This window comes from Acinetobacter terrestris, from assembly GCF_004331155.1.
Taxonomy (GTDB): domain Bacteria; phylum Pseudomonadota; class Gammaproteobacteria; order Pseudomonadales; family Moraxellaceae; genus Acinetobacter; species Acinetobacter terrestris.
The window spans coordinates 1-57,030 of the sequence record NZ_SJNZ01000007.1 but is presented as its reverse complement, the minus strand read 5'-3'; the positions used below and the strand labels follow the sequence as shown (position 1 = coordinate 57,030).

Here is a 57,030-nt window from a genome sequence, read left to right as displayed (position 1 = left end):
GAATGACCTTTTTAAAGGTTTTATTAAATGCGCGGCGATTATATAAGCCGGTTAATTCATCTATTTCAATGAATTTTTGCAGGTTTTTTTCAGCAATTTTTTGTTGGCTAATATCTCGGGACACACACAGAATACTTTGTAGCGAACCATCTTCATTTTGCACCGGGGTGAGAATATTGTCCCAATACTGCGGTGTTTGACCTGGAATAATACTCATGCCATCGAAACGTGCATTTTTGCCTTTGACCACATGCGTTAAAGCCTGTTGTCCTGACTTGTGAACATTGTCAGGCAATAAGTTTAACCACCGCATACCAAACTTTTTTTCATTTACCGGTACGCCTAAAGCCAGACAACCTGAACGGTTCATATGGCTAACACGGCCATCTGGCGTCAAAAGCTTAATACAATCGACACTGGCATCCAGCATTTTGCTTTGTGCATGAACTTGTTGGGTCAGTTGAGATTGCTTTAAATAATGATCATGAATATCGGTTGCTGTCATCATCCATTCAGCATTGCCCAGATTTTCTGGATATTGCACAGCAATCAGGCAAACCCGGTATCCCTGCTCATGATGTTTAATCCGGCATTCTTTTTCAAAAGGTTGCTGCGTTGCTAGGGCGTGTTGCCAAAGAAGATGGAAATGTTCGAAATCTTCAGGATGAATGAATTTTTTACATTCCTCAGTATCGGCTAGATTGAGATTAATACCCAGATAGTCACAAAGCGCTTGATTATAATAATACGTATTGTGTTTATTTTTGACCCAAATGAGCTGGGGTAATTGATCTAACAGCTTTTGAAGAATTAAATTTTCTGTATTCAATTGAAAATGATTGGCTGGAGTGGTGTGATCTGGCTTAATGATAAAATCTTGCCTAATCGGTACTGGCTTGTTTTTGAAAATATATTTCATGCAGCTCACCCATAAAAACGGCCAAAACATTAAAAAGTGTGATGTATTTCACACAATTATTATACACTTCAAGAATAAGAAGTAGAATTATTAAGCATATATTTCTTAATATTGATAATTAAAGTAAATCTACTAAGTTCTATTTAAAAGTAAATTCAGATAAAGGACACAATAATAATCAACAATATTGCCCGGCACTTGAAAAAAACAGTAGGATTTTTTTGTAAAACATTTCAATTGAAATACGCGATATTAAAATTACATAGTAGACTTGTTTTAAGCACACTAAAGAAATAACAAGATGTCAGATAGTCATATTCCACTTCCTGAACGGCTTCGCCCGCGTGATTTATCCGAAATTATTGGCCAAGATCATTTATTGGGTAATCAGGCACCGTTACGCCAGATGATTGATCAAGGGCATTTACCCTCGATTATTTTTTGGGGTCCACCGGGAGTCGGGAAAACCACCATTGCTTTGCTATTGGCACAGGCGGTTGATCGACCTTTTGTCAGTTTATCGGCTTTGAATACGGGCGTAAAAGAACTGCGTGAAATCATTGCCGAAAGTGGCGATTTGCTCAAACCCGTGGTGTTTATTGATGAAATCCACCGTTTTAACAAGTCACAGCAAGATGCCTTATTGAATGCCGTGGAAAAGGGCAAAATTACCCTGATTGGTGCCACCACCGAGAATCCTTCCTTTGAAGTGAATAGCGCGTTGTTATCCCGTTGTCAGGTGTATAGCCTGAACGCTTTAAATGCTGATGCGATTCAGACTTTATTAAATCAAGCCTTGCAAAATGATGCCTTCTTAAAAGAACGATCTATTCAAATTGAAGAATATGAAGCACTGATTCAATTTGCTGCGGGAGATGCGCGTAAGGCACTGAACCTGCTCGATCTCATCGCCAGTACTTTTGAACCTGAACAAGAAAATGTCATTACCAATGCCATTGTGGTGAAAGTCGCGCAGCAGAACATTGCCCGTTATGACAAGTCGGGTGAGCAGCATTATGATCTGGTCTCGGCTTTTATTAAGTCTATTCGCGGCAGTGATCCGGATGCGACATTATATTGGATGGCACGCATGCTCAAAGGCGGTGAAGATCCGGTGTTTATCGCACGTCGTATGCTGATTGCAGCGTCTGAAGATATTGGTAACTCCAACCCGAACGCCTTGCTTCTGGCAGGAGAATGTTTCCGTTCGGTACAAGCGGTAGGGATGCCGGAATGCCGGATTATTTTGGGACAGTGTGCGGTCTATTTGGCCACCAGTGCCAAAAGTAACAGTACCTATTTAGCCATTAATAAAGCTTTAGATTTAGCTGAAAAAACGGCAAATTTACCGGTGCCTTTGCATTTAAGAAATGCACCGACCAAATTGATGAAAGAGCAGGGCTATGGCGTGGACTATCTCTATCCGCACAATTACCCAGAGCATTTTGTCTTGCAGGACTATTTGCCGCCTGAATTAAAGGGCACAAAGTTATATGAGTCAGCTCGAAATAAACGTGAAGTAGAAGGTGAAAAACTTCAGCAACGTCGTTGGCAGCAGGAGCAGCAGCAATAAAAAAAGCCCAACTCAAGGCGAGTTGGGCGCAAAATAGGATGTCTTGGGGAGATACATCCTAGAGGGTAAACCGTAATCTTGGTCGGCATACAAAATGTTATAAAATCACCTCAACATTTTGTTGCCTGGTATGTGAGTTATATTAAGTCAAAATCATCATGTTGTAAAAATGATCATTTTTATGAGTAACATTTGTTTTTCCGATTTATGGATGTATAAAAAACCGAGCCATCAGGCTCGGTTTTTTGAATCAGGGAGCTGATTAGATATCAGAAAGATCGATACCTAAACGTGTAGCAACTTCTTCATAAGCTTCAACAACGCCGCCTAAACCTTGACGGAAACGGTCTTTGTCGAGTTTTTTCTTGGTGTCTTTGTCCCATAGACGGCAACCGTCTGGAGAGAACTCATCACCCAAAACGATACGGTCGTGGAACACACCAAATTCAAGTTTGAAGTCAACAAGAAGCATATTGCCTTTGTCGAACAAATCTTTAAGTACTTCGTTAACTTTATAAGTCAGTACTTTCATTTGTTCAAGCTGTTCAGCAGTCGCCCAACCTAAAGCAATGGCTTGAGATTCGTTAACCATTGGATCGCCAAGCGCGTCGTCTTTGAAGAACAATTCAAAAGTAGAAGGGGTTAATTCTTTACCTTCTTCAACACCTAAACGACGGCACAAGCTACCTGCTGCGTAGTTACGGATAACACATTCAACAGGAACCATTTTTAATTTTTTCACTAAAACTTCAGTTGGAGAAAGAAGTTTTTCAAAGTGAGTTTCAATGCCAGCAGCAGCCAATTTTTCCATGATGAAGGCGTTAAAACGGTTGTTCACCTTGCCTTTACGATCCAGCTGTTCGATTTTTTCGCCGTTAAATGCAGATGCATCGTCACGGAAGACTAGGATAAGGTGATCTGCACTGTCTGTTTCATAAACAGATTTCGCTTTACCAGTATAGAGCAAGGTTTGTTTCAACATGGGGGAACCTTTTTCAAAAAAAAATGCCTAGTACGACTAGGCTGGCCAATTTTGGTAAATCTGGGTTAACAGTTCTGCAGCTTTTTCTTTATCTGCAAAGCTATTATCGGCATTGAACACAGCGATGTTATTGCTTGTTCCTACAGAGGTCAGTCTTAATACATAAGTCTGTTGATCGACCTTAATCGTGACTTCGTAACGATTTTTACTTTGACCAACAATGGTATGGTTCAGGCTGCTGAGGGTAGCAAGTGTGTACTGCCAAATTGTAGCAGAATTTCCATCAATTTTGAGCAAAGGATTTTGATTTCCATCCTGTACTAATTGGGGACGACCGACATTTGTACTGTCATTCTGGCTATCTGTTGGCGTATTTGCCTGAGCTTTGTCAGGGCGAGGTAAAGCAAAACGGTTGCCACGTTTATTTTCAAGCTTAGGTGCATGCTCAATTGCAAGTGGGTCAACCGTTGGAGACGGATACAATGGCGTTGCAGGTCGAACCATTGAACCTTCAGGATATTTCAGGGGTTCAAGGGTTGCAGTATTTTTATAATCCAGTGAACCATTGCTGATTCCCATTGAACTACAACCCACTAAACTGAATGCTGAAAGTGCAAGGGTTAAACCAAAACGTAATTGCATAGTGTTGTGCTCTTTATTTAATGACACCCGAAGCGTTCAGTGCTTCACGCAACGGTGTACGATATTGTTCTGCAAGAGGAGTTAATGGTAAGCGAATACCGGTACCAATTAATCCCATTTCATGAAGTGCCCATTTCACAGGAATTGGGTTGGATTCACAAAACAGAATATTGTGTAAATTTGCAACTTCATTATTTAAAGCTTCAGCGCGGTCTGCATCACCTGCCAGTGCGGCAGCACACACTTGACTCATTTCTTTAGGTGCCACATTGGCAGTCACAGAAATGTTGCCTTGTGCACCAAAGCCCATCAATTGGTAGGCAGTCGCGTCATCACCCGAGTAAACGGTCATGGCTTTACCGCCTAATCCTTGAATAAGTTCCTGACCACGCGGTACGTCACCAGTGGCATCTTTAATCCCAATAATTTGCGGGATGTCGGCAAGGCGAATCACCGTTTCATTGAGCATGTCGACGCCAGTACGGCCCGGAACGTTATAAAGAATTTGTGGCAAATCAACGGCTTCAGCAATTGCTTTATAATGCTGATATAAGCCTTCTTGTGTCGGTTTGTTGTAATAAGGGGTGACCAGGAGCGCTGCATCTGCACCCAGTTCTTTGGCTTCTTTGGTCAGTTCGATCGCTTCATGGGTCGAGTTCGCACCCGTACCTGCAATCACAGGAATACGTTTGTTGGCTACACGAATAATTTCAGCGATGACTTTGGTGTGTTCTGCCATGCTTAAGGTCGAAGCTTCACCAGTTGTGCCTACAGCAACAATACTATTGGTACCTTGTGCTATATGCCACTCAACGAGCTTTTCTAGACCCTTCCAATCTACGCTGCCATCTTCAAACATCGGAGTGACGATTGCGACAATTGAACCTTGGATGATCTGTGCTTGCTGAGTCATTTTGAAAAAATATCCTATTTGTCCATCCGGCTGAGGTAGAAAAACATAAATTTGGATGGGTGCGTATTTTGATTTATAGCAAGTTCACTACGATTAAGCGTAATTGAATAATGCTTATGCAAATTATGAACGAACAAACGATGAAGAACAATATGCTTTAGTCAAACCGTATAAAAACTTTATGAAAAGCAATGGAAAAATTTACTGAACAATACAAAACTCAGGTTTTTAAATTGGGGTTGATTAAAATTTTGATCGGCAGCGTTATAAGTGCCCACTTGTTATAACGCAAAAGCACTGCTAAAGCTGTCATAAAAGTGCTTTAAAGCCAGTCACATCGGCAATTCCGGGTAAAAACATCAGAATTTAAGATTTAATAAAGATGAGCATAGACTTTAAAGCTATATAAACCAAGAATTTAAACGATAAAAATCATCGTTAAAAACTGCGGGAATAATCAGTTAAAACTATTAATCCATTACTGCACTTTTGGAGTAGGCAGATGCCCTTGAATTGAAATCATTATTGTAATGTTCATTTTTTTGTTCTGGTCAAAACTTGATTAAGTGTTTTTGCGACTATGCGCTATTTCTCGGAAAAACGTTAAATATCCATAATTTTTGTTTATAAATTATGGATTATTCAACTTATTGGTAGTTATGTGTATTTCCAGACTCATGGATGATGGCGTTCTATTTTGGACACTGATTGCACAAGGGTTTTCCAATGGAAAGATCAGATAACAAACATTCCGTCATTACCGTCGCGATTTGTTTTTTAATTGCAGTGATTGAGGGGCTGGATATTCAGGCTGCAGGTATTGCTGCTGCCGGTATTCGTGAAGCTTTTGGCTTAGATAGTTCGCAGTTGGGGGTGTTTTTTAGCGCAGGGATTCTGGGGCTATTGCCTGGAGCGCTGATTGGTGGACGATATTCAGACCGTATTGGTCGCAAAAAGGTACTGATTTGGTCGGTGGCAATATTTGCCTTATTTACCTTATGTACCGTATGGGTCAACAGTTTTAACAGTCTTCTACTGGTTCGTTTTTTAGCAGGTGCAGGTTTGGGTGCAGCAATGCCGAACTTGATTACCCTGGCTTCTGAAGCCGTAAAACCTGAAAACCGCGGTCGTGCTGTGGGTTTGATGTATTGCGGTATGCCTGTAGGTGCAGCAATTTTGTCCTACATTGCGAGCTTAGATTTTGGTTCAGATTGGAAAAACATTTTCTATCTAGGCGGTTTACTGCCGATTATTGTGCTTCCAATCATGATTAAATTCTTGCCAGAATCACGTGAATTCTTAAAAGCGCAAAATACAACTCAAACAACTACGGCAACGACTCAAGGTTCTTTTAAAGATTTATTCAATAGCCAGAACCTGATGCGTACCTGTTTAATTTCAGTGAGCTACTTTTTTACCTTGATGGTGGTTTACATCATGTTGAGCTGGTTGCCTTCATTGTTTATGGAACTGGGCTTTAGCCGTAAAGAGGGCAGTACTGCACAGTTCTTCTTCATGATGAGTGCAACAGTCGGTACGATTGTTCTGGGTATGCTGACTGACCGCTGGAAAAAAGCCTATGTGATTATCTTAATGTACGGCGGTATTTTGGCAGGTTTGTTCTGTTTGAATGCAGCAAGTTCATTGACGCAAATGTATCTGGCTTCGGCATTGGTGGGTGCATTCGTGATTGGTTGCCAAGGTGTACTTTATGCTTTCGGCAGTATCGTATACCCAACTGAAGTGCGTGCAACAGGCGTTGGTATGGCATCAGCCGTAGGACGTGTTGGCGCAATGCTTGGGCCGACAATTGCAGGTCAGTTACTTGCCGCAGGTTTTGGTGCAGCCGGGGTAATCTCAGCAGCCATTCCTTGTATCGTAATTTCAGCCGTGTTTATGTTGATTCTGGTGCGTCGCTTACAGACTTCAGCTTAATATTTTTGATGTCTAGAATAGCTCGCAGATTGCGGGCTATTTTTTTAACTGAAATTTTATTTCTATTCTTCAGCCATAAACAAATTGAAAATCTCCCCTAAGTTTTGAATCATGTCTAGTATCAAAAATGTCTAGTATCGAATCTGCATAGAAGCGAATTTGCTAAAGTTTCTTTATGATTTAAATTCCCAGCCATTTTATTTTTAACCCTAAGCTTCAATACTGCAATTTATTTTGTTATATGCTTAACAAAAATGACAACATGCAAATAACGGACTGCGAATTATGCAAAACAATACCGCTTTGATTGTAGTAGATGTACAAAATGGTTTTACCCCAGGGGGTAATTTAGCTGTGGCCCATGCCGATCAGATCATTCCCAACATTAACCAATTGGCGCAGTGTTTTGACAATATTGTGATTACCCAAGATTGGCATCCAGAAAATCATGTTTCATTTGTTCAAAATCATGCGGGTAAACAGCCATTTGAAACCATCAAATTAGATTATGGAACTCAAGTGTTGTGGCCAGCGCATTGTGTTCAAGGCACGCCAGATGCCGAACTGCATCCAGATCTAAATTTACCCAGCGCACAATTGATTATTCGCAAAGGCTTCCATGCGCAGATCGACAGCTATTCTGCCTTTATGGAAGCGGATCAAAAGACCACCACCGGCTTGGCCGGCTATTTAAAAGAACGCGGCATTGATACGGTTTTTATCGTCGGTATTGCGACAGATTTTTGTGTGGCGTGGACGGCAATCGACGCCTGCAAACTCGGCTTTAAGGCGTATGTGATTTCAGATGCAACCAAAGGCATTGACCTGGATGGTTCATTGCAACATGCCTGGCAAGACATGCTGGCAGCCGGGGTAAAGCGCCTGTATGTCAAAGACGTGATTCAACAATTCCCAGTCAGTTAAACTTTTAAAATTCCAAAAAAACTTATTTGATGACTGTTTAGATCGATGATTTATGCCTATGGCGAATTGTGAATGCCGGGGCATTTATGGCAGGGTATGCCTACAAACATATTCAATATGGATATCAACATGTCAGCGTTATTGCGCTTTACGCAATTTATTCAAAAAACTTTTGCCTTATGGGTGATTTTATTTGCAGGTATTGCGCTACTTGCACCTGATCTTTTTATTTGGCTAAAAGCGTATATTCCATGGTTGCTCGGCATCATCATGCTGGGTATGGGCATGACCATGACAGTGGATGACTTTAAAGGCGTGTTGCAAAGTCCCAAAGCCGTGTTTATTGGTGTGGTTGCGCAGTTTGCGGTGATGCCGGGACTGGCGTACCTGTTATGCAAGATGATGAACCTGCCTTCGGAAATCGCGATCGGGGTGATTCTGGTCGGCTGCTGTCCAGGCGGCACTGCATCGAATGTGATTACCTATATGGCCAAAGGCAATACCGCTTTGTCGGTTGCCTGTACGTCGGTGTCTACTTTACTTGCACCGTTGCTCACGCCCGCCATTTTCTATTTATTGGCCAGTCAATGGATTGAAATTAATGCCAGCTCGATGTTTATCTCGATTTTACAAGTCGTATTGTTCCCCATCATCCTGGGCTTGATTATTCGGGCTGTGCTGAAGTCAAAAGTGGAATCTTATATTCAAGTCATGCCACTGATTTCTGTCATTGCGATTGTTGCCATTGTGGCTGCCATTATTGGAGGCAGTAAGGCACAAATTTTGGAATCAGGTTTACTGATTTTAGGTGTTGTCGCCTTACACAATGGCTTGGGTTATTTAGTGGGTTTTTGGGCCAGTCGTTTGTTTAAATTGCCCTATGCAGACTGTAAAGCAGTGGCAGTCGAAGTGGGGATGCAAAATTCAGGTTTAGGAGTGGCTTTGGCTGCGGTGCATTTTTCTGCATCACCCCTTACTGCGGTGCCGAGCGCGATTTTTAGTTTATGGCATAACATTTCAGGGCCTGCATTGGCGACCTATTGGGCCAGTAAAGCCAATAAAATGAAATAATGGTTAAATGATCTCTATTTTGAATAGATGAAAAAAAGCCGAGCATATCAGCTCGGCTTTTTTTATAAATCTATTTTAAGAAGCTTTGGACTGTTTGGCTTTTAAAATTTCAGTTCTAAAGGTTTGTGCCAATTCTGCTACTTCACTGTCCATTCCGTTCATCATAAAGGCATGACGGGTCAGCACATTGGTTGGATTTGGCATGCTGACCAATTGATAACGGTCAGAAATATCTTTAAGTAATTCATTTGGTAAATGAATGGCGCTTTCTTTTGCCGCCAACTGTTGAACCAGACGTTCTGCAGCTTGCACAGGCGTCAGGTGCATAGCATCGACATGACTTGAAATTGCACTACGGGTTTGTAAAACAAAGCGCTTTTCTTCGCGATAGCGTTTGTACAATACATCCGACAATAACTGGAATACGGTACTGATCATCATCAAACATTGCACTGCATTTGGCGTTTCCACCGACATGCTGATGGTTGCGCCATGTTCATCAAATTTATGTACGGTAGAAATATCTGAACTGTTTAATTTGTAGTGCTGAACACAGAGTTCCGCGGTTTTGTTCAAGAAAATCTGACATAAATTGAAATAAGGAACAGAGACTGTTTTATTGACCGAATCCAGAAGCTGTTTTGGATCATAAAACTGGATATTCAATGCAACACAGTTGTCATCCAGCACCACAGGTTTAGATTCTTTGGTTTTGTTTTTTGCTTGGGCATTCTGCTGTGCTTGCGCCACTGCGACAGCAGCATTGTGCTGTTCTTGTTCTAAGGCCTGGGTCAAGGTTTGAATTTCATGTTTTAGGCGTGATTCATTATTGATACGTGCTAAATATTCAGTTCGGCTTGGACGGGCAATCGCACGATAAGCCAGCCATAATAGACCGTGAATCATCAAGGATAATAAAATGGCCAGCCATTGGGTACGTAAAATTTCACCAATGCTGGATTGAATTAACGTGATTTCAATGGTGCCGACTTTCTTTTCATTTTGCAGTGCTTCACGAACAAAGACTTCACCTTGACGTGTCTTGGTTAAACCACCTGTAGCAAGTACCTGATTACTCGCATCTAAAATACGAATAGAGGCAACACTCGGGTTGGTGGCATAACGGTCGGCCAGTAATGCTAAGGACACCGTATTGGCGGGTTCAAGCTCGGATAGGCTGTCTGTGACCAGTTGCGTGGTCATCAGTTGTCCCTGACTGGCGCGATTTGCATTCAGTTGGTGCGTCGTCGCAAGTACCAGTAAAAAAGTGTGTAAAGCAAAACTTACAATCAGTAGGCTAGCAAATAGCCCTTGTCTAGGCGCATTCAACGTAAACTTCCAAGGCATTTATGTTCAAATTCGATTATGATTCTTACAATAGTTGTAGCTCAGATCCGAGTCAATTCATGCGAGAAATCATTCTTATATCATTTTTGGGACCAGACCAGCCTAATCAATTTACACGATTAATGCAGGTATTGTCCGTACACTCTTTACAAATTTTAGATGTTGGACAAGCCGTCATCCACAACCAACTGACTTTAGGTATTGTTGTTTCGTCAGATGACCAAACTGCTACAGCATTAGCCATGAAGGAGATCTTGATTCTAGCACATGATATTGGTTTAACTGTGCGCTTTAAACCAATCTCTACATCAGAATATGATCAATGGGTCAGTGAAGGCGGGCAGACCCGTTATATCGTGACTGCGCTGGCCCCAGAATTAACCGCATCACACTTGCAGGCGGTCACCAACATTGTGTCTAACCAAGGTTTCAATATTGAAACTGTAACTCGCTTGTCGGAGCGTCCAAAGCTCGCGGGTCAAAGCGATGGACCGAAACGTTCTTGCGTACAGTTTGGCTTGAAAGGACAAATGCTGGATGCCACGGCAATGCGTGCGTCTTGCTTGCTTTTATCGACTGAACTTAACGTCGATGTTGCAGTTCAAGAAGACAATGCTTATCGCCGTAATCGCCGTTTAGTCTGCTTCGACATGGACTCGACCTTAATTGAACAGGAAGTCATTGATGAGCTGGCGATTGAAGCCGGTGTAGGCAAGCAAGTCGCTGAAATCACTGAACGTGCCATGCAAGGAGAACTTGATTTCCAGCAAAGCTTCCGGGCGCGTGTCGCTCTATTAAAAGGTATGGATGCTTCTGTTTTACCTCAAATTGCCGAGCGTTTAACGGTGACTGAAGGCGCAGAACGTCTGATTTCAACCTTGAAAGCATTGGGTTATCGAACAGCTATTCTGTCAGGTGGCTTCCAGTATTTTGCCGAATACTTGCAAGAGAAATTGGGTATTGATGAAGTGCATGCCAATTGCCTGGACGTTGTCGATGGTATCGTGACAGGTGAAGTCAAAGGTCATATTGTTGATGGGGCACGTAAAGCCTTCCTGCTGCGTGAACTTGCCGAACGAATGGGCATTTCACTGGAACAGGCCATTGCTGTAGGGGATGGCGCGAATGATTTACCAATGCTGTCGATTGCCGGTTTAGGTGTGGCATTCCGTGCCAAACCTCTGGTTCGTCAAAATGCAAATCAGGCCATTTCAAGCGTAGGTTTAGATGGTGTGTTATATCTGCTTGGTGTGCATGATAAAGATTTGAGTCGTGCCTAACTCTCATAGCTAACTATTGAAGTTTATTGACAAAACGCGACGTTACTGTCGCGTTTTTTTGTTGTAAAAACAGTCAAAACACGATGAGCGGTCAACTTGGATTGCCGATAAAAACAACAATCAATCCGTTCGGGAAAAATATTTTTTTAATGCTTTTTAGGCGTTGTTTTTTTGTAATGACACGGCAAGTCTGTGCCCATCTCGTTTCCAGAAAAAGTTAAAAATAAAAAAGTGTAATGACAAAATAATGTTGCGACAAGGTGTGTCGCTTTCTGAAAATACAAGACTTTTTTTCTTTAAAAAACTACGCATAATGCTTGCATAGAGATTGATATAGACATATTCATCATTTATTTAACGGTATCGGGAATCAGGTTTAGACAAACATTCAATGTCCAAATCTTATCTTAGACGGAGGTTTTTATGGTTACAGCGAATTTAGCAACCATCGTAGGCTTAAGCTTGATCGCGGCTGCTTTGATAGCTGTTTTCTTCTCACCTTATCGTCGGTTGTTAAGCTTTATGTTTGCAGGCATGCTGTTTTGGGGTTTGATAGAGGTTGTCCGCTTCGGTACACAAATGGTCTTTGAATTGCCCATGACCTATAGCTATCTTACTGCGTCAATGTCAGCAATGGGCGTGGTGGCCATGCTTTTGTTACGCGAAGATCGTCGTGCAGAACGTGCTTTGACTGAACGTCGTTGTATTGAACATACACCTGTATATGAAGAAGACCAGCAGCACTGCTCAAGCCGTTAAATCGACGTATTCAAGAATTTTAAAAAAGATGTGCCAGGCGCACATCTTTTTTTGTCCGTTCAATATTGTTATACAAAGCCTTACTTCAAAAAACATAACTTATGTTAGGATAAGTCGTCAATTTTCCAACAATTACAATAGGCTTAAATGTCATGAAACTATCTTCGATTCCTGTCGTAAAATTACCACTGGTCGATGTAAGCACGGATCCGCTTGATTTATTAGTTGCGGGCTTGGCTTTGCGTATGAAGCAACTGGCTCGCACCAGCCCAAAATTTATTGAGTTAGTTCATGAACGTCAATTTCGTATCCAGATTGGCACAGATTTAGGCGTTGCTCGCCAAATTATCGTAAACAATGGACAGATTGATACTGTGTCTGGTGATGCTGAAAAAGCTGACTTTATTTTACAGTTTGCAGATAGTGAGCAAGGTGTAAAAACCTTAATGAAAGGTGATCCAACTGCTTTCATGACCGGCATGCAAAATGGCAGCATTAAAATGGAAGGTGATTTTGGCCTTTTGGTCTGGTTTAACAAAGTAGCCAAACTAATTCCACCAAAATTACCAAAACCGGTACAAGAAAAAGTGAAAATGGTTCGTTCATTTATTCGTGAAAAAACTGGTAAGTAGCCTAAAGACTTATTGAGTAATTGTTTTTCTGCTGTAAAGTACCCCCTTATTTTTAGGGGGTATTTTATGAAAAAATTAATTACAGCAAGTTTAATTGCCACATCATTAACCATGACGGGTTGTGCGAGTATTATTTCAGGCTCAACACAAACACTGACATTTAAGTCAGTTCCTGAACAAGCATCAATTTCTATTGCAAATAAAGCTGGCGAAAAAGTACATACTGGAGTTACGCCTGCAACAGTGACACTTAAGCGTGGTAATGGATTCTTTAAACCAGCAGCTTATGATGTAACTTTTAAGAAAGAAGGATTTCAGACTAAAACAATTCAAGTCACTGGTACCGTAAATGGCTGGTATATCGCAAATATTATTTTTGGTGGCTTAATTGGATTATTGATTGTTGATCCTGCGACAGGGGCAATGTATACCTTAAATCCGAATGATATAAATGCGGTTCTTGAAGAGAATCAGAGTGCATCACAAAAAGGACAACAATCTCTTACTGTTATGTTAGTTCAAGATATTCCAGCGGATATTATGATCCGAGCAAAATATATTACAACTCTCTAAGAGCATAAATAAAAAAAGCCCTCAGTCGAGGGCTTTTTTATGGCTGATCTATTGCGGCGTTTATTCAACTTCCAGGTTAAAAGTCACTGGTCCGTCATTGACCAAATGGACTTTCATATCGGCTGCAAAAATGCCGGTTTGCACATTTTTAAATTGGGATTTGGCATAGTCCACCAATTCTTCATAAAGCGCTTTGGCTTCACTTGGCGGCATCGCTGGTCCAAAGTCAGGACGTAAGCCTTTTTGTGTTTGCGCCATGAGGGTAAATTGTGAAACCAAGAGTAAGCCACCATCCGCTTGACTGACATTCCAGCCCATCTTGCCTTGCTCATCATCAAAAAAACGATATTTCAAGATTTTGTCGATCAGCTTTTTGCCCTTTTCAAGATTGTCTTCTTTGCCTAGACCCAGAAAGACCAAAATGCCTTTTTCAATTTCGCCAGTAGTTTCACCATCGACCACAACTTTTGCTTCAAGAACTCGTTGCAATAACGCGCGCATAATTTAACCAAATTAGTTATTTCAAATTTGCTGTGAATTGTAGCAAATACACGCTTAAAGGCTTTAAAAAGTGGTGATGGGGATGGATTTAAAAAATCTAAATGAACGGATCACGGTCTAAGCATCTTTTACCGGTTGTGCTTTATAGACAGTATTTGAAAAATGGTTAAGCCTATTTTAAAGACGAATTGGAGCGATTTGAAAAAGAGGTGATGTTATTTTGGCCGTGGATCAATGCGGCATCATTTATTCAATAGTTTTCAGCATTTACGAAAACATTGGTTTGCTAGCTAAAAAAATATGCTTTAATGCTGGCAGTTGATAAAAACTGAAAGTTATATGTCCGCAATCATCCAATCGTTATTAGATACTGACCTGTATAAATTCACCATGTTACAGGTGGTTCTGCATAAATTTCCTCAAACTCATAGCGTCTACCATTTTCGCTGTCGCAATTTAGAAGATACCGTTTATCCACTCACGGATATTTTGGATGATTTGAATGAGCAGCTGGATTATTTATGTCAGCTCAATTTTAAAGAAGATGAGTTGCAATATTTACGTAGCTTGCGTTTTATTAAAAGTGACTTTGTCGATTACTTGGAATTATTCCAGCTGAAACGACGCTTTATTAAAGCCAGCATTGATGATCAGGGCCGTTTGGATATTTGGGTTGAAGGCCCGATGGTTCAGGCAATGATGTTTGAAATCTTTGTGCTGGCGCTGGTGAACGAATTGTATTTCCGCCGTATCCGCAGTGATGAGGTTTTGGCGGAAGGCGAACGCCGTTTACAAGCCAAAATGGCGTTGCTTAAAAAGTACGAACAAGAACAAAATCCGAATGATCCGCCGTTTTTAGTGTCCGACTTTGGTACACGCCGCCGTTATAGTTATGCCTGGCAGAAGCATGTCATTACCGAGTTTAATCAGGCCGCTCCATATATTTTCCGTGGTACCAGCAATGTTTTGATTGCCAAAGAACTGGGCATTACTCCCATTGGTACCATGGCACATGAATTCCTGCAAGCCTTTCAGGCTTTAGATGTGCGCTTACGTAATTTTCAAAAACTGGCGCTGGAAACCTGGGTGCAGGAATACCGGGGTGACTTGGGAATTGCCTTGACCGATGTGGTCGGGATGGACGCTTTCCTACGTGACTTCGATTTATATTTTGCCAAATTGTTTGATGGTTTGCGTCATGACAGTGGCGATCCCTACGAATGGGGCGATAAAGCCTATGCCCATTACAAAAAACTAAAAGTGGATAGCAAAAGCAAGATGCTGACCTTTAGTGACGGGCTGAATCTGGAAAAAGCCTGGGATTTGCATCAGTACTTTAAAGACCGTTTCCAGGTGAGCTTTGGTATTGGCACCAATTTAACCAATGACTTGGGCCAAACCCCACTCAATATTGTGTTGAAACTGGTGGAATGTAATGGTCAATCGGTGGCTAAAATTTCCGACAGTCCAGGTAAAACCATGACTGATAACGATACTTTCCTGGCTTATTTACGTCAGGTTTTCCAAATCACCGAAACTGAATAACAGTAACTTTTCTATAGCTGATTTTTTGCTAAAAGAATGCAAAAAATCAGCATAATAGTAAAAATGAGTTGTGCTAAGATCAGCAATGTTGATCTAAATAAAACTCGAAAAAGTATGACTATTTCTACATTTAATTTTGGTCTGCTCATTGAAGCAGAAGACCTCTTGCCACATCTGGGTAATGAGAAATTACGTATTGTCGATTTAAGCCGTAGTTCTGTTTATGATCAATTGCATATTCCGCATGCGATTCATGTCAAGCCGAAGCAGCTGGTTCGCCAAGAAGAACAGGCCTCGGGTCTACTTCCCGATGTTGATGGCTTAAAAGCCCTAATTGAATATCTGAATATTTCTCCAGAGCATCACGTCGTCGCTTATGACGATGAAGGCGGTGCATGGGCAGGGCGCTTGATCTGGAATTTGCATTGCCTCGGTTTTGAAAATACCAGTTTACTCAATGGCGGTATTCATGCCTGGCTGGCTGCAGGTTTTCCAACCTCTTCAGACATCGAAAAATTAGCACCTGTCACACATCTGGTTGAAATTAACCAGATTCAAATTGACCAGTACCGGATTGAATACCCACAACTTCTTGATCAAGTTCAGAACCATAAAACTCAAGTGTGGGATTGCCGTACTGAAGATGAATATACCGGACTTCGACTTGCAGCGCGACGCGGCGGTCACATTCCAAATGCCCGACATTTTGAATGGAGTACTGCCCTTAATCGTGAAAATCATTTAAAATTACATCCCTTAGAACGCACTCAACAACGCTTGGAACAATTGGGATTCAATTTAAATGAACCTGTGGTGGTCTATTGTCAGTCCCATCACCGTTCGGGTTTAGCCTATATTTTGGGTCGATTACTCGGTTGGAATATTCAGGCTTATGATGGTGCGTGGAGTGAGTGGGGCAACCGCCTCGACAGTCCGATTATTACCGGAGAGTTACCGTCTTGAGTTTCGCATCACGTTTAAAAAAACAAATTTTTATTCAAGCACAACGTGTTGTGCCACAACACCAGTTATCACGTGTAGTGGGGAAACTCGCAGCCAGTGAAAACCCGATTGTCAAAAATACCGTCATTCAGGCTTTTAAAGCCCAATACGGTATTGATATGTCGATTGCTGAACAAGGCGATGCATTGAAATATAAGTCATTCAATGAATTCTTTACTCGTTCATTGAAAGAGGGTGTACGTGCGATTGATACCAATCCTAACAGTGTGGTTTCACCTGCAGATGGTGCGATTTCACAATTGGGCAAAATTGAAGATGGCGATATTTTTCAGGCCAAAGGTCAAAGCTTTTCAGTTGAAAAATTAATTGCCGACCCACAACTGGCTGAACCGTTTAAAAATGGTCAGTTCGCAACCGTGTATTTATCACCTAAAGATTATCACCGTGTGCACATGCCTTTTGCGGGAACTTTGACTGAAACTTTATATGTGCCAGGCGAATTGTTTTCGGTGAATCAGACCACTGCGGAAAATATTCCAGGTCTGTTTGCCCGTAATGAACGTATGGTGTGCTTGTTTGATACTGAACTCGGCCGTATGGCTGTAGTTCTAGTGGGTGCCATGATTGTTGCCGGTATTGAAACAGTGGCGACAGGTAAGGTGAAACCTACAGGCCGTCTGGAACTTAACCAGCACAACCTGTTCCTTGAAAAAGGTGCAGAACTTGGCCGTTTCTATTTGGGTTCAACAGCTGTGATTTTATTTGAACAAGATAAAATGCAGTGGGATGCGATGTTTAAAGCCAACTCGGTTGTGGTGATGGGTGAAGCTTTGGGGCATACGGTTTAATCATATTCCTCCTCCCTATGGGACGAGGTGAGGTGAAGGGGCTTTTAAGAACGACTTCTCCCTTGCGGACTCGAAATATATTTCGAGAATCCTCATCTCCTAGCAGGAGAGGGAATTTAAGCTATAAAAAAGCGCCTCATTTGAGGCGCTTTTTTACATTCTAGAAGACGTTAATCTTCTGAATTAGCGTTTCACCACAATGGAATCAATCCCACTGCGTTGTAAAGTTTGCTGTGCAATCAATGCCGCATCAGCAGAATCATAAGGACCGGAAATCACCCGATACCAGGTTTGACCATTTTCAACCGATTTAACCACATCGGCAGATAAACCATTCAAAATAATTTCAGCGCGACGAGCATCGGCACTATCCGGATCAGCATAGCTACGAACTTGAAGAATATAACTTGGCTGATAGGCAGTCGGAGCTTCAGCGCTTTCAAGGCCGGGCTCAGTGGCTTCCGTGTTAATGGTCGGTTTTTCTTCAGGTGCTTCAACAATCACCACTGCTTCTGAATTTTTCGTTTCAGGCACTGCCTGATCAGGAATAGGCGTGACTTGCTGTTGAGGCAATAAATCGTAGAAACGATAATCCTTGTTGGTATCTTCCTGGTAATGTTCAGAATTAATCTGATTCTTCGGCTGAACTGGTGCCCACGGTTTCCATAGCATCAACGCTACAGCAAAACTCAGCACGATTAAAATAACGACAAGTGTTCCAAGCCATGCCGGAATCAATGGCTTTTTAGGCTTATTCGGTCGCTCAGATACACCGCGTTGCGTTTTTCCAAACACGTGGACTTCCTTTTATTCTAATTACATGGATGTAGGGGCAGATACGCCTAATAATTCTAAACCATTACGTAAGACTTGCTGTACATTTACTGAAAGGAGTAAACGCGCTTGCGTAAGTTCAGCATCATCATTGAGTACTTTATGCTCATTATACCAACCATGGAATAATGCTGCCAATTCTTTCAGATAGTTCCCCACCTGATGCGGTTCAAAACTGTTTGCTGCACGAATCACGATTTCAGGATACGCGGCAAGTTTCGCTAAAATTTCAGTTTCAGCATCAAGATCAAGTCTTACTGCAAATTGACGCGCATTTACGGCATCAAAATTCACGTTGGTAGACGCTGCTTTCTCTAACATACGGCAAATACGTGCATGTGCATATTGGATGTAATACACCGCATTGTCTTTGCTTTGTGACACTGCAAGGTCAAGGTCAAAGTCAATATGCTGTTCAGATTTACGCATCACATAATAGAAACGCGCTGCATCGTTACCGACTTCTTTACGAAGGTCACGTAAAGTCACGAATTGACCTGAACGAGATGACATTTGCACCATCTCACCGCTACGCCATAGGCTGACGAACTGAACCAAAAGCACAGTCAATTTTTTAGAGTCATAACCCAACGCATCAATCGCCGCTTTGACACGTGCAATATAACCGTGGTGATCTGAACCCCAGATATCCACGATATCGGTATAACCACGTTGTAGTTTATTCAAGTGGTACGCAATGTCAGAGGCGAAATAGGTGGTTTGACCATTACGGCGTTTCACCACACGGTCTTTTTCATCGCCAAATTCAGTCGATTTAAACCAGATGTTACCGTCTTTCTCATACAAGAAACCACGTTGATCTAAAGTTTCTAAGGCTTCGTCAATTTTTTCAGTTAAAGATTCTTCACTGAACCATTGGTTGAAGGTTACACCGAATTCGCCAAGGTCATCTTTGATGTCATCAAGAATGGCTTTTAAGGCTGCTTGCAAGAATACGCGGTAGCCTTGACCAATGAGTTGTTGTGAATTGAAGATCAAGCCATCGATATGTTTTTCTTTATCGCCTGAAAGCACAACCTTGTTGCCGTCTGCGTCAAGTTCAGCCGCAAATTGCACATCTTCAGGGACATCTTTATAAACATCAGCAACAGGACGTACATACGCGTCGCCATCTTTGTCGATAATGCTTTGCGCGATGTCTTTAACATAGTCGCCTTGATAGGCATTTTTAGGAAATACCAGTTCTTGACCGGTGAGTTCCAAATAACGTAAGTAGGTTGATGTTGCCAAGATATCCATTTGACGGCCGGCATCATTGACATAATATTCACGGTCAACTTTAGCACCTGTTGCTTCAAGCAAGTTTGCAACAGTCATGCCGTAAGCCGCGCCACGACCATGACCTACGTGCAGGCTAGAAGTTGGATTGGCAGAAACGAATTCGACTTGAATGCGTTTTTCAGCATTGGCCTGAGTGCGACCGAATTGATCTTTTTGTGCCTGAACCTGATCCAGTACCGTAAAGCGTTGATCGGCATTTAAAAAGAAATTAATAAAACCAGGACCGGCAATTTCTGCTTTGCTGATATCGGCAACTTCAGGAAGACTGGCAAGGATTTTTTCCGCGAGATCACGAGGCTTCATGCCCGCAGCTTTAGAACCCATCATCGCGATGTTTGAGGCGAAGTCACCGTGGCTTCGGTCTTTGGTTCGCGTTAAGTTGCCACTGTTATTAAAGTCGGATGGGAGTACACCTTCAGCTTGAAGAGATTGCACTGCATGTTCGAGAGCTGCTTGGATTGCCGTATTCATAATCAGTCGAAAAATAAACGTCGCGGAAAAACAGCAAATATAGCAAATTTCGCCGTCTTTAGGTGAACCCATTTGTATTGAATGAATCTTGTCCGACAGTCTACCGATAAAGGAAGCAGATAAAACCCGGAAAAGATCCCAAAAAGCATGATTTGTGGCATATTGGAGGGCTTAAAAGAATGAACAGAGCAGCAGCATATGCCAGCGGAACGCCCCATGATTATCGGTAATATTCCCAAACTTCCAGCAAAATGGGCCACGATCGTGATGCCGTTTATTTTGTCTGGCCTGATGAGTGGCATTATTTCCTTTATTAATATGCTGCGTAATCTGGGCTGGATCGATGGCTTTATGAATTTATGGTTCCACAACTGGATGATTTCCTGGGCTTTTGCTTTTCCAATTGTATTGATCCTTTTACCTCTTGTACGTAAATTGACAGGAAAACTGGTCGATCTGTCTGCTGTGAATCCACCGAAGTAAAGCAGACATTAAAGTAAACTTTTTTTATGAGTCTTTGTTTGATCAATACAAATCGTTCGTAAAGCTAAAAATAAAAAAACAAATTTTAGAAAACATTGGATTCAAGAGTGTGGCATGGATGCCAAACGTTCCCCATCACGACAAGGATGTCGTGTATGGCGGAACAAAAGGTTTTTGTCTACTTTTGACCTTTCAAAAGTAGAGGTAATGCCTACGCAAAGTCATAAAAACTGAATCAATAAACTGAGGCAGTGCGGGTTTTAAAGAATCGAATATTGAACATTTTTTGATTTATGCAAGTTATCTAATATATGGTGTGTGTGCAGAAGACATTTTTCTTTATCTTGCACACATTTTTACAGAATTAAATCAACCAAAGCGCGAATAATCCCGAGCACCAAACCAATAAATGCACCGACCACCACACCATTGACGCGAATCATGTGCAGGTCGCCGCCGACTTCATTTTCAATTTTGTCGATCATTTCTCGTGAATCCCATTCGTGAATCCGTTCGCTGATAAAACGAATGACTTTTTCACTGTATTGGTCACTTAAATTGACCGCAATCCCGCTCAGACGCTCATTCAATAACTGACGTACCGCAGGGTTAGAAATAATATTTTCACCAACTTGCTGAATGGCAACGCGCAGGTTGTGTGCAATACCTGAATCTGCTTTGAGTAAATCGGCTTTAATTGCATCACAGAGAATCACCACCGCACCACTAATAAAATTCAGTACTTGTGGACTATCCAGCAAGGCATCCTTGGTGCTATTTAAGCGCTGACTGGCACTGCTTTCATCATCTGCCAGTTGCAGCATTAACTGCTGTCCCATGGCTTCAATTTTTTGCCGCCAAGGATGCTGCGGATCGGCAAGCATCGATTCAACGCGTTCTACCAGTGAATCAATGGTGCGCTGCTGTACATCAATGCCAATCCAGCTTGCGCCTTTCGCCAGTTTCCATACCCCTAATTCTTTGAACAAGGTACGGGTCAGCTGACGGGTTTCTTCGGGATGGGACATTACCCATTCGTGGGCTACATCGAGTCCGCGTTGTAATACATCCTGATGAAAGTCATTTTCCAGAACCGCGCGCAGCATTTCACTGGCCAAGGTATTGATTTGGGTATTGCGTACCCATTGCACGCTATTATTTTGAATAAAGCGGCCAATTTGTTCCTGTCCCACAAATTCAAAAATTTTCGGCACGGTTTGCTGAATGACTTGGGTCACTTGAGCATTATTTTCAGGTTTGGCCAGCCATTGCCCGATAGCCAGGCTAAGATCGGTGCTCTGCAGGCTTTTCTCGACCACTTGCGGTGATAAAAAATTTTCCTGAACAAAGCGTCCCATCGACTCGGCAATACGGGCTTTATTGCGCGGAATAATTTCGGTGTGATCACGCATGAATTTAGGAATCGGCATTTTCCCAAACGGGTTACGGAACAGCACAGTAATGGCATACCAGTCCGCCAAGCCACCGACCACGCCCGCTTCAGCACCGAGCATCAAAATATGAATCAGCCAGACATATTCAGGAATCAGCTTGGCAACCACCATCAACACTAGCCATGTTACAACGGCCATGATTAAGGCAATGGTGGCAAAGCGTTTACTGCGTTGCAAACTCGGGATGGTGGACGCTTCCGCTGTGGTCATGCAATATTCCTGTCTATGGGTGGCGCATGGTTATTTTGTTTGGGCTGGCACCGGTGCTGGTAGAGCCTGCCCAGTTGGACCGAGTCCATATTTCTGGCCTAAAGATTTTAAAATCAAATAGGCATCAAAGGCATCATCAGGTTCTTTTTTCTGATCTTTATAACATTCAATGGTATAGGAAACTTGAACCGGGTCAATATTGACCACGCGTGGCATATCATAAAACGGGTCATGCCAGAAACCAGGATAACGACGATAATAGCCGTATGGGTAGTACATCGGAGTTGAGTAGACCACAGCTTGGCGTGGTGGCTGGTTAAGATTACTTGGATCATTCAGCACTTTAAAATAGCGAAATCCATTTTGTACGGTGGTTTGAGCGGCCTTAACCAGAGTAATTTCTTCGGCTGTACCAAAACTCATATTGGGACGTGCCAGGAAGCTGATGCGATAGGTCTGTGAGTTCAAAGGGGTATTGCTGAATTGACCCAATTGGTCAAAAGTCAGCGGTTTTGAAGGCGTCATTGCACAGCCAGAGAGGGCAATTGCCGCCACTATGCTTAGACCCATAATGCGGTTCTTCATGTTAAACCTCCATACCATTTACTGTGTGAGGGAGGAGACACAATAAATGTTTAGAAACTGCTGTTGGGTTGGGTTAAAAATTCGAGTTCTTCTGCAGTCGAGGGACGCGCTAAAATTTGATTACGGTGCGGATAGCGCCCGAAACGCTCAATAATGGCTTTATGCATTTTTTCGTAATCCAGATTCATAGGATTACCCAGTCGCTGAAATAATTTTAACGCGAATTCGTGGATCAGTTTCGATTCGCTGTGCATAAAGGGCATGTATAAAAACGCACGTTGTTCCGGGCTTAACTGCTTGTCTAAATCCAGGCTAATCGCTTCTTGGGCAAGAGCTAGGGCTAAAGCATCCTGGGCAAAGGCCTGCGCTTGATCCCGGAACAAATTACGCGAAAACTGGTCCAGTACAATAATTTCAGCCAAGCGCCCCTCCGCAATTTTGCGCCAGGACCAAAGCTCGGCTTGTGCTGCTTGCTGATGAATATCACGAAACTTTTGATTAATTAATCCATCAAAATCATTACTTTTTGCAAACCATAAGGGCTGTGTTTGCGGGCTAAACCAAAAGTCCAAAATATCCTGATAATTCATAATATTTACAATTCCTTAGCACTTATTATTCAATACAATCACAAATTGTAGGTGTCTTATAGAGTAACTTTGTGATAAAAATTTGCCAGAAATAAAATCGCCCTTTTGCTTGAAAACTATACAGGGTGTAATGTAGCAGCCAAAAATCACGTTATACTGCTATAAACTGATGATTTTATTTTAGTAGTTCTATTTAGTAGTTATCTTCCGATAAGCGAGATTGTAATGAGTCAACCCGAATCGACCTCTCAAGTGGTATTACCAGCTTGGGTGGATTCTTCGCTGTTTAAAGGCATGTTGCGCGGTATTGAGCGTGAAAGCCTGCGTATGCAAAGCAATGGTTTTTTGTCGCAAGCATCGCATCCAAAAGCATTCGGGTCGGCTTTAACACATCCGCATATCACCACAGACTATTCAGAAGCCTTGATGGAGTTTATTACCCCTCCACAAGACAGCATTAAAAAAGCCCTAGATTATTTAGAGGATATTCATGCGGTTGCCCATCGCCATTTGGAAAATGGTGAAAAATTGTGGCCCTTGTCGATGCCCTGCATGCTCGATGATAACGAAAGCAATATTCGTTTAGCGCAATATGGCACGTCCAATGTCGGGCGTTTTAAGACGTTATATCGTCATGGTTTGGGCGTGCGTTATGGTCGCCGCATGCAGACCATTTCCGGGGTGCATTATAATTTATCTTTCCCTGATCAAGTCTTTGAAGCCCTGCAACAACAAGAAAGCGATGAAGCTTTAAAAAGTTTAAATTTACAGGATTATCGCAGTCATCGTTATTTTGGCTTAATTCGTAACTTTATTCGTTTAACCCCATTGGTGATGTTTCTGGTCGGTGCCAGTCCTTCAGTATGTCAGTGCTTTATGACTGGACGTGAGCATCATTTATTGCCTTTATTAAAGGGAACTTTATTCCTTCCCTATGCGACAGCACTGCGGATGGGCAATTTTGGCTATCAGAATTCTGCACAGAAACAATTGGGCATTCACTACAATAGTCTGTCTGGCTATTTAGACGGTTTGAAGAAAGCAGTAAAAACCCCTTATGCACCGTTTAGCCGTTTAGGTTTAACCGATGAACAGGGCGAGCCGACTCAGATCAATGACCATGTGCTGCAAATTGAAAATGAATACTACAGTTTAGTCCGTCCGAAACAGGTGCCTCAAGCTGGAGAAACCCCATCTCAAGCGCTTGAAAATCGCGGGGTTAGTTATGTTGAATTGCGTGCGGTAGATGTCAATCCATATAGCCCGATCGGGATTGATGAACATACAGCGGCATTCCTGGAAGTCTTGGCACTGCACTGTTTATTACAAGAGAGTCCGGAATTACTGGATCAAGAACAAGAACAGATTGAGCGTAATCAGGCAGAAGTGGTCAATCGTGGCCGTGCGCCAAATGCATTGATTATTGATGCGGCGGGTGAACATGCCATTGAAGACTGGTCACGTGCGCATGTCACACACATGCAAGCTTTGGCTGATTTACTGGATGCGACCTATAGTAGCAATATATATTCAGCCGCATTGACTGTCATGCTGAAACGCATTGATGAGGTAGATGAAACCCTGTCTGCACAAGTGATTGCCGATACCTTAGAAAATGGCGGCACATGGAGCTTTGGTAGTTTCATGGCACAACAGCATGCAGCGACCTATGAGCAGCATCAATTAAGCTCGGAAACATTGTCTTATTTTGATGATTTAGCGGTGCAGTCACTGCAACAACAACAGCAACTCGAACAGGATAGCAGCCTCAGTTTTGAGCAATATCTTGCCGATTATCGATAAAAATTAAGAGGATTCACCATGCAATGGAGTTATCGCTTCGTGAGTGGTTTTTTGTTTTTGGCCAGCGTCATTGGAATGGCGTTTGCGTTGTATCTGGAACACGTACAAGGGCTTGAACCTTGTCCGCTGTGTGTGTTTCAACGCATTGGCCTGATTGGCTTGGGGATTGTTTCTCTGGTCGCTTTTTTGCATAACCCGAATTCAAATGCGGTTAAACGTATTTATGCCTTGTTGGGTTCAATCAGTATTCTCTGGTCAGCAGGTGTGGCAGCGCGTCATGTCTGGCTGCAAAATTTGCCACCCGATCAAGTGCCAAGTTGTGGCCCGGGCCTGGATTACTGGGTCAATACCTTGCCTTTAAAGTCGGTGTTTGAACAGGTGCTGACCGGTTCGGGCGAATGCGCCAAAGTGGACTGGACTTTCCTGGGGCAATCCCTTCCAGTGTGGTCACTGGCTTTCTTTGCGCTGCTGGCCTTGATCAGCTTGTGGCAACTGTTGCGTAAATATCCGTTTGTAACGCATAAGTCTGCCAAGAAGAAATAAAAAAATCATAAAAAAAGCCAACCTCATGTTGGCTTTTTTATTATCAATTTAAGTCAGGGCAATGCCGGACAAGTCTTCCAGTTGCAGTCTGTATTCATGCACCTGTTCGTTCACCTGTTCATCTTCAGGCGGATAAAACCATTTGACAATTTGCTCAGCCACACTGGGATGAGAGTGAAGTTCAAAATGATTTAAGCCATAAAAAATAGCTTTATGCGATTCAGGCACTTTCAATTGAAAGCGTGGATTTGGATGCTCGCCTAAAGCACTTTTAATATTCACCAGATAATCGCCCAGTACATTTAAAGGCCGATTTTTTCTATTTTCATAGGCAATCGAACCGGCAACAAAAAAGGTATTGATGTGAGAAGGCAGGGGAGCGGGTTTGCGGTTGTCATCCATACCGCCAATTCGTGCAAGATTATGTTCCCAGTCATCATCACGTACGCTGCCGTAACGTAAATCCAGAATGCCGTTACTGCGAATATTGACAATATGCCGGACGATTTTCACAAAGGGAAAATGTCCCAGTTTATCCTGCATGATAAAACCAAAACGTTCCAAAACAGCCCCATGGTGCGGTGAACCCAAACAGACCAGATTTTCTGTTAGATGGATCCAAGGGTACATGTTCTGTTTGCCGTAAAATAGGGCGCTGCGTAACACCAAGCCCCCCATACTATGCCCGATTAAATCGATGCTGGTAATCTGCGGGTTACGCCGAGCCAGGTCTTCCAGGGTATTGGCCAGACTGCGTCCATTGGCCGAAATGCGCCGCCCGGTGTTGTAGTTGAGGTAGAGCATGGTGTTATTGTCACGTTGTGCCAAGAGCTTCTCACCAATGCCACCGTATCGGCGGTTGGACCACTCTAAATGCGACAGGCACAAACCATGCACAAAGATCACCACCCGACCGGATAAATCGCCTTTTTGCAGTTCCCCATAGTGGTCGTATAACACCATCGGTAGGGCCATCGGATTTTGATATTTGAGTAAATAGTCCCCGAGTACCCCATTCAGCATACCGACTAAAAAGTGCAGTGATGGAGTAAGCGGTTTATCATGTAATTTTGGGTATTTTTCAATAATCTGGCGTAAGCCCGGCGCAAGTAAATAGAGACCGGAATTGAGTAAAGTATCGTAGGAGAACTGGTACAGTTTTTCGACGTAAGGAATCCGCTGTAATTTTTTCGAGCGCTGTTCACTCATGCCAAACAAGCTGATCATGATTTCGCGTTGAATGACCTGTATGAGGTCTTGTACTACATCCCCTAAACGGGTCGTGACCAATTGTGCCAAGCCTTCCAATACATCGGCTTGGCTAGGTGGAGTACGATCCCATTTACAATAGGTTTCATGCAATGGTGTTAAACTTGGCATTTTATCCTATCCTTTTGCTGACCATGTCCTGCAGGCACTTTATTTTTTCTTGAGATCACGGTATAAATTCTTAGCTTTTAATCTTATAGGGTTCATCTCGAACAGCTTTTACAATAACGAGGATTGCGTTTTGGGATTAATTTTTTTGTCTGACAATTCCTGTTAAATGCAAATTAAAATAAGCTTGTCATGTGGTTCCCGTTTTAGAATAAATCAGATTCATTTAAATTAATATGAAATAAAAATCGATGAACATTATTTATTTACATGGATTCCAAAGCAGTGCCTTATCGATAAAGGGGCAACAGATTAAAGCATTTTGTCAGCAGTACACCGATTTTCAGGTTTATTTGCCTGATTTAAATATGCCGCCGCAACAGGTTTTGACCCATGTTTCGGATATGATTGCAGGTTTAGATCAAGTGGTGCTGATTGGTAGCAGTCTGGGGGGCTTTTATGCGACACAACTGGTCGCAAAACATGGCGTGCCGGCTGTTTTAATTAATCCTGCCATGCGACCATGGCAATTGTTTCATGATTTATTTGGCAGCGAGCACATTCCCTACGTGGTGAATGCCGAATGGACTCTGGATCATACCCATCTTGATCAACTGCAGCAGATGGCGCTGCCATTTGTACACGATGCAGACAAAATTTTAGTGTTATTACAACAAGGTGATGAAGTTTTGGATTATCGTGAAGCACAGCGTTATTATAGCAATGCTTCACATCAGTCCATGATCATTACTGAAGTAGATGGCAAGCATGCGATGGACAATTTCGCAGACAAAATACCGATGGCATTACAGTTTTTATCGGATTGTATAAAATAAGGAAACAGTACAACGTGTCTCAATATACGGCTCAATCACTTGAAGTTTTATCTGGTTTAGATCCGGTCCGTCGTCGTCCGGGGATGTATACCGATACCACTCGTCCAAACCATTTGGCACAAGAAGTCATTGATAACGCTGTGGATGAGGCACTTGCAGGACATGCCAATAAAATCACCGTGACAGTCTATAAAGATGGCTCTTTGTCGGTAGAAGACAACGGCCGGGGTATGCCTGTCGATATTCACCCTGAATATGGTCAGAGCGGAATTGAAATTATCATGACCAAATTGCATGCCGGCGGTAAATTTAGCACCGACAACTACCAGTTTTCAGGGGGGTTGCATGGTGTGGGGATTTCTGTTGTTAATGCGCTGTCTAACCGGGTTGAAGTTGAAGTTCAGCGCCAAGGCAATGTCTATAAAATGGCATTTGAACATGGTGAACCGGTTTCACAACTTGAAGTGTTGCAAGGGAAAGCACCCAAGCGTGCCTCAGGCACCACGGTTCATTTCTGGCCAGATACAAAGTATTTTGATTCACCCAAATTTGCCTTAAAAGCCTTAAAGCATAATTTAAAAGCCAAAGCCGTTTTAGCGGCCGGCTTACAAATTGTTTATGTTGACCAAATCAATAACGAAAAAATTGAATGGCAATTTGAAAACGGTCTGGTCGACTATTTGATGGATGAATTACAAGACCGTGACATTATTCCATGTCCTGCTTTTGTGGCGACAGCTGAAGCAGAACGTGCCAGTGCTGAATTTGCGATTTGCTGGAATGCTGAAGGCGGTGAACAGGTTCAGGAAAGTTATGTCAACCTGATTCCCACTGCGCAAGGCGGTACGCATGTGAACGGTCTGCGTTCAGGTGTCACGGATGCGATGCGCGAGTTCTGTGAACTGCGTAATTTATTGCCGCGTAATTTAAAGCTGTCTGCGGAAGATGTCTGGGATGGGGTGAACTACATTCTGTCTTTAAAATTTCAGGAACCGCAATTTTCAGGTCAAACCAAGGAACGACTTTCAAGTCGTGAAGCCTCTGCCATTGTGCTGAATATTGCCAAAGATGCATTCGCGCTGTGGTTGAATCAAAATTCTGATACAGCCATGCAGATTGCTGAAATCATGATTGCCAAAGCCGGTCGTCGTTTAAAAGCTGCTAAAAAAGTTGAACGTAAAAAGATTGTTGCCGGGCCAACTTTGCCGGGGAAATTATCCGATTGTGTGGGTCATAGTTTGGATGAATCTGAACTGTTTATTGTGGAAGGGGATTCTGCCGGTGGTTCTGCCAAACAGGCACGCGATAAAAATTTTCAGGCAATCATGCCGATTCGCGGGAAAATTTTAAATACCTGGGAAGTGGCCTCCGATGAGGTTTTGGCTTCTCAGGAAGTACATAATATTGCCATTGCGATTGGTGTGGATCCAGGCAGTGACGATCTTTCAGAATTACGTTATGGCAAAGTATGTATCCTTGCCGATGCCGATTCGGATGGTTTACATATCGCGACATTATTGTGCGCCTTGTTTGTGAAACATTTCCCGACCTTGGTAGAAGCAGGACATTTGTATGTTGCCATGCCGCCATTGTTCAGAATTGACGATGGTAAAGACGTCCATTACGCACTGGATGAAGACGAATTAGAATCAATTTTGAAGAAAACCAAAACCAAAACCCCGCAAATTACCCGATTTAAAGGATTAGGTGAAATGAATGCCAGTCAACTTCGTGAAACGACTTTAGATCCGGATACTCGCCGTCTGGTGCAGCTCGATTTGGACGACATGCAATTTACCGCAGGTTTGCTCGATAAGTTGCTTGCCAAGAAACGCGCCGGTGACCGTAAAGATTGGTTAGAGCAAAAAGGTAATCTGGCTGATTTGGTGGTCTAAATATTTATAAAAAAGCCCGCTGAATGCGGGCTTTTTTATTAGATCTCTAGGCTTTCAGACCACAGAAAGTAACCACCGTATTGGCTGGTCCTAAATTCTCCACCTATAGCTTTGCCTTGTTCTGTGAGTAAATGTTTGCCATTGTCATTCAGGGTTAGAAAACCTTTTTCGACAAACTTATCCAATAAATCAGCAGTTTTTAATTTATGTTTTGCTGCTAATTTTGATGAAGTTAATTTACTTAGATTGTCAGCGTCCTCATCATTTTTCTCTTCAACTTGAACTTGCGCTGTTTTTACTTCATCTAATGAGATTCGAAGTTCATCACTAATGCGAATAATGCGTTGGGATTCTTCATAAGCATCTTTGAACACTTCATCATCTTCATATTTGCGAATTAAAATACCCATTTCATTGTTATTCACTTGACTAAATTCGTAGAGATTTAAACTCGATATAATGCATTCAGATTCATTCATATAGCATTTTGCATGTAAGTTTTTACAAAAGCTCAAGCGTACATAATCGAGTTTTTGCATCCATTTGATTTCATCAGGATGCAAATCACTTTTTCCATAAACAATACGAATATCAATTTTTAAACGGTTTTTGTCTTCTAATAATTCTTTAATACGGTCGTTCAAACGCAGATAAGGACTGATTAAGATGAGCCGTTCTTTTGCATTTTTGATGAGTTCTTCCAAGAAAAAATTGGTCGCACTGGTATTTAAAAACTTAGCCATAATTCCCCAGACTCGGTTTGTTCAAATTATTTTTTATTATTAAAGCACATACGCCTCATTTATTTAGCAGCAAATAAACAAATTTGAAGCATTATTTTAGAAAGGTAACCAACCTCATACTTACTCTAGTATTCGCTGCATTAGTACCAAATCACGCCACTGGCCAAATTTCTGTCCTACTTCTGGCATATAACCGGTTTGCTTAAAACCTAATTTTTCATGCAGCACAATCGACGCTTTATTTCCATGATCAATCGCTGCGACCATGACATGAATATGATGCTGTTTGGCATGGTCTATCAGTTTCAGCATTAAAGCCTTGCCTAAGCCTTGTCGCGCAAAGTCAGGATGAATAAATACAGAATGTTCAACAGTATGTTTAAAGCCGGTAATTTGACGAAATGAAGAATAATCAGCATAACCTGCAATGTGTTTAGACTCTAAATCTTCAGCGACGATCAAAGGAAACTGCTGAGCGGTGAGATTGTGAAACCAATGATGAAAATCATCTAAAGATTTTTCCTGGTTATTCCAGGTTGCTGTTCCATTTAAAATTTCAGCATTATAAATATTCAGCATTTGTTCTAGATCTTGTATTTGAGCGGGACGTATTTGAAAGTCCATTAGCTATGCCGAATGAATAAATAGAGGCATATTTTAGGAATATTTCCATTTTAGGGCAATAAAAAAGCAAGACCGAAGTCCTGCTTTTTAAACACTCATCTAAGATCTAAAAAACGTTGTGCTTAGAAGTGGTATTTAACCAATGCACTTACGTCATTTTGATCTATACCTGCTTTGTTGCCGTATTTATTGTTCCAAACAGAGTGCTCGATACCTACGTATAAACGTGTGTCTGGAGAAATGTGTTTACCTACATTCCATTTGTATTGAGTTGTCCAGTTCAGTTCACTTGCGTGATCATCTTCAGCAGTAGACCAATCTAAGAAGCCATCAACGAGAAAGTCTTCAGCACCGACTTTAAATGGAACACCATAGACAAAAGTCATTTGGTAATCATCTTGAGTTATTTTTTTGTCGTTGTCTGCTTTATAGAAATTTAACTGAGCATATTGGAAATATGGAATATCTAGATCGAAGCCAACGCCGTATAAGAAGTTATCAAAGTTACTGAAATCGTCGCTGTTTGCTTCCCAAGTCGTAGAAACCAACACGTCTTTTACTGGACCAAATGCTAGTTTTTGACCGGTTACTTCACCCAGGCTTAAACGAGGTGATAATTCAAAGTAAGTTGATTTGTTATCATCGCCACCGCGCATGCGGTCAGCAAAGAAGAATACATCTGCATATTTTACTTTAGCTGCATACTCAACAGTTAAAGTTGTTTGCTGATCATCTACAACTTCATAGTTTTCACCATAAAGACCAGTCACGCTGAAGTCTTGCCAGATTGGCGCAGCTTGAGTAAGTGCAGCAGTTGAAGCCAAGGCACATGCAGTAAAAATTTGTGTAAGTTTCATTGAAAATATCTCCCCCGAGAAGCAAACAAAGCATACAGATTCTTAAGTAAAAATAAAGCCATAATTGATCAATGGCTCAAAAATAATATCATTTGCTAAAATATTGCTGGGGTTAAAATTAAACTACAGCTTTGATACTTAAAAACACATGCGGGCCAAGAATATAAAATACTTTTTAATCATCACATTTAAGGCAGAAAAAATAATATGAGATTTATCAACTAACTTGGCAAATAAAATTGAATGATTTAATTATAATATTGATATTAAAAAAAATATCAAAATACTACTTGCATATGTTTCACTTAGAACCGTATATTCGAAGTATAAGGACACGATTCTGCAGACTCAAAAGTGTTCATCGTTCAATGTGGAGGAACTTGTTCCAAACTAATTTGAAGATGTTTCGCGCTGTTTTTACAGCAAGTTTAAACGTGCCAAGATAAGAAGTTTTGCACAAAAGATGTGAATAAAAGAGGATGAAATTATATGAACATTGAAATCCGTACAGATAAAAACATTCAAAATAGTGAACGTTTAATTACTTATGTTCGTGCAGAACTGAATGCAGAATTCCAACGTCATAGCGAACGTATTACTCACTTTTCAGTTCATTTTAGCGACCAAAATGCAGCCAAAGGCGGTGCAGATGATATTCACTGCATGATTGAAGCGCGTCCAGCAGGATTGAAACCTGTGGTGGTCAATCATCGTGGTCACAATATTGACACCGCGATACATGGTGCCATCGACCGCTTAAAACGCAGTCTAGAGCATCTCTTCGAGAAGAAAGAAAACCCTCGTGCTGCGGTACCGGCATTTGCTGAAGACAGTGATACTGACGCTACACCGGATTTAGAAGATTAGGCAGAAACTTGCTTGATTGGATAGAAAAAAGCTCTTCGGAGCTTTTTTAATGTGTAAATCTTATAAAAAGAAAAATGAATAATAAATATACTTGTTATACATTTAGCTAAAACAAATCAGCTTTTATTGGGCATAATAGTTTAAAACTGATTGAAGAGAGCTTTCTCCATGTTAACAGCGCAACAACAAGTCTTTGTACAGGCAATAGAAGAACTTAATCTTGCTCAAGTACAGCGCCTTTTGGCAGAAGGCCTCGACCCTAATTTTATTGACCCGGAAAAAGGTCCTGTCATTTCTGTCTGGTCAGATGGTCTGTTTAAATGGTGGGAACAGATTTGTGAAGCCTATGAAGCCGGTTCACCCTTATCTGAACAAGAAAAACAACAAAATTTGACGGTACATATTGAAATTTTAGAAGCGCTTATTCAGGCCAAAACCAATGTACATTTATGGGATGCAGAAGAACTGTATGGTCCATTATGGGATGCTGCCAGCGCTGCCTGTGCGCCTGCCGTGCAACGCTTGCTCGATGAAAAAGTAGATCCAAATAGCAAGGATGAAGAAGGCTTCACTATTTTATCGTCTATTAGCGATTTATTCTTTGATTGTGATTTTGATGAAATTAACTGGTCAGAAGCTTTGCAAGAAGAAAAACAGACCTTGGAATTGCTCCGTAGTCACGGTGCTAAAATGACCAAAGAATTAACATAATAGCGAGATAGAAATGTCAGCAGTAAAAATAGTAGCTTTGATTGTTGCGGCAGGTTTTAGCATGAATGCTATGGCTGCTGAATTTTCCTTTGACCGCCCCGGGACAGGTATCGGCACCGGCATTACTCCAGTCGGTCAACTGGCTTGGGAACAAGGTTTACCCAGCCTAAGCTATTCAGAAAGCAAAGATGAAAATGGTATAAAAGTGAGGAACACCCGCTTAAATGCCGACATGTTGTTGCGTACGGGTTTGGCCAAAGACCTGGAGCTGCAATTGGGCTGGCAAGGTCCATCCTGGTCAAAAACCAAAACAGCAGGTCAGTCTGTTGAAGACGACGGTTTAGGCGATGTCAGCATTGGTGTGAAAAAAGCCATTGATCTGGATGATGAAAAGCTGTCTATGGCCATTTTAGCCGAAGCTATTCTTGCAACAGGCAATGATGGTTTTAGCAATCACGATGACATTTACAGCCTCAGCTCTGCCGTAGCTTATGCAGCGACTGATTTGATTAATACTTCCATCACCATGCGTTACGAAGTCCAGAACAGTAATTGGGCTGTGACTGCAGTACCGACCATCGAATATAAAATTGCGGGTAAATGGTCTGGTTTTTCAGAACTGGTTTACCGTAAAGCAGAAAGTGAAGCTGATGAATACTCTCTGGGTTCAGGTGTGATCTATGCATTGAATGACCGCCTGCAAATGGATGCCAATGTGGGTGTTGACTTGAATGGCAAAGATAAAAGCTATCAGTCAGGTTTGGGTGTTTCCTTCCTCTTTTAATTAAAAAAAATAAATGTATATGAAAAAGCATTTTCAAAATGGTCGGTTTTTGTTTCATTCTGCAGTAAGCGGATTTATTTGTAGCGTCATTTTATTGTTTTCAATGGCTTTACAGGCACAGGAACAATTGCGCTCTGCAGAAGATGCTTTTTCTTTTACAGTGGAATCCACTGGTGAGCATGAAGCACAGCTCAACTGGAATATTCCCCAAGGGTATTATTTATACCAGCACAAATTTGAAGTCCGGCAGGGGACAAAACAACTTGCTTTAAAGCTACCTAAAGCCACCGACCTCTATGATGAAAACTATGGGCATACCCAGGTTTATTTTCACAATGTTCGATTCAATATTGCGACCGAAGCAGCAAAAACTTATCAGGTGACTTGGCAGGGGTGTGCCCAAGACCGTATTTGCTATCCGCCACAAACGGTTGAGTTTCAGACCGATGTCGATGGCTTGGTGCTTCTGCAAAATCAGGCTAAATCCAGCAAGCGCTTGCTCGATCTTGCACAGTCATCAAATAGCACAACAAATCCTAATACGCCTTTTACGACTGAACAAAATGATTCAGAAAGCGCTGCACCTCCAGTGGCGCTAGATACTGCCCAAGATCAGATGTGGTCGGAAAAACTGACAGAAAATTCTTTATTTTATAGCCTGCTGCTATTTTTTGGCTTAGGGATTTTACTGGCCTTCACGCCGTGCTCATTGCCGATGCTACCGATTTTAACCTCGTTAATCGTGCGCGACAGCAAGGGCTTAAAAGCCTGGATGATTGCCTTGGTCTTTGTCTGTAGCATGGCCATGGTCTATGCCATTTTAGGTTTAATCGCTTCATCGGCCGGTTTGAACTTCCAGCGCTGGTTACAACAACCTTCGACCCTGATTGCTTTTAGCGCACTTTTTGTGGTGTTCGCGCTGAATTTATTTGGGCTGTTTGAAATTAAATTGCCGTATGCTTTAGTGAACCGTTTAGACCGGGTGCATTCACTGCAAAAAGGCGGCAGTTTGGTGGGTGCAGGGGTGATGGGCATGATTTCGGCCTTATTGATTGGACCCTGCATGACCGCGCCTTTGGCCGGGGCATTGTTATTTATTTCCCAAACCCAAAGTCAGTGGCAAGGGGCACTCTTACTGTTCACGCTGGGTTTCGGAATGGGAACACCGCTGCTTTTGGCCAGTGTATTAGGTGCAAGAATTCTGCCCAAAGCCGGACAGTGGATGCATCAAATTAAAGTGATTTTTGCCTTTATCATGCTGGCTTTGGCGCTGTATTTTATTCGTCCTTTAATTTCTGAAGCGTGGATGCAATGGCTAGGTCTGGGCTTGGGCTTAAGCTTTATTGGCTATGTAATTGCGCGCTTAATCGGGCAAAAAACACAGTTTAAATGGCTGTATATTTTGGCCTTAATCACCGTGATTCCTTATCTGGCCTATACGCAATATCAGCACAGTCAACGCTTCTTTGTCGAACCTAGCAGTACTCAGGCAACATGGCATGTGGCTAAAACAGCCGATGAATTTCAGCAGTTGCTCGCCAGTGCACCCGCTGAGCAAGGTATTATTATTGATGTTTATGCCGATTGGTGCGTGGCATGTCAGCCGATTGAACAGCGTGTTTTAAAATCAGCACAAGTGCAGCAGGACCTGGCACCGTATTTTCTCATCAAGCTTGATTTGAGTCATTATGATGCAACCCATCAGGCTTTACTCAATCAATGGGATATTTTAGGTCCGCCGACCTATTTATTTTTAAATCCAAAACAACAAGAAATCCGCGGTTTACGATTAACCGGCGCTTTTAGCGAAGCAGAATTACGACAACAGCTCGATCTGTTTCAAAAGCATAGAGGACAATAATTTATGTATCAGTTATATATTGCCAATAAAAATTATTCCAGTTGGTCCATGCGCGCGTGGTTGGTGCTAAAGGCGTTTAATATCCCGTTTGAAGAAATCATGCTTCCATTTCCTGCAGAGCGTGATGCAGGGACTTTTAAGCGGGATGTTTTGTCGGTTAACCCCAATGGCAAAGTCCCGGTGCTGCTTGATGATGGGTTGATGCTCTGGGATTCCTTGGCCATTTGTGAATACTTGGCAGAACAACATCCGGATCAGGCTTTGTGGCCGAAAGAGCTGAAGCAACGTGCACGTGCGCGCTGTATTGCTGCGGAAATGCACAGTGGATTTTCGGGTTTGCGCAATGCCTGCGGCATGAATATCCGGGCGAATTTAGCCGATGTCGGCAAAAGTTTATGGCAGGAAAATGCAGAACTTCGTCAGGATGTGGCACGGATCGAGCAGATCTGGTCGGAACGTCCACAACAGAATGGTTTTTTATGTGGTGAATTCTCGATTGCCGATGCATTTTATGCACCGGTGGTGACGCGCTTAATGACTTATGCTTTACCGGTCAGCGAGTCTACACAGCAGTATATACAAACCATACTAGAACATCCGGCAATGAAAGCCTGGATGGGTGCAGCCATGCAAGAAGATGCCTGGGTGAATTATTTAGAAACCTATCAACAGCAAAAGCTTTAACACAGCTTGGCTTCGTGAAAGAAGTCTTGATAGCATTTGACCTGATTACGGCCACATGCTTTTGCTTCATAGAGCGCTTTATCTGCCTGGCTTAACAATTGCTGCGGTCTGAGTTGGGTATTCGATAATGCAATCCCAAAACTGGCGGTGACCTGAATTTTCTCGCCCGCATCACTGATTAACTGCAACTGTTGAATCGCTTGACGGCAACGCTCAGCAATAATTTGCGCTTTTTCTAAAGAAGAGTTATTTAAAATAAGAATAAATTCTTCACCGCCAAAGCGTCCTACCACATCGCTATCACGAATGATTTGGGACAAAATTTCACTGACTTTAATCAGGGTTTCGTCACCTTTATCGTGGCCATACTGGTCATTAATTCGTTTAAAGTGATCCAGGTCGATTAACACCAGTGCATAAGATGTTATCGGTTTACGCTCCAGTTTTTCCAGACAAGCGCTAATACTGCGGCGGTTAAGCGCATTGGTTAGCGGGTCTATCTGACTTAAATGCTGAATGAGTTTTTCCCGATGGCGCCATTGGCTGAGTAAAATTTCAAATAAAATTAAACAGGTAATCAAAATAGGCACAATGAAATACATCATCGTGACAACCCAAAACATATTTTGATAGGGCAGGCTGTCTAGATAAAAAATCGGTGCGTAGGGAAGGTGACCCTGTAAGCTTAAATAGCCACATAAGACCAAGTAGAGTGTGGCCGGTATCAGTGCGTAATAGACAATTTTACGTTTAAATAGAACCAAGCCAACAGTTACCAGGCTGATGTAAGAAATCATGGTGGCAGGACTGAGAACCCCGATGACATAGCCATCCCGACATAATGAAATAACAAAAATGGCCACACATAAATAAGGCAGCCATTGTTGTGCCCTCACATTTTTTCGCCAGACTGAACACAAATAAATCAGTCCAATAAAAACAATCAGAGAGAAGATATTCAGTCCAAGTTGAAACCTGAGCAAAGGCAAATTGATCCAGTGCCCTAGCTCGGGTGAAAGAAGAACAAAAACTTTCCAGACAATCCAGATCACATGCACCAAACTTGCTAAAACAAGCATCAGAATGCATTTATTAAGGACGCTCCAGTTCATTACGACTTCATCTTCTATCAGATATTTCGCAATTTTTTCTTGTAATGAGGAGCTAAGATTGGGTGAAAAGGTTGGCTTCATTCGATAGATATGACCTTTAGATCTTTAAATTAGGTATTAGTGATGCGTTGATCTGATTTATTTTTAATAATTCACAACATAGCACGTTTTTTTGCGAATAGTAATGCCTATATTTTGTACTTTCAGGTATAAAACAGCATTTTATTCGCCTGTTTATTGTTCCAAATATAAAACAGTGTGTTGTATATAAGGGTATTATTCTATTTTTGTTGATCGATTAAACTGAGCACATTGAATAAATAAAGATTAAGGTTTTGAGCATGAAAGTTTTACATATCGATTCAAGTATTTTAGGCGCAGCTTCAGTTTCACGCCAATTAAGCCAGGCCATTGTTGACCAATTACAGACCAAACATGCAGATTTAGCCGTGGATTATCTGGATCTGGCTGCACAGCCTATTCCGCATTTAACTGGCGCCATTTTAATGGGGCAGGATACAGAACAAGCGGCTTTGGGCGAAAAAATTATTCAGCAATATCTGGATGCAGATATCGTGGTGGTCGGTGCGGCCATGTATAACTTCGGTTTGACTTCAACCTTGAAAGCCTGGATTGACCGTATTAGCGTAGCCGGTAAAACATTTAAATATACTGAAAATGGCCCAGTCGGTTTGGCCGGTGAGAAAAAAGTTTATATCGCCAGTAGCCGTGGCGGAGTTTATGGCGAAAATAGCCCAGTCGATTTTCAGGAAGGCTTTTTGAAAACGGTATTTAACTTCACCGGTGTAAATGATGTTGAAATTATTCGTGCTGAAGGCGTGAATATGGGGCCAGAGTTGAAAGACCAAGCCATTTCTAGCGCTTTAACTCAAGTACAAGCCCTTTAATTTTTCAAAAGACAATATATTGCTCTTGGGTCAGCTTCGGCTGACCTTTTTTATGAGCATGACTTTTTAATACCAAGCTTTAATCTTGATCGAGCTTATGCGCAAATTCGGCCAGATCTGCCAAGGCTTGTTTACCTTCATCAAACCAGGGATGAAACATCTGAAAGTTATGCCACATCCCGGTATAAAGTTTATAAGTCAGATCTACACCTGCCTGTTCCGCTTTTTCTTTAAAGCGCTGCGCATCATCCAGTAAAATTTCTTTAGAGCCCACTTGAACCAGGATCGGGGGTAATCCGCTTAAGTCTGCAAATAAAGGTGAAATGGCAGGATCTGCGGTGTTCATAGATTTAGGTAAGTAATAGTTAATGCCTGCTTCTAAGGTTTCAATCGAGAGTAGCGCATCGTGTTTACGGTTATAACGCAAAGATTCGCTGCTTAAAGTCAAATCTAAAAAAGGCGATAACAGGATTAGTCCACTGACTTGAGCAAGGCCTTCGTCACGGATTTTAAGTGCCAAGCCCAAAGCCAGATTAGCACCACAAGAGTCACCAGATAAAATAATGTCTTTGGCTTGAATCCCTTGACCTAGCAAAGTGGTATAGATATCAAAAATCGCATCGCTGGCTTCAGGATAAACCGATTCGGGAGACAGAGGGTAATTGGCGTGAAGCACCTGCATTTGGGTACGTGCAGCGACATGGGTCAAAAAGGCACGATGGGTATTGAGTGAGCCCAAATAGAATGCACCACCATGAATATGCAAAATAAGTTGCGTCGATTCACTTTGAGGTTTTATTTCTTCAGCATGTAAGCCTGCCAAACGTAGCGGTCTGATTTCAACGTCTTTGTTACTTGGAAAGGCACGGCACATTTGCTCCAAGGCAAAACGCATCGAGTTGGGAGGCAGGTTAAATTGGCTGGGTTTGCGAATGGCGGTTTTTAAAATACTTTCTGTAATTAATTGTTTCCAGACTGGGCTGATCTTCATATTTTTTTCCATCTTGTTCTATCTTTTAAGGGATGACTGGATATTTACCAAATCAAGTTACAAGATTACACTAAATGGTCACACTGAGAAATTGCAAAAATGTTGTGACTTTTTAATACTAAGCCGTCTATACCAGACTAGGGAAACAAAAAAAATGAAAAAAATTGCACTTGCACTAGGATTGCTCGGATTAACAGCTTTGGCTAATGCTGCTGATCCACTAAATGGTTCTGTTTGGAAAACGATTGATGACAAGACGAAACAACCGAAAGCGATAGTAAAATTTACTGAGCAAAAAAATGGCACATTATCTGCGAGTATTCAACAGGTGTTAACACCTGGAGAAGAAAAAGCATGTTCAAAATGTGAAGGTCCATATCACAACAAATCTTTAAGAGGCCTAAAGATTGTTCATGGTCTTAAAAATGCGGGTGGTACAAGCTATGCAGATGGAACTATTCTTGATCCTTCTTCAGGTAAAACTTACCGATTAAAAGGCCAAATGGTTGATGGCGGCAAAAAATTAGAATTACGTGGTTTTATTGGTGTAGCGGCTTTAGGTCGTAACCAGACTTGGATTCGCGCAAACTAAGTGTGCAAAGCCACATGGATTAAACAAAAAAGCCTGACATAGTCAGGCTTTTTTAATTGTCAGGCTTTTCTAATCTTGGTGATGCAGACTACATTATTTTAATGCCCGATATGCATTTTCATCAAAACCGACGATATAACTTGAAGCTGTTTCAAGTACCGGACGTTTAATCAGGCTGCTATGCGTTGTTAAAGCGCTAATTAAATTGGTTTGACTGGCAAGCGCAGTTTGCTGTTCTTGTTCGCTCAGCTTGCGCCAAGTAGTACCCTTTTTATTCAGGATGAGATCTTGTCCCACTTCATCTAGCCATTTTTTTACAGTTTCAGCATCAATGCCTTGCTTCTTGTAATCATGAAATTCGTAGGCCAGACCGAGCTCAGTCAATAAGTCGAATGCTTTCTTCATTGAACTGCAATTTTTGATGCCATAAATTTTAAGCATAACAGGATCATTCCATTTTCGATTGCCAGATAGCCTAGCGAAAATTATCCAGAAGCTCTAGAGGGAATTAAAAGTATTAAAAATTAAATCAGGATGTCATGAAATTGACATGTGGATTTGCCAATATAGCGTTATAGATAAGAATAACTTTAATATTAAAAATATGGATTTAGTGGCTCTAGAAAAGAGAAAACCCGCATTTAATCATCCTGATCATGCGGGTCTCAATTCAACGTCCATTGTCAACATCCTTGCAAAATAAGCGACCGAAGTGGTTTATTTTGTTTCATCCTACGGCGTCCTGTCCTTTTGCGTCATCCTGACGTATCCCTTTGCCGTGAAGCCATAATGCACTTAAAACAGGTGTATAAAAATACTCAAACGCGTCAAGTGTTGTAGGTTTTTGGATGGTATTGAGTGAACGTATGTTCACTCAAATAGGTCTTATTGATTAGATTTTATAATCAATAATCACTGGAGCATGGTCGCTGAACCAGGTTTCTTTATAGACCCAGGCATTGATTGTGCGGTCTTTCCAGTCGGGTGAACAGGCCTGGTAATCAATCCGCCAACCGACATTTTTGGCGCGGGCCTGTCCGCGGTTTGACCACCATGAGTAAAGTTCAGCTTCTTTACGCACTTCACGGAAAGTATCGACATAACCCAGATCATCATAGATATGATCGAGCCAGGCACGTTCATGCGGCAAACAGCCCGAAGACTTTTGATTGCCCGTCCAGTTTTTAATATCAATGCGTTTATGGACGATGTTGTAGTCGCCGCAGACGATGATCGATTTATCTTCATCTCGCCACTGTTTTAAAATTTCTTGGTATTGATTTAAAAAGTGGTCTTTACGGGCTTGCGCTTCTTCACCTGATGAACCTGAGGGTAAATAAAGCGAGCAGATATGAACAGGTTTTTCCAGACCTAAGTCAAATTCAGCAGATATAAAGCGTCCTTGAGAATCGGCCAATTCAAAACCCAAACCATCTTTTACCGAAACAAAAGGTAGGCGGCTATAAATGGCTGTACCGGCATAGCCTGCACGTTCAGCAGGGAACAGGTGTGTGTACCAACCTTCTGGTCTAAATTTTTCAGTCCACTGCGCATGCGTGATCCGGCTTTCCTGCATACAAATCACATCGGCTTCTGACTGTTCCATCCATTCAAGCAAGCCTTTGGTCACTGACGAACGTAAGCCATTTACGTTAATGGAAACGACTCTTAGAATTTTTTGATCACTTGGATAGCTACTCTTTGGTATCATGCGCAAGTCTTACCTCTATTTATGAATTTTGGAGCACCTCATGACCTCGCCAGCTCAATTTAACCCTCAAGCTTTTATCGAACTTGCATTATCACGTGGTGTGCTTAAATTTGGTGAGTTTACTTTAAAATCGGGTCGTGTGAGTCCTTATTTTTTTAATGCCGGTTTGCTCAATGATGGTGAAGCGTTAACACTATTGGCTTCAGGCTATGCCGATAAATTAACAACTTGTGACAATGTTGAAGTGATTTTTGGACCTGCGTATAAAGGCATTCCGTTTGTAGCGGCAACTGCGGTGGCATTGTCACAAAATCATGGCGTGAGCGTACCTTGGGGCTTTAACCGTAAAGAAGCCAAAGATCACGGTGAAGGCGGTGTATTGGTTGGTGCTTCGGTTGAAGGTAAAAAAGTCTGGATTATTGATGATGTGATCACTGCGGGTACAGCCATTCGTGAAGTGGTGACTGTGCTTAAAAATGCAGGTGCGCAAATTGCCGGTGTATTGGTTGCTTTAGACCGTCAAGAAAAAGGTCAAGGTAACTTGTCTGCAATTCAAGAAGTGCAAAAAGAACTCGAAATTCCAGTTCATGCTTTAATTACCATGAAAGATTTAATGGACTTCTTGGATGCTAAAGGCGAGAAAGAAGCTTTGGCGAAAATGGAAGCGTACCGTGTAAAATATGGTATCTAAGATACTATTTTTTATATAGAATTGGGCGAATATTCGCCCTTTTTTATTTTAATATGTCTGAATTAGAAAAATACGCATATATACGTTGCCGTGAATGTGGTCGTGATAATCGACTGATGATTGATACTCAAAAAACAGGGCATTATCAATGTGGGAGTTGTAATTCCCATCTCATGTTTTATGGTACGGAAAAACAGTCAAAGTATAAAAATTGGATTTGGGCGGCGATTATAGGAATACCTTTTGCTTTTATAGGTTACCAAAACTATCCAGATGAAAATAATTGGACGAATAAAAAAATACAAACTTATGAAAAAGTATGTAAATCAAAATATGCGCAAGATACTATATGGCCTTCGAAAAGGATAGAAAGCCATTGTGAATGTATTGTTAAGCGGATTACGCGGTATAAATATGAATACTATGTGAATCTTCCAAAAGAAATTAAATCTAGACTAAATAGTTATTGTTTATGGAATTAAATCAAAAAGAAGTAATTGATAAATTTAACCAACTTCTTACAGCGTACTACAAGGGAAAGCTTAGTAATTTTTGTGAAGAGTTTGATACAAAAAACCGAGAAGGCTTTTATAAGAAAATTCAAAAAAGCAGAAATCGAATGCTTAAACAAAAGGTGAGTGAAGCAACTTTAGACGAATTTAGAAAGTACATTTTTTTCATAGAAGGCAAAATATTGGAAGAAACATGTACTTTCGAAGAAAAAAAAGCTCTTCAGATGTTTAAGAGCTTTTTATGATTTATAACTAAATGATTCTTTTATATCTATTTATAAATTTTTTTGATTCAAAGTTGATTTGCTGCAAGGCCATTTCAGCTGATGTTTCCCATAAAGGTGCACTATAATTATAACCGTCTGCTAGACCATTTTGAAAAAATCGTCCTAGTGGATCAATCATTAAATATGATTCCGTCATATCATCATTATTTTCCGCACTTATAATTGATTCAAAATTTGAATGTCTTTGTAAGAATTGGGAAAACTCCTGATCAAGAATTACTAATTTATTTGAGTAAACTGGTAAAAGTTTAAAGATTTTCCATTTCTTAGGTTTAATTTGAGCAATGAAATTACTTAGGTCTTCTGAAACATTGAATTTATTCACAACGGTATTTATTTTGATTTCTATATTTGGACTATATTTTTTGACGTGATTAATAGCTGTTAAGACTTCAGAGGGATTAAATACACCTTTTTTAGATGCACGTCCGATCGCTAAATTAGTTTGCTCATTTAGTGAATCAACACTAATACCTATAGATGAAAAATTTTTGGCAATTAGTTCGATATTTTCTACGTTAAAGAGGCTGCCATTTGTAATAGCAGAAAGTTTAAAACCATATTTTTTTGATAGATTAACGATATCCTCTAATTGCCTTCCATATAAGAAAGTTTCACCACCGACTAAATTTAGGCGCAATTTGTCAAAATAAATCATCTGGGATTTTTTATTTAATAAGTGTCTGATATTTTCAATCTGCTCAAACAATGCCTCTACTTTAAATTGAGAGTGCAAGATTTCTTTGCTATTACCATCCCATTTAGCAAAACAGTAATCACATTTGTAGTTACAAGCCTCAGTAATATGCCAATTAACAACAAGTTCTTTAGGTGTATTCGACATTTCAATTTTTCCTTTAAGTTGTTTCGGATAAAACAAAATTAAGCTAGAAAAATTGATAAGTTGGAGACACTTAGGAGACAATAGCTTGATCTAGATTTTGTTCCTCACACTTTTTACATTCTAGCCTCACACCTAATTTTTCTTTCCGTCCTTCTTCAGTCATCACCCAAGGACGGTTTTGCCACGGTGGATTATGCCGAACATGTTGTGCATGACCACAGGCTAAATCTGCAACCCAGTCATTTTCCTCATCCAAATGAAAACCAATAATTGCCTGTTGCATCAACTGCTCCTGAAACTGCTTTGTACAATCATATAAAAGCTTTACCAAAATTGAGAAAAAAGAAAGATTAAACTCCGTTATACTTTTATCAATTTAAAAATATATGAGCAGATCGATATGCGCGTACTTGTTGTGATGGATCCCATCGAAAATGTAAACCTGAAAAAAGATTCCTCTATGGCGATGCTGTGGGCAGCCAGCCGTCGTGGACATGAGTTGGGTTATGCATTACAGCAAGATTTATATATCGAATATGGCAAAGCTTTTGGTTTAATTTCACCCTTAAAAGTATTTGAAGACTATAACCATTACTTTGAATTGGGTGAAAAGAAAAAAGAATCAATTGCAGATTATGACGTGGTGTTGATGCGTAAAGACCCACCGTTCGATATGAACTTTGTCTATACCACTTATATTCTGGAACAGGCAGAACGTGAAGGTGCGTGGATTATTAACAAACCGCAAAGCCTGCGCGACTGTAATGAAAAATTATTTGCCACCCAGTTTCCAGAGCTTCAGGTACCCACTTTAGTGACCTCAAATGAAGCGCTGATTCGTGAATTTCTGAAAGAACACGTCGATGTCATTGTAAAACCACTCGATGGTATGGGCGGTACAGGCATTTTCCGTTTATATCAAGATGGTATCAATATTGGGTCTACCATTGAAATGCTGACCAATAATGCGACCCAACCGATTATGGCGCAGCGTTATATCCCGGAAATTGTTGAGGGTGATAAACGTATCTTGATGATTAATGGTGAACCTGTACCTTACTGTTTGGCGCGTATTCCGCAAAATGGCGAAGTTCGTGGCAACCTGGCCGCAGGTGGATTGGGTCAAGCGCGTCCACTTTCTGAAAATGACAAAGCGATTGCTGCAAAAGTCGGTCCTTATCTCAGAGAAAAAGGACTGGTCTTTGTCGGTCTAGATGTGATTGGCAATTACGTGACAGAAATCAATGTCACCAGTCCAACCTGTATCCGTGAAATTGATGACCAGTTTGGTACATCTATCGCGGATGATTTATTTGATGTTTTAGAAGCCGGTCAAAAATAAGTCAGGTTTGATCCATGAAAATAACGCTAAAAAAGATCAAAAGTTTTTTTCAAGATGAGTGCACCCAAGTTGCGCTCAATGAAATTAAAACTTTGGTCAGAGAAAAACCAATTAAGCTGATGGGGGATGCTTTTACACTTTTTGGCGAAGCGAAATCTTTTGAATCACACTCAATTATTGGAAATCCTGTATTTAATCAGCTGGGATTACACCGGTTTCGGGTGCAAAAAGCAGCGCAATTGGCAGAACGGCGTAGGCAACATCTTGCTCATTTTATTGCTTTAGAAGATGTTGAACAATTTCAGCAGAACGGTTTTATTTTAAAAGAAAATTTTTTGTCCGATGCTGAATTTAAGCAGTTAAAGCAGGAATTGCTGGAGACAAAATTCGAGACCCGGGAAACCTTGCAAGGCGATACCGTGACACGTCGAATGTCTCTGGATCATCAAGTGCTGAATCAACTTCCTGCAACAAATACATTGCTGCAAAGCCATCAGTGGAAAAGTCTGGTTAATTATGTGGGAAGCTTCAAAGTTCAGCCCATGTATTATGTGCAAGTGATTTTATCGCATGTGCGTAAAGCTCGTCCCGATCCACAAACCAATTTACATAGTGATACCTTTCATCCAACGGTAAAAGCCTGGCTGTTTTTGACCGATGTCGCTGAAGATGAGGGGCCTTTTGTCTATGTGCCGGGTTCACATCAGCTCACAGAATCGCGTTTAAACTGGGAACACCAAAAAGCTTTATCGATTACTGAAAAGACCGATACCATGACCCGCCGTGGTTCTTTCCGGGTCAAACCTGAAGAACTGCTGTCTATGGGATATGCGCAGCCCAAGGCCTTTGCAGTTAAGGCCAACACCCTGGTTGTAGCCGATACCTATGGATTTCATGCGCGCGGTCAATCCACTCATGCATCGACGCGGATTGAGCTGTGGGCCTATGCCCGCCGAAATCCTTTTTTGCCGTGGGTGGGTTTAAATCCGTTGGCTTTACCTGTGCTGAATAAAAGACTTGTTCCGTTGTACTGGAAAGGCCTGGATTTTCTAGAGGCAAAATATCAACGCAATAATCCATGGAAAAAAGTGGGTAAACGATATGCAACCGAGCCTGCGGTCGTAAAAACCAAATAACAGTAAAAGTGACAGGATACTTTTCATTAAGTTGATTGAATCATTACGAGATAAAAAAGAGTCCAATTTGGGCTCTTTTTTAATGAAGCTTTTGGGACGAAAGCGTATTAAATTGATCGGCTGATCAAAAACAAGATCACAAAACCGGATAAAAAATGCATTAAATTGTATATTTTTCCTCGATTAATAATAAAACTAGTTTAAACTTTTAAATACGTAGAAAAAAACAATGAAGCGCCTGTTGAAAAAAAGTAAATAACCTTTCACGGTTATGCGTTTGTGATTACAATTGATCGCTTAAAATCGAATTTCGTTATCCATATTTTAGAATTGAAGAATTAGACTGTGACTGAAGCAACGCAAACAAAGCCCAAACATGTCATGATGATGGCCGCAGGTACTGGCGGGCATGTTTTTCCAGCACTCGCTGTTGCTAAAGAATTACAGCAACAAGGGGTACAGGTGTCTTGGCTTGCAACGCCAGCAGGCATGGAAAATCGTCTATTAAAAAATCACAATATTCCAATTTATCAAATTGATATTCAGGGTGTACGTGGCAACGGTGTGGTACGTAAATTATTGGCACCTTTAAAAATTTTAAAAGCAACTTTAAGCGCCATGCGTTACATGAAACAGCTCAAGATTGATGCTGTTGTGGGTTTTGGCGGTTATGTGGCAGGACCGGGTGGTCTGGCTGCACGCGCCTTGGGGATCCCGGTCATTATCCATGAGCAAAATGCGATTGCAGGTTTTACCAATACCCAGTTGTCCCGTATTGCCAAAACCGTGTGTCAGGCTTTTCCGGGTACTTTTGCTGAAAATGCAAAAATTGTGACTACGGGCAATCCTGTACGCAAAGAAATTACAGAAATTTTAAATCCGTCTTGGCGTTATCAAGAACGTGAAAAAGCGGCCAAGCCTTTACAGATTTTAATTGTCGGTGGTTCCTTGGGTGCGCAAGCATTAAATGAGCGTGTGCCGGAAGCATTGAAACAACTTGATGTGCCGATGCAGGTATTTCATCAATGTGGTCAAAACCATCAGGATGCAACGCAAGCACGTTATAGCGATGCACCTACTACATTGCAGGTTGAAGTACGACCGTTTATTGAAGATATGGCCAAAGCTTATTCGGATGCCGATTTAATTATTTGCCGTGCGGGCGCATTAACGGTGACTGAAATTGCAACTGCGGGTGTGGCCGCGGTTTTTGTTCCATTGCCAAGTGCAGTGGATGACCATCAAACTGCAAATGCCAAATTCCTTGCGAATATCAATGCTGCGAAAATTTGCCCACAAGCCAGCATGACTGCGGATCGTTTAAAAGAATTGCTAACCCCCCTGATGAATCGCCAATTGTTGTCAGAAATGGCAGTCAAAGCACGTCAAAAAGCACAACCTGATGCAACACAGCATGTGGTTCGTTTAATTCAAGAATTGTAAATTAGAGTGATATATGTCTCCATCTACTCCTGCTGAGCAAGCGAAAAAATTAATTAAAGTGCCGGAAATGCGCCGTATCAAACATATTCATTTTGTAGGGATTGGTGGTGCCGGTATGTGTGGCATTGCGGAAGTGTTAAAAAACCAGGGCTATAAAGTTTCCGGTTCTGACATCAAGGCATCTAAAACGACTGCACAACTTGAAGAAAACGGTATCAAAGTTTATATCGGTCATGCGGCTGAAAATATTAAAGATGCCAATGTACTGGTCGTTTCTACAGCGATTGATCCAGAAAACCCGGAAATCAAGGCCGCGATTGAAACCCGTATTCCTGTGGTTCGTCGTGCTGAAATGTTGGGTGAGTTGATGCGTTACCGTCATGGGATCGCAGTGGCGGGCACACATGGTAAAACCACAACCACAAGTCTCATCACTTGTATGTTGGCGGAAGAAAACATGGATCCGACTTATGTGATCGGTGGTTTGCTGAATCGTACCGGCGTGAATGCTGCACTAGGTGCGAGCCGTTATATCGTGGTTGAAGCGGATGAGTCTGATGCGACCTTCTTGCATTTGCATCCGATGGCTGCAATTGTGACCAATATCGATGCCGATCATATGGATACCTATGGCGGTAGCTTCGACGTATTAAAAGATACCTTCGTACAATTTTTACAGAAACTTCCATTCTATGGTTTAGCCGTGGTTTGTGGTGATGATGCCAATGTCCGCGAAATCATGCCGCGTATTGGCCGTCCACTTTTAACTTACGGTTTCAACGAAGATAATGACATTCGTGCGGTTGATGTGGATCAAGACGGCATGCGCACGCACTTTACCGTGTTACGTAAAGATCGCGAGCCATTGCGGGTGACGGTGAACCAGCCGGGTCTGCACAATGTACTCAATGCCTTGGCTGCCATTGGCGTGGCAACGGATGAAGGCGTGTCTGATGCGGCAATTTGCCGTGCCTTGGAAGGCTTTAGTGGGGTAGGTCGTCGTTTTCAGGTGCAAGGTGAATTTGAGCTTGAAGACGGTAATGTAAAACTGGTCGATGACTATGGTCACCATCCTAAAGAAGTGGAAGCCACCATTAAAGCTGCGCGCCAAAGCCATCCAGACCGTCGTTTGGTGATGATGTTCCAGCCGCACCGCTTTAGCCGTACCCGTGACTGCTTCGATGACTTCGTAGATGTATTGTCACAAGTCGATCAATTGCTATTGCTGGAAGTGTATCCTGCCGGTGAAAAACCGATTGTGGGCGCGGACAGTCGCAGCTTGGCGCGTAGCATTCGTTTACGTGGCGATGTTGAACCGATTTTGATTGATCCTGTAGAAGGCAATTTGCAAAATGCGGTGCAAAAAGTGTTAAAAGCGAATGACTTGTTATTAACGCAAGGCGCAGGTAATGTGGGTGCTATCTCGATTGAGCTTGCACAAAATAAATTGTATTTAAAATAATCACTTTTTGTGGTTTTGAATTTGATCGTTCAGTTATAAAGTTTAAGGATATAAACGTGGCAAATGCTTCAGAATTCGGCAAAGTTGCCGTGTTGCTTGGTGGTAAATCGGCTGAGCGCGAGGTTTCTCTAGATAGTGGTAAGGCTGTACTTGAAGCATTAGTACGCTCGGGTGTAAATGCAGAAGCTTTTGACCCGCAACAGCGTAGCGTGACTGAACTGGTCAACTATGATCGCGCATTTATTGTTTTACACGGTCGTGGCGGTGAAGATGGTCAAATTCAAGGCGCATTAGAATGGTTGAATCTGCCTTATACCGGTACCGGTGTACAAGGCTCAGCCATTGGTATGGATAAGGTCAAAACCAAGCAGGTTTGGCAAGGTTCTGAACTGCCGACTGCACCTTACCGTATTGTGACCAAAGATTCTGATTTGAATGCTGTCGTCGACAGTATTGGCTTGCCCTTCATTATCAAACCGGTACATGAAGGCTCAAGTATTGGTATGAGCAAAGTTGAACGGATTGAAGACTTTGCCAACGCGATTGAAAAAGCCACTGAACATGATGCAGTGGTAATGGCCGAAAAATGGATTAGCGGTCGTGAGTTCACGATTGTGATTCTGAATGGTCAGGCGCTTCCTGTGATTCGTCTCGAGCCGCCAAAAGATGTGGCTTTTTACGATTATGAAGCCAAATATAACCGTAACGATGTGCAGTACGGCATTCCTTGCGGTCTAAGCGAAGATGATGAAAAACGTTTGCAAGCCTTGTCTTTGCGTGCTTTCCAGGCCGTGGGTGCAAGTGGCTGGGGTCGTATTGATGCCATGCAGGATGAACAAGGCAACTTCTGGTTGTTAGAAGTGAACACTGTTCCAGGCATGACCAGTCATTCATTGGTACCTAAAGCTGCAAAAGCGGTAGGGTATAGCTTTGATGAGCTTTGCGTTGCCATTTTGGAACAAACTTTGACGGGTGCGGCTCACTAAACCATGGCTCAACTTCCTGCTTCAATGCGCCGTAAACGAGCAGCAATTACCTCCATACATGACAAGCCGCCGACCCGTAAGGAAAAGCTTGCGAATGCCGGTGGCTGGTTGTTATTGCTGGTTGCACTCATGGTATTGGCTGTAGGGGTCTATGCTTTATATACAGTCATGACCGATGCGCATGTCGCGGAACTCAATGTTGTAGGTACGCGTTCAGACGCTGAAAACAGTCAGGTCATGCAGCATGTTACCCCAGCGGTAACAGCAAATTATTTCACCTCTGATCTGGAACAAATTCGAGATCAGGCGCTCGAGTTGTCCTGGGTGGATCGCGTGGTGGTATCACGTGCATGGCCCAACTCGATTCGGGTACGAGTGATGCCGCGTCATCCCATTGCGCGCTGGGGGACTGGGCGACTGTTAAGCGACAGTGGTGATATTTTTGCAGAAGTGATTCCGCAAAATAATCAAAAATTGCCATTGCTGCACGGCCCAACCTCTCAGTCCAAAATGATGATGCGTCGCTACAATGAAATTAATCAGTTATTCCTGCCGGTCAATGTTCGTTTAAAAGAATTATATTTAACAGAACGTATGACCTGGTTTATGCAGTTTGATTCGGGTTTGCGCATTATTGTGGACCAGGATCAGACCATGAGTAAGCTTCAACGCTTGAGTCATCTGGCACAAAGTGATTTAAAACCGGTTTGGTCTAAAATCTCGTCAATTGACTTACGTTATCGAAATGGATTGGCGATACAATGGAAGAATTCAACCCCTCCAAGTATTATAAATGGTCATTTTGTTGTAACGATTGATGACACAAGCATTGCAGATACAATACCGGTAAAGCCATAATTGAACGGCTTTATATAAAATAGAGGCTTATGGCCATAAATCAACCAAACACGTAATGGTAGTAGTAGATAATGAATGAAGCTGTTCCCTCGGTTGTTGCGATTGACATTGGGACACACAAAGTTTCAGTTTTGATTGGTAAGGTACATGCGCCAGACAATATCCAAGTGATTGGGATGGCAACCGCTCGTAACCGAGGCATGAATAAAGGGAAAATTGTAAGTCTCGATAAAGTCATTACTGCAATCAAAAATGCCGTACAAGAAGCAGAAGATATGGCTGAATGCCGGGTGCATTCCGCTTGGATTTCCATCCCAAGTGCAGAATTAAAAAGCTTTTATGCATCAGGTCGTACACCTATTGAAAATAGCGACCATACCATTACCACCAGTGAAGTGGTTCGGGCGCTAGAGTTGGCCAAAGCCAGTCATTTGACCTCAGATCATTATTTGGTCAGTGCAGTGCCTTTGGGCTTTGAACTGGATGATTCGGCAGAATGGGTACAAAATCCGATTCGCATGTCTGCACATAGCATGATCGGGCATTATCAGCTCATGATGCTGCCAATCAGTACCATGCAGAATCTGGATCGCGCGCTGAAAGGTGCCAATATTGGCGTCGAGAAAATGGTGGTGTCCTGTTTGGCAACCGCTGAAGCAAGCCTGCTCAAAGATGAAAAAGAGTATGGGGCATGCCTGGTGGATATTGGGGCGGGTACCACCAATATTGCGGTATATCTCGATGGCCGCCTTGCATTGACGCATACTTTGCAACGTGGTGGCGAGCATGTTACGCGTGACATTGCAGCAGTGTTGCAGACCACCACGGAAGAAGCGGAACGAATCAAGTTATTGTATGGTTGTGTTGACCTGAAAGTGGTGAAACCTGATCATATGATTCAATTCCAGGGCATTGATGGTCCACAAACCATCAGCCGGATTGAATTGGCAGAAATTATTATTGCGCGTTATGAAGAAATTTTGACTCAAGTTCATCAAGAGTTACAACGTAACGGTGCGATTCATGGTTTATACCATGGTGTGGTACTGACAGGTGATGCAAGCCAAATCGAAGGAATGGTGAATCTGGCACGTCACATGTTGGGGGTTTCGGCACATTTAGGAAATCCGCCGGTACAGGTATATGCTGAAGAGCAAAATCAGGCAGCTTTGCGTCGTTCGCAATATGCAACAGCTGCAGGATTATTGATGTTTAGTCAAAGTGACACGCAAGATACCATTGTAGAATCTACAGATCCTGAAAAACTGTCGGTTTTTAAGCGAGTAGGTCGAGCATGGTCGGCATTAAATAATCAGTTAAAATCGATATTTTAAGTTGAATTTATTGGGAATATTGTTAGGAAGTTGTACGTCTAAGGGCTTGGACTTGACAAGCGTGTAGTTGGGCAGCATCCTAAAACATAATTTTTTATTAAGATCAAGGCAGTATACGGGCTTAAGTGACTGCCAATTACGAATTAGGAAATCCAAAGGTCATGGCCTCATTTGAATTTTTAGAAGATGATCAAAACGATAGCAACGGTCAAGCCCGTTTCACTGTATTTGGTGTAGGTGGTGCTGGTGGTAATGCTGTACAACATATGCTCGAGTCAGACATTCAGGGTGTAAAATTTGTTTGTGCCAACACGGACAAACAAGCTTTAGACCGTATGAATGCCCAATTCAAAATCCAGTTAGGCGAGCAAAGCACACGCGGTTTGGGTGCAGGTGCAAATCCTCAAGTGGGTCAAACTGCTGCTGAAGAAAGCCGTGAAATCATTCGCCAACACCTTGAAGGTACAGACATGGTGTTTGTAACTGCGGGTATGGGTGGTGGTACAGGTACCGGTGCTGCGCCAGTTGTGGCTGAAATTGCCAAAGAAATGGGCATTTTGACCGTCGGTGTGGTGACTACACCTTTCAATTTTGAAGGGAAACGTCGTCAGCAATCTGCTGAAAAAGGCATTGAAGCTTTAGAAGCACATGTTGACTCGTTAATCATTATTCCTAACCAGCGTTTGCTTAAGGTATTCCGCGATATTTCAATGAAAGACGCGTACAAGAAAGCAGATGACGTATTGCTCAATGCGGTACGCAGTATCTTTGATCTTGTGGTTCGTCCAGGTCATATCAACCTTGACTTCGCCGATTTGAAGACTGCTATGAGTACGCGTGGTTATGCCATGATGGGTGTGGGTTCAGGTCGTGGTGAAAACCGTGCACGTCAAGCGGCTGAACAAGCGATTCGTAGTCCATTGCTGGATAACGTGACTATCATGAATGCCAAAGGTATTTTAATTAACGTAACCGGTGGTGATGATGTGACTTTCGGTGAAATTGAAGAAATTACCGATGTTGTCAATCAAATTGTCGATTTGGACGAAGGTCAAGTGTTCTACGGAACGGTATTTGATCCAGATGCGCGCGATGAACTGAGTGTAACTGTGATTGCAACCGGCTTGACCCGTAATTCGGCAGATTCAGCTGATACAGTGAAACGTCCATCCTCTCAGTCTGCAACCCGTCCAGCCAACCATGTTGCGCATGCTGTTGTTGAAGATGATGATGTACCTGCAATTCAGCGTCAAAACAGTGATGCCGGTACAGCCCCTGCTCCTGCAGTAGGTGCAGCACGTCCAACACCAATGAGTATTCAAGATTATTTGAAAAATCAACAACGTAAGTAAACTAATCGTTTTAGTTCTGGTTTACAGATTTACAAAAGGTCGTAGTAATACGGCCTTTTTGTTTTTTATCAATGGCTAAATATGCTAACGTATAGCGGTTTTATGAGCAGATGATAGAAAAAATGTTGAAACAACGAACCCTGCAACGTGTCGTGAAAGCGAGCGGTATCGGTCTTCATAGTGGGCAAAAAGTCTTGATTAACTTTGTGCCGCACCATGTGGATGGGGGAATTGTATTTCGACGTATCGATTTAGATCCACCCGTTGATATTCAAGCCAATGCTATGCTGATTCAAGAAGCATTTATGTGCTCTAACTTGGTTCAGGAAAATGCCAAAGTCGGCACTATTGAACATGTGATGAGCGCCATTGCAGGGTTAGGCATTGATAACCTGATTATCGAAGTCTCTGCGTCTGAAGTGCCGATTATGGATGGTAGTGCAGGTCCGTTTATTTATTTGCTCATGCAAGGCGGACTACAAGAACAAAATGCGCCGAAAAAATTTATCAAAATTTTAAAACCTGTTGAAGCCTTGATAGAGGATAAACGCGCTGTGTTTCATCCGCATGAAGGCTTTCAACTGAATTTCACCATTGATTTTGATCATCCTGCCTTTAAAAAAGAATACCAGTCTGCAACTATCGACTTTTCTACCGAAACTTTCGTTTATGAAGTGAGTGAAGCGCGTACTTTCGGTTTTATGAAAGATTTAGACTATCTTAAAGCCAATAACTTGGCCTTAGGCGCGAGTCTGGAAAATGCGATTGGAGTAGATGAGACAGGCGTGGTCAATGAGGAAGGGTTGCGCTTCTCAGACGAATTTGTAAGACATAAAATTTTGGATGCCGTGGGGGATTTATATTTGCTTGGGCATCAAATTATTGCAAAGTTTGATGGCTATAAATCGGGCCATGCCTTAAATAATCAATTATTACGTAATGTTAAAAGCGACCCAACGAGTTACGAAATTGTAACATTTGATGACGAAACGCAATGTCCAATTTCTTATGTGAGTGTGACATAAGTCATTGTCTTTTAATGGCTGTGTTATAATATAACAAACGTGAGTGTTAAACAGGTCACGGAATTTGTGACTAATTTCAACGACATCAAAATGTCAGTTACTTTTTATTGCTTGCCAAACGTAGCATTGCTTGGCTAAGCTTAGGGTCGCTCACAAAGTCAGCAGCACCACGAATTAAATCTTGGGTATCTGGACTAAGGGATCTGGTCAGTGCTTCAGGCTTAAGCGGGGTTTGCGTTTGAATTCTTAAACGAACTTGCAGTTTATGCAAATCTTTGAATTCGGGCAATTGTGACAGTTGAACAATATATTGCTTTTGAAGATATGCCAGTTGACTAATCATGGCTTGATTGGCACCGGTAATCGTCAAAATGCCATTTTCATAACATACAACTTGCCATTGCTCTGGTTGGGGCAATAAGGGTTGAATAAGTTTTGTAAGTTTCTGCCATGCAGCAACTTGTGTAGAGAGAAACGTAAAGTTTCCTGTTTTTAAGTGTTTTCTTGTTTGTTGGAAGAGCTTGACCGGTTCAGACATACATTGTTCCTACATATTTGTGTCTTAATCTTATGCGCTCCTTTCAGTAGATATCAAGGAAGAGATCACGCAAGGACATTAACTAAGAACAGTTAAAAGAGGTTTTTTATGCATACGAGACGTATTTTATTAGCGTTTTCATTGGCAGCGTCTGCCGCATCCGTAGCTTTTGCCGATTTGGTAGAGCTAAATTCTGACGTATCAACAGATCGTATTGAACAGTTGACCCGTACTTTGGCTCAAGGTTCATATGCAGAATCAAATGATATTGATATTCCTGCTGAAACAAAAATGAGCGTCAAATTACGTGAAAAAACTGTTGAATTGAACAATGAATCGCTCGCAAAAAAATACGGTTCAAGCACCTCAAAAAGCTATTCTAACAATCCTTACTCTTGGTTGGTAGCTCATCCACTTCCTGACATGAAACGCGTAAGCTCAAATTATGGTGGTCGTACCATGGGTGGCCGCGCTGAAAACCATTCAGGTTTGGATATGTCTGCAGCAAGTGGTACGGCTATTTATGCCACTGGTCCAGGTGTTGTCACTAAATCAGGTTGGGGCACCGGTTATGGCCAATATGTTGAAATTAACCATGGTAATGGCTATTTAACACGTTATGCCCATGCATCTCGTCTAATCGCCCGTGTCGGTGATCAGGTAAAAGCGGGTGAGCATATTGCCAATGTCGGCTGTACAGGTCGTTGTACCGGCCCGCATTTACATTATGAAGTAGTCAAAGACGGTCAGCGTAAAAACCCATCCGCTTATTTAGCGATGTTGCCATAAAACTCAGTGTGACAACTTTTAAAAACCATTGTGTCGGTTTTAATTTAAAGAGCTGTAACGATTGTTAAAGAGTGTGGTAATTTAATTAAAGAGTAGAGTAAAAAGCCGCCATAGCTTCTAAGTCTTATATTATCATTGTACCGAATACTTATTGTATAAAAAACCGCCTATATTGGCGGTTTTTTTTTTTTTTTTT

Annotated in this window: 58 protein-coding genes (1 of these 58 only partly in view); 36 read left to right on the top strand and 22 right to left on the bottom strand. The window is 41.9% G+C overall.

Features of this window, described 5'->3' with window-relative positions:
- Positions 1-919, bottom strand: partial view of a sensor domain-containing protein gene (locus tag E0H81_RS05600; protein ID WP_131317235.1) — the 5' end (the start) only. Its footprint begins 1,229 nt before the window's first position; 919 of the gene's 2,148 nt are visible here — the first part of the coding sequence; the start codon lies at positions 917-919; its stop codon lies beyond the left edge, outside the window.
- A gap of 301 nt (positions 920-1,220) precedes the next feature.
- Here E0H81_RS05600 and E0H81_RS05595 point away from each other — a divergent pair, with 301 nt between their 5' ends.
- On the top strand, positions 1,221-2,492 hold the full coding sequence (locus E0H81_RS05595) for a replication-associated recombination protein A (RefSeq protein WP_131317233.1): 1,272 nt from the start codon (positions 1,221-1,223) through the stop codon (positions 2,490-2,492).
- 262 nt (positions 2,493-2,754) lie between these two features.
- On the opposite strand, the gene purC is transcribed toward E0H81_RS05595, so the two are convergent.
- The 3 genes from purC to dapA are packed head-to-tail and all read right to left on the bottom strand — an operon-like array spanning position 2,755 to position 5,029.
- Positions 2,755-3,474 (bottom strand): phosphoribosylaminoimidazolesuccinocarboxamide synthase, encoded by a 720-nt coding sequence (gene purC / locus E0H81_RS05590; RefSeq protein ID WP_131269123.1) that lies wholly within the window; start codon positions 3,472-3,474, stop codon positions 2,755-2,757.
- A 36-nt stretch (positions 3,475-3,510) separates the two neighbouring features.
- A complete protein-coding gene (locus tag E0H81_RS05585; protein ID WP_131317231.1) occupies positions 3,511-4,116 on the bottom strand; it encodes a lipoprotein-34 precursor (NlpB) in 606 nt (201 codons plus the stop codon).
- A gap of 13 nt (positions 4,117-4,129) precedes the next feature.
- Positions 4,130-5,029, bottom strand: a complete 900-nt coding sequence (gene dapA, locus E0H81_RS05580) for a 4-hydroxy-tetrahydrodipicolinate synthase (RefSeq protein ID WP_131317229.1) — start codon at positions 5,027-5,029, stop codon at positions 4,130-4,132.
- Positions 5,030-5,755: 726 nt separating this feature from the next.
- On the opposite strand from dapA, the gene mhpT reads away from it, so the two are divergent.
- From mhpT to E0H81_RS05565, 3 genes are all read left to right on the top strand, one after another.
- Complete coding sequence (gene mhpT, locus E0H81_RS05575) at positions 5,756-6,964, top strand: 3-(3-hydroxy-phenyl)propionate transporter MhpT (RefSeq protein ID WP_131317227.1); 1,209 nt, start codon at positions 5,756-5,758, stop codon at positions 6,962-6,964.
- A gap of 285 nt (positions 6,965-7,249) precedes the next feature.
- The gene (gene pncA, locus E0H81_RS05570; RefSeq protein WP_131317225.1) at positions 7,250-7,888 is read left to right on the top strand and encodes a bifunctional nicotinamidase/pyrazinamidase; all 639 of its coding nucleotides are present in this window, start codon (positions 7,250-7,252) and stop codon (positions 7,886-7,888) included.
- Positions 7,889-8,017: 129 nt separating this feature from the next.
- Positions 8,018-8,959, top strand: coding sequence for a bile acid:sodium symporter family protein (locus E0H81_RS05565; RefSeq protein ID WP_131317223.1), 942 nt, complete (start codon positions 8,018-8,020; stop codon positions 8,957-8,959).
- Positions 8,960-9,034: 75 nt separating this feature from the next.
- Here E0H81_RS05565 and E0H81_RS05560 read toward each other — a convergent pair whose 3' ends face one another.
- Complete coding sequence (locus tag E0H81_RS05560) at positions 9,035-10,288, bottom strand: hypothetical protein (RefSeq protein WP_131317365.1); 1,254 nt, start codon at positions 10,286-10,288, stop codon at positions 9,035-9,037.
- Positions 10,289-10,365: 77 nt separating this feature from the next.
- On the opposite strand from E0H81_RS05560, the gene serB reads away from it, so the two are divergent.
- From serB to E0H81_RS05540, 4 genes are all read left to right on the top strand, one after another.
- Positions 10,366-11,586, top strand: coding sequence for a phosphoserine phosphatase SerB (gene serB / locus E0H81_RS05555; RefSeq protein WP_131269117.1), 1,221 nt, complete (start codon positions 10,366-10,368; stop codon positions 11,584-11,586).
- A gap of 423 nt (positions 11,587-12,009) precedes the next feature.
- Positions 12,010-12,345 (top strand): ciprofloxacin tolerance protein AciT, encoded by a 336-nt coding sequence (gene aciT, locus E0H81_RS05550; protein WP_131317221.1) that lies wholly within the window; start codon positions 12,010-12,012, stop codon positions 12,343-12,345.
- 152 nt (positions 12,346-12,497) lie between these two features.
- A complete protein-coding gene (locus E0H81_RS05545; protein WP_131269115.1) occupies positions 12,498-12,977 on the top strand; it encodes an SCP2 sterol-binding domain-containing protein in 480 nt (159 codons plus the stop codon).
- 66 nt (positions 12,978-13,043) lie between these two features.
- Positions 13,044-13,550, top strand: a complete 507-nt coding sequence (locus tag E0H81_RS05540) for a hypothetical protein (protein ID WP_131317219.1) — start codon at positions 13,044-13,046, stop codon at positions 13,548-13,550.
- 60 nt (positions 13,551-13,610) lie between these two features.
- Here E0H81_RS05540 and dtd read toward each other — a convergent pair whose 3' ends face one another.
- Positions 13,611-14,051 carry a D-aminoacyl-tRNA deacylase gene (gene dtd / locus E0H81_RS05535; protein WP_131317217.1) on the bottom strand — a complete coding sequence of 147 codons (441 nt, stop codon included), beginning with the start codon at positions 14,049-14,051 and terminating at the stop codon, positions 13,611-13,613.
- A gap of 339 nt (positions 14,052-14,390) precedes the next feature.
- Here dtd and pncB point away from each other — a divergent pair, with 339 nt between their 5' ends.
- The 3 genes from pncB to asd all read left to right on the top strand — a co-directional run bounded on the left by pncB (position 14,391) and on the right by asd (position 17,407).
- Positions 14,391-15,596: a nicotinate phosphoribosyltransferase gene (pncB, locus tag E0H81_RS05530; protein WP_131317215.1), complete on the top strand. Its 1,206-nt coding sequence runs from the start codon at positions 14,391-14,393 to the stop codon at positions 15,594-15,596.
- A 114-nt stretch (positions 15,597-15,710) separates the two neighbouring features.
- Positions 15,711-16,559, top strand: coding sequence for a sulfurtransferase (locus E0H81_RS05525; protein ID WP_131317213.1), 849 nt, complete (start codon positions 15,711-15,713; stop codon positions 16,557-16,559).
- Positions 16,556-17,407: an archaetidylserine decarboxylase gene (gene asd / locus E0H81_RS05520; protein ID WP_131317211.1), complete on the top strand. Its 852-nt coding sequence runs from the start codon at positions 16,556-16,558 to the stop codon at positions 17,405-17,407. The genes E0H81_RS05525 and asd overlap by 4 nt, the downstream gene beginning before the upstream one ends.
- A gap of 183 nt (positions 17,408-17,590) precedes the next feature.
- Here asd and E0H81_RS05515 read toward each other — a convergent pair whose 3' ends face one another.
- Both E0H81_RS05515 and argS read right to left on the bottom strand, forming a co-directional pair.
- Positions 17,591-18,202, bottom strand: coding sequence for an SPOR domain-containing protein (locus E0H81_RS05515; RefSeq protein ID WP_131317209.1), 612 nt, complete (start codon positions 18,200-18,202; stop codon positions 17,591-17,593).
- A gap of 21 nt (positions 18,203-18,223) precedes the next feature.
- The gene (argS, locus tag E0H81_RS05510; protein WP_131269109.1) at positions 18,224-20,014 is read right to left on the bottom strand and encodes an arginine--tRNA ligase; all 1,791 of its coding nucleotides are present in this window, start codon (positions 20,012-20,014) and stop codon (positions 18,224-18,226) included.
- Between the two features lie 198 nt (positions 20,015-20,212).
- On the opposite strand from argS, the gene E0H81_RS05505 reads away from it, so the two are divergent.
- Positions 20,213-20,497 (top strand): DUF2798 domain-containing protein, encoded by a 285-nt coding sequence (locus E0H81_RS05505; protein ID WP_131317207.1) that lies wholly within the window; start codon positions 20,213-20,215, stop codon positions 20,495-20,497.
- 356 nt (positions 20,498-20,853) lie between these two features.
- Here E0H81_RS05505 and E0H81_RS05500 read toward each other — a convergent pair whose 3' ends face one another.
- The 3 genes from E0H81_RS05500 to E0H81_RS05490 are packed head-to-tail and all read right to left on the bottom strand — an operon-like array spanning position 20,854 to position 23,336.
- Positions 20,854-22,161, bottom strand: a complete 1,308-nt coding sequence (locus E0H81_RS05500) for a DUF445 domain-containing protein (RefSeq protein WP_131317205.1) — start codon at positions 22,159-22,161, stop codon at positions 20,854-20,856.
- A 30-nt stretch (positions 22,162-22,191) separates the two neighbouring features.
- On the bottom strand, positions 22,192-22,746 hold the full coding sequence (locus E0H81_RS05495; RefSeq protein ID WP_131317203.1) for a CC0125/CC1285 family lipoprotein: 555 nt from the start codon (positions 22,744-22,746) through the stop codon (positions 22,192-22,194).
- 50 nt (positions 22,747-22,796) lie between these two features.
- Positions 22,797-23,336: a DUF924 family protein gene (locus E0H81_RS05490; RefSeq protein WP_131317201.1), complete on the bottom strand. Its 540-nt coding sequence runs from the start codon at positions 23,334-23,336 to the stop codon at positions 22,797-22,799.
- A 225-nt stretch (positions 23,337-23,561) separates the two neighbouring features.
- Between E0H81_RS05490 and gshA the strand changes: the two genes are divergently transcribed.
- The gene (gene gshA, locus E0H81_RS05485; protein WP_131317199.1) at positions 23,562-25,139 is read left to right on the top strand and encodes a glutamate--cysteine ligase; all 1,578 of its coding nucleotides are present in this window, start codon (positions 23,562-23,564) and stop codon (positions 25,137-25,139) included.
- Positions 25,140-25,157: 18 nt separating this feature from the next.
- Positions 25,158-25,682, top strand: a complete 525-nt coding sequence (locus E0H81_RS05480; protein WP_131269103.1) for a disulfide bond formation protein B — start codon at positions 25,158-25,160, stop codon at positions 25,680-25,682.
- A 48-nt stretch (positions 25,683-25,730) separates the two neighbouring features.
- On the opposite strand, the gene E0H81_RS05475 is transcribed toward E0H81_RS05480, so the two are convergent.
- The gene (locus E0H81_RS05475; RefSeq protein WP_131317197.1) at positions 25,731-27,062 is read right to left on the bottom strand and encodes a PGAP1-like alpha/beta domain-containing protein; all 1,332 of its coding nucleotides are present in this window, start codon (positions 27,060-27,062) and stop codon (positions 25,731-25,733) included.
- A 248-nt stretch (positions 27,063-27,310) separates the two neighbouring features.
- Here E0H81_RS05475 and E0H81_RS05470 point away from each other — a divergent pair, with 248 nt between their 5' ends.
- Positions 27,311-27,895, top strand: a complete 585-nt coding sequence (locus tag E0H81_RS05470) for a YqiA/YcfP family alpha/beta fold hydrolase (RefSeq protein ID WP_131317195.1) — start codon at positions 27,311-27,313, stop codon at positions 27,893-27,895.
- A gap of 14 nt (positions 27,896-27,909) precedes the next feature.
- Positions 27,910-29,790, top strand: a complete 1,881-nt coding sequence (gene parE / locus E0H81_RS05465; protein ID WP_131317193.1) for a DNA topoisomerase IV subunit B — start codon at positions 27,910-27,912, stop codon at positions 29,788-29,790.
- Between the two features lie 38 nt (positions 29,791-29,828).
- Here parE and E0H81_RS05460 read toward each other — a convergent pair whose 3' ends face one another.
- The 3 genes from E0H81_RS05460 to E0H81_RS05450 form a co-directional block, all read right to left on the bottom strand.
- A complete protein-coding gene (locus E0H81_RS05460) occupies positions 29,829-30,533 on the bottom strand; it encodes a phospholipase D family protein (RefSeq protein WP_131317191.1) in 705 nt (234 codons plus the stop codon).
- Between the two features lie 120 nt (positions 30,534-30,653).
- Positions 30,654-31,157 carry a GNAT family N-acetyltransferase gene (locus E0H81_RS05455; protein ID WP_131317189.1) on the bottom strand — a complete coding sequence of 168 codons (504 nt, stop codon included), beginning with the start codon at positions 31,155-31,157 and terminating at the stop codon, positions 30,654-30,656.
- A gap of 122 nt (positions 31,158-31,279) precedes the next feature.
- Positions 31,280-32,014 carry an outer membrane protein OmpK gene (locus tag E0H81_RS05450; RefSeq protein ID WP_131317187.1) on the bottom strand — a complete coding sequence of 245 codons (735 nt, stop codon included), beginning with the start codon at positions 32,012-32,014 and terminating at the stop codon, positions 31,280-31,282.
- A gap of 489 nt (positions 32,015-32,503) precedes the next feature.
- Between E0H81_RS05450 and E0H81_RS05445 the strand changes: the two genes are divergently transcribed.
- From E0H81_RS05445 to E0H81_RS05425, 5 genes are all read left to right on the top strand, one after another.
- On the top strand, positions 32,504-32,881 hold the full coding sequence (locus E0H81_RS05445) for an HPF/RaiA family ribosome-associated protein (protein WP_131267775.1): 378 nt from the start codon (positions 32,504-32,506) through the stop codon (positions 32,879-32,881).
- A gap of 168 nt (positions 32,882-33,049) precedes the next feature.
- Entirely contained in the window at positions 33,050-33,592 is a 543-nt protein-coding gene (locus tag E0H81_RS05440) for an ankyrin repeat domain-containing protein (protein WP_131317185.1), read from the top strand.
- 13 nt (positions 33,593-33,605) lie between these two features.
- The gene (locus E0H81_RS05435) at positions 33,606-34,376 is read left to right on the top strand and encodes a transporter (protein WP_131317183.1); all 771 of its coding nucleotides are present in this window, start codon (positions 33,606-33,608) and stop codon (positions 34,374-34,376) included.
- A 19-nt stretch (positions 34,377-34,395) separates the two neighbouring features.
- A complete protein-coding gene (gene dsbD, locus E0H81_RS05430; protein WP_131317181.1) occupies positions 34,396-36,237 on the top strand; it encodes a protein-disulfide reductase DsbD in 1,842 nt (613 codons plus the stop codon).
- A gap of 3 nt (positions 36,238-36,240) precedes the next feature.
- Positions 36,241-36,921, top strand: a complete 681-nt coding sequence (locus tag E0H81_RS05425) for a glutathione S-transferase family protein (RefSeq protein WP_131317179.1) — start codon at positions 36,241-36,243, stop codon at positions 36,919-36,921.
- Here E0H81_RS05425 and E0H81_RS05420 read toward each other — a convergent pair.
- Complete coding sequence (locus E0H81_RS05420; RefSeq protein ID WP_131317177.1) at positions 36,918-38,114, bottom strand: GGDEF domain-containing protein; 1,197 nt, start codon at positions 38,112-38,114, stop codon at positions 36,918-36,920. The two genes, E0H81_RS05425 and E0H81_RS05420, sit on opposite strands and share 4 nt — an antisense overlap.
- 260 nt (positions 38,115-38,374) lie before the next feature.
- On the opposite strand from E0H81_RS05420, the gene E0H81_RS05415 reads away from it, so the two are divergent.
- Positions 38,375-38,941 carry an FMN-dependent NADH-azoreductase gene (locus E0H81_RS05415; RefSeq protein ID WP_131317175.1) on the top strand — a complete coding sequence of 189 codons (567 nt, stop codon included), beginning with the start codon at positions 38,375-38,377 and terminating at the stop codon, positions 38,939-38,941.
- 79 nt (positions 38,942-39,020) lie between these two features.
- Here E0H81_RS05415 and E0H81_RS05410 read toward each other — a convergent pair whose 3' ends face one another.
- The gene (locus E0H81_RS05410; RefSeq protein ID WP_131317173.1) at positions 39,021-39,932 is read right to left on the bottom strand and encodes an alpha/beta hydrolase; all 912 of its coding nucleotides are present in this window, start codon (positions 39,930-39,932) and stop codon (positions 39,021-39,023) included.
- Between the two features lie 154 nt (positions 39,933-40,086).
- On the opposite strand from E0H81_RS05410, the gene E0H81_RS05405 reads away from it, so the two are divergent.
- The gene (locus E0H81_RS05405; RefSeq protein ID WP_131267767.1) at positions 40,087-40,524 is read left to right on the top strand and encodes a DUF2147 domain-containing protein; all 438 of its coding nucleotides are present in this window, start codon (positions 40,087-40,089) and stop codon (positions 40,522-40,524) included.
- Between the two features lie 93 nt (positions 40,525-40,617).
- Here the strand turns inward: E0H81_RS05405 and E0H81_RS05400 are convergent, their stop codons facing one another.
- Positions 40,618-40,965, bottom strand: coding sequence for a Spx/MgsR family RNA polymerase-binding regulatory protein (locus tag E0H81_RS05400; RefSeq protein ID WP_131317171.1), 348 nt, complete (start codon positions 40,963-40,965; stop codon positions 40,618-40,620).
- Positions 40,966-41,416: 451 nt separating this feature from the next.
- Positions 41,417-42,235, bottom strand: coding sequence for an exodeoxyribonuclease III (locus E0H81_RS05395; RefSeq protein WP_131317169.1), 819 nt, complete (start codon positions 42,233-42,235; stop codon positions 41,417-41,419).
- A 40-nt stretch (positions 42,236-42,275) separates the two neighbouring features.
- On the opposite strand from E0H81_RS05395, the gene pyrE reads away from it, so the two are divergent.
- Genes pyrE through E0H81_RS05380 form a run of 3 tightly spaced genes read left to right on the top strand, consistent with a single transcriptional unit; the run spans position 42,276 to position 43,683 of the window.
- Positions 42,276-42,926 carry an orotate phosphoribosyltransferase gene (gene pyrE, locus E0H81_RS05390; protein WP_131267764.1) on the top strand — a complete coding sequence of 217 codons (651 nt, stop codon included), beginning with the start codon at positions 42,276-42,278 and terminating at the stop codon, positions 42,924-42,926.
- 53 nt (positions 42,927-42,979) lie between these two features.
- On the top strand, positions 42,980-43,408 hold the full coding sequence (locus E0H81_RS05385) for a hypothetical protein (RefSeq protein ID WP_131317167.1): 429 nt from the start codon (positions 42,980-42,982) through the stop codon (positions 43,406-43,408).
- Entirely contained in the window at positions 43,399-43,683 is a 285-nt protein-coding gene (locus E0H81_RS05380) for a hypothetical protein (protein ID WP_131317165.1), read from the top strand. Before E0H81_RS05385 ends, E0H81_RS05380 begins: the two co-directional genes overlap by 10 nt.
- Before the next feature lie 7 nt (positions 43,684-43,690).
- On the opposite strand, the gene E0H81_RS05375 is transcribed toward E0H81_RS05380, so the two are convergent.
- Entirely contained in the window at positions 43,691-44,569 is an 879-nt protein-coding gene (locus E0H81_RS05375; RefSeq protein WP_131317163.1) for a viperin family antiviral radical SAM protein, read from the bottom strand.
- Between the two features lie 70 nt (positions 44,570-44,639).
- Positions 44,640-44,852 carry a DUF3565 domain-containing protein gene (locus E0H81_RS05370; RefSeq protein WP_131317161.1) on the bottom strand — a complete coding sequence of 71 codons (213 nt, stop codon included), beginning with the start codon at positions 44,850-44,852 and terminating at the stop codon, positions 44,640-44,642.
- Positions 44,853-44,969: 117 nt separating this feature from the next.
- On the opposite strand from E0H81_RS05370, the gene gshB reads away from it, so the two are divergent.
- The 9 genes from gshB to lpxC all read left to right on the top strand — a co-directional run bounded on the left by gshB (position 44,970) and on the right by lpxC (position 55,507).
- A complete protein-coding gene (gshB, locus tag E0H81_RS05365; protein ID WP_131317159.1) occupies positions 44,970-45,911 on the top strand; it encodes a glutathione synthase in 942 nt (313 codons plus the stop codon).
- 14 nt (positions 45,912-45,925) lie between these two features.
- On the top strand, positions 45,926-47,047 hold the full coding sequence (locus E0H81_RS05360; RefSeq protein WP_205677718.1) for a phytanoyl-CoA dioxygenase family protein: 1,122 nt from the start codon (positions 45,926-45,928) through the stop codon (positions 47,045-47,047).
- 345 nt (positions 47,048-47,392) lie between these two features.
- Positions 47,393-48,490, top strand: a complete 1,098-nt coding sequence (gene murG / locus E0H81_RS05355) for an undecaprenyldiphospho-muramoylpentapeptide beta-N-acetylglucosaminyltransferase (RefSeq protein WP_131317157.1) — start codon at positions 47,393-47,395, stop codon at positions 48,488-48,490.
- Positions 48,491-48,503: 13 nt separating this feature from the next.
- The gene (gene murC, locus E0H81_RS05350; protein ID WP_131317156.1) at positions 48,504-49,952 is read left to right on the top strand and encodes a UDP-N-acetylmuramate--L-alanine ligase; all 1,449 of its coding nucleotides are present in this window, start codon (positions 48,504-48,506) and stop codon (positions 49,950-49,952) included.
- A gap of 56 nt (positions 49,953-50,008) precedes the next feature.
- On the top strand, positions 50,009-50,938 hold the full coding sequence (locus tag E0H81_RS05345) for a D-alanine--D-alanine ligase (protein WP_131317154.1): 930 nt from the start codon (positions 50,009-50,011) through the stop codon (positions 50,936-50,938).
- A 3-nt stretch (positions 50,939-50,941) separates the two neighbouring features.
- Positions 50,942-51,796, top strand: coding sequence for a cell division protein FtsQ/DivIB (locus tag E0H81_RS05340; RefSeq protein ID WP_131317152.1), 855 nt, complete (start codon positions 50,942-50,944; stop codon positions 51,794-51,796).
- A gap of 71 nt (positions 51,797-51,867) precedes the next feature.
- Positions 51,868-53,130, top strand: a complete 1,263-nt coding sequence (ftsA, locus tag E0H81_RS05335) for a cell division protein FtsA (protein WP_131267756.1) — start codon at positions 51,868-51,870, stop codon at positions 53,128-53,130.
- A 161-nt stretch (positions 53,131-53,291) separates the two neighbouring features.
- Positions 53,292-54,482, top strand: a complete 1,191-nt coding sequence (ftsZ, locus tag E0H81_RS05330; RefSeq protein WP_131317150.1) for a cell division protein FtsZ — start codon at positions 53,292-53,294, stop codon at positions 54,480-54,482.
- A 122-nt stretch (positions 54,483-54,604) separates the two neighbouring features.
- The gene (gene lpxC, locus E0H81_RS05325) at positions 54,605-55,507 is read left to right on the top strand and encodes a UDP-3-O-acyl-N-acetylglucosamine deacetylase (protein ID WP_131317148.1); all 903 of its coding nucleotides are present in this window, start codon (positions 54,605-54,607) and stop codon (positions 55,505-55,507) included.
- Positions 55,508-55,604: 97 nt separating this feature from the next.
- Here lpxC and E0H81_RS05320 read toward each other — a convergent pair whose 3' ends face one another.
- Complete coding sequence (locus tag E0H81_RS05320) at positions 55,605-56,045, bottom strand: DUF721 domain-containing protein (protein ID WP_131317146.1); 441 nt, start codon at positions 56,043-56,045, stop codon at positions 55,605-55,607.
- A 108-nt stretch (positions 56,046-56,153) separates the two neighbouring features.
- Between E0H81_RS05320 and E0H81_RS05315 the strand changes: the two genes are divergently transcribed.
- Positions 56,154-56,834, top strand: a complete 681-nt coding sequence (locus E0H81_RS05315) for a M23 family metallopeptidase (RefSeq protein ID WP_131317144.1) — start codon at positions 56,154-56,156, stop codon at positions 56,832-56,834.
- The last annotated feature ends 196 nt before the right edge of the window (positions 56,835-57,030 follow it).

Excerpts from the sequence above, each read along its gene's own strand:
- E0H81_RS05505 (WP_131317207.1), top strand. The coding sequence starts at position 20,213 with ATGCCAGCGGAACGCCCCATGATTATCGGTAATATTCCCAAACTTCCA.
- pncA (WP_131317225.1), top strand. The coding sequence starts at position 7,250 with ATGCAAAACAATACCGCTTTGATTGTAGTAGATGTACAAAATGGTTTT.
- E0H81_RS05540 (WP_131317219.1), top strand. The coding sequence starts at position 13,044 with ATGAAAAAATTAATTACAGCAAGTTTAATTGCCACATCATTAACCATG.
- E0H81_RS05435 (WP_131317183.1), top strand. The coding sequence starts at position 33,606 with ATGTCAGCAGTAAAAATAGTAGCTTTGATTGTTGCGGCAGGTTTTAGC.
- E0H81_RS05470 (WP_131317195.1), top strand. The coding sequence starts at position 27,311 with ATGAACATTATTTATTTACATGGATTCCAAAGCAGTGCCTTATCGATA.
- E0H81_RS05340 (WP_131317152.1), top strand. The coding sequence starts at position 50,942 with ATGGCTCAACTTCCTGCTTCAATGCGCCGTAAACGAGCAGCAATTACC.
- E0H81_RS05410 (WP_131317173.1), bottom strand. The coding sequence starts at position 39,932 with ATGAAGATCAGCCCAGTCTGGAAACAATTAATTACAGAAAGTATTTTA.
- E0H81_RS05595 (WP_131317233.1), top strand. The coding sequence starts at position 1,221 with ATGTCAGATAGTCATATTCCACTTCCTGAACGGCTTCGCCCGCGTGAT.
- E0H81_RS05425 (WP_131317179.1), top strand. The coding sequence starts at position 36,241 with ATGTATCAGTTATATATTGCCAATAAAAATTATTCCAGTTGGTCCATG.
- E0H81_RS05450 (WP_131317187.1), bottom strand. The coding sequence starts at position 32,014 with ATGAAACTTACACAAATTTTTACTGCATGTGCCTTGGCTTCAACTGCT.
- E0H81_RS05455 (WP_131317189.1), bottom strand. The coding sequence starts at position 31,157 with ATGGACTTTCAAATACGTCCCGCTCAAATACAAGATCTAGAACAAATG.
- E0H81_RS05405 (WP_131267767.1), top strand. The coding sequence starts at position 40,087 with ATGAAAAAAATTGCACTTGCACTAGGATTGCTCGGATTAACAGCTTTG.
- ftsZ (WP_131317150.1), top strand. The coding sequence starts at position 53,292 with ATGGCCTCATTTGAATTTTTAGAAGATGATCAAAACGATAGCAACGGT.
- E0H81_RS05445 (WP_131267775.1), top strand. The coding sequence starts at position 32,504 with ATGAACATTGAAATCCGTACAGATAAAAACATTCAAAATAGTGAACGT.
- E0H81_RS05370 (WP_131317161.1), bottom strand. The coding sequence starts at position 44,852 with ATGCAACAGGCAATTATTGGTTTTCATTTGGATGAGGAAAATGACTGG.
- E0H81_RS05475 (WP_131317197.1), bottom strand. The coding sequence starts at position 27,062 with ATGCCAAGTTTAACACCATTGCATGAAACCTATTGTAAATGGGATCGT.
- E0H81_RS05320 (WP_131317146.1), bottom strand. The coding sequence starts at position 56,045 with ATGTCTGAACCGGTCAAGCTCTTCCAACAAACAAGAAAACACTTAAAA.
- E0H81_RS05385 (WP_131317167.1), top strand. The coding sequence starts at position 42,980 with ATGTCTGAATTAGAAAAATACGCATATATACGTTGCCGTGAATGTGGT.
- aciT (WP_131317221.1), top strand. The coding sequence starts at position 12,010 with ATGGTTACAGCGAATTTAGCAACCATCGTAGGCTTAAGCTTGATCGCG.
- dapA (WP_131317229.1), bottom strand. The coding sequence starts at position 5,029 with ATGACTCAGCAAGCACAGATCATCCAAGGTTCAATTGTCGCAATCGTC.
- E0H81_RS05380 (WP_131317165.1), top strand. The coding sequence starts at position 43,399 with ATGGAATTAAATCAAAAAGAAGTAATTGATAAATTTAACCAACTTCTT.
- mhpT (WP_131317227.1), top strand. The coding sequence starts at position 5,756 with ATGGAAAGATCAGATAACAAACATTCCGTCATTACCGTCGCGATTTGT.
- ftsA (WP_131267756.1), top strand. The coding sequence starts at position 51,868 with ATGAATGAAGCTGTTCCCTCGGTTGTTGCGATTGACATTGGGACACAC.
- E0H81_RS05565 (WP_131317223.1), top strand. The coding sequence starts at position 8,018 with ATGTCAGCGTTATTGCGCTTTACGCAATTTATTCAAAAAACTTTTGCC.
- purC (WP_131269123.1), bottom strand. The coding sequence starts at position 3,474 with ATGTTGAAACAAACCTTGCTCTATACTGGTAAAGCGAAATCTGTTTAT.
- lpxC (WP_131317148.1), top strand. The coding sequence starts at position 54,605 with ATGTTGAAACAACGAACCCTGCAACGTGTCGTGAAAGCGAGCGGTATC.
- pncB (WP_131317215.1), top strand. The coding sequence starts at position 14,391 with ATGTCCGCAATCATCCAATCGTTATTAGATACTGACCTGTATAAATTC.
- E0H81_RS05375 (WP_131317163.1), bottom strand. The coding sequence starts at position 44,569 with ATGTCGAATACACCTAAAGAACTTGTTGTTAATTGGCATATTACTGAG.
- gshA (WP_131317199.1), top strand. The coding sequence starts at position 23,562 with ATGAGTCAACCCGAATCGACCTCTCAAGTGGTATTACCAGCTTGGGTG.
- E0H81_RS05480 (WP_131269103.1), top strand. The coding sequence starts at position 25,158 with ATGCAATGGAGTTATCGCTTCGTGAGTGGTTTTTTGTTTTTGGCCAGC.
- pyrE (WP_131267764.1), top strand. The coding sequence starts at position 42,276 with ATGACCTCGCCAGCTCAATTTAACCCTCAAGCTTTTATCGAACTTGCA.
- E0H81_RS05495 (WP_131317203.1), bottom strand. The coding sequence starts at position 22,746 with ATGAAGAACCGCATTATGGGTCTAAGCATAGTGGCGGCAATTGCCCTC.
- E0H81_RS05400 (WP_131317171.1), bottom strand. The coding sequence starts at position 40,965 with ATGCTTAAAATTTATGGCATCAAAAATTGCAGTTCAATGAAGAAAGCA.
- E0H81_RS05585 (WP_131317231.1), bottom strand. The coding sequence starts at position 4,116 with ATGCAATTACGTTTTGGTTTAACCCTTGCACTTTCAGCATTCAGTTTA.
- E0H81_RS05500 (WP_131317205.1), bottom strand. The coding sequence starts at position 22,161 with ATGACCACAGCGGAAGCGTCCACCATCCCGAGTTTGCAACGCAGTAAA.
- gshB (WP_131317159.1), top strand. The coding sequence starts at position 44,970 with ATGCGCGTACTTGTTGTGATGGATCCCATCGAAAATGTAAACCTGAAA.
- E0H81_RS05415 (WP_131317175.1), top strand. The coding sequence starts at position 38,375 with ATGAAAGTTTTACATATCGATTCAAGTATTTTAGGCGCAGCTTCAGTT.
- E0H81_RS05395 (WP_131317169.1), bottom strand. The coding sequence starts at position 42,235 with ATGATACCAAAGAGTAGCTATCCAAGTGATCAAAAAATTCTAAGAGTC.
- E0H81_RS05440 (WP_131317185.1), top strand. The coding sequence starts at position 33,050 with ATGTTAACAGCGCAACAACAAGTCTTTGTACAGGCAATAGAAGAACTT.
- E0H81_RS05360 (WP_205677718.1), top strand. The coding sequence starts at position 45,926 with ATGAAAATAACGCTAAAAAAGATCAAAAGTTTTTTTCAAGATGAGTGC.
- E0H81_RS05460 (WP_131317191.1), bottom strand. The coding sequence starts at position 30,533 with ATGGCTAAGTTTTTAAATACCAGTGCGACCAATTTTTTCTTGGAAGAA.
- E0H81_RS05525 (WP_131317213.1), top strand. The coding sequence starts at position 15,711 with ATGACTATTTCTACATTTAATTTTGGTCTGCTCATTGAAGCAGAAGAC.
- E0H81_RS05545 (WP_131269115.1), top strand. The coding sequence starts at position 12,498 with ATGAAACTATCTTCGATTCCTGTCGTAAAATTACCACTGGTCGATGTA.
- murC (WP_131317156.1), top strand. The coding sequence starts at position 48,504 with ATGTCTCCATCTACTCCTGCTGAGCAAGCGAAAAAATTAATTAAAGTG.
- argS (WP_131269109.1), bottom strand. The coding sequence starts at position 20,014 with ATGAATACGGCAATCCAAGCAGCTCTCGAACATGCAGTGCAATCTCTT.
- E0H81_RS05315 (WP_131317144.1), top strand. The coding sequence starts at position 56,154 with ATGCATACGAGACGTATTTTATTAGCGTTTTCATTGGCAGCGTCTGCC.
- E0H81_RS05490 (WP_131317201.1), bottom strand. The coding sequence starts at position 23,336 with ATGAATTATCAGGATATTTTGGACTTTTGGTTTAGCCCGCAAACACAG.
- dsbD (WP_131317181.1), top strand. The coding sequence starts at position 34,396 with ATGAAAAAGCATTTTCAAAATGGTCGGTTTTTGTTTCATTCTGCAGTA.
- serB (WP_131269117.1), top strand. The coding sequence starts at position 10,366 with ATGCGAGAAATCATTCTTATATCATTTTTGGGACCAGACCAGCCTAAT.
- dtd (WP_131317217.1), bottom strand. The coding sequence starts at position 14,051 with ATGCGCGCGTTATTGCAACGAGTTCTTGAAGCAAAAGTTGTGGTCGAT.
- E0H81_RS05420 (WP_131317177.1), bottom strand. The coding sequence starts at position 38,114 with ATGAAGCCAACCTTTTCACCCAATCTTAGCTCCTCATTACAAGAAAAA.